Annotated in this window: 52 protein-coding genes and 1 pseudogene (1 of these 53 running past the window's edge); 21 read left to right on the plus strand and 32 right to left on the minus strand. The window is 39.2% G+C overall.

Annotated elements, in window-relative coordinates:
* The coding region (locus EHQ47_RS19745; RefSeq protein WP_208727368.1) for a hypothetical protein at positions 1–251 on the plus strand (251 nt) is incomplete at its 5' end.
* 127 nt (positions 252–378) lie between these two features.
* Here EHQ47_RS19745 and EHQ47_RS00005 read toward each other — a convergent pair.
* Positions 379–792 carry a hypothetical protein gene (locus tag EHQ47_RS00005; protein WP_135776272.1) on the minus strand — a complete coding sequence of 138 codons (414 nt, stop codon included), beginning with the start codon at positions 790–792 and terminating at the stop codon, positions 379–381.
* A gap of 375 nt (positions 793–1,167) precedes the next feature.
* Between EHQ47_RS00005 and EHQ47_RS19940 the strand changes: the two are divergent.
* Positions 1,168–1,369 (plus strand): annotated as a pseudogene (locus EHQ47_RS19940) (hypothetical protein); the annotation flags it as partial.
* Between the two features lie 390 nt (positions 1,370–1,759).
* Here EHQ47_RS19940 and EHQ47_RS00015 read toward each other — a convergent pair.
* From EHQ47_RS00015 to sthA, 4 genes are all read right to left on the minus strand, one after another.
* Positions 1,760–2,305, minus strand: coding sequence for a HAMP domain-containing protein (locus EHQ47_RS00015; protein ID WP_135749263.1), 546 nt, complete (start codon positions 2,303–2,305; stop codon positions 1,760–1,762).
* Between the two features lie 80 nt (positions 2,306–2,385).
* Positions 2,386–3,423, minus strand: a complete 1,038-nt coding sequence (locus tag EHQ47_RS00020) for a FecR family protein (RefSeq protein WP_135749264.1) — start codon at positions 3,421–3,423, stop codon at positions 2,386–2,388.
* A gap of 5 nt (positions 3,424–3,428) precedes the next feature.
* The gene (locus EHQ47_RS00025) at positions 3,429–3,926 is read right to left on the minus strand and encodes an RNA polymerase sigma factor (protein WP_020777109.1); all 498 of its coding nucleotides are present in this window, start codon (positions 3,924–3,926) and stop codon (positions 3,429–3,431) included.
* 124 nt (positions 3,927–4,050) lie between these two features.
* Positions 4,051–5,454: a Si-specific NAD(P)(+) transhydrogenase gene (gene sthA / locus EHQ47_RS00030; protein ID WP_135776273.1), complete on the minus strand. Its 1,404-nt coding sequence runs from the start codon at positions 5,452–5,454 to the stop codon at positions 4,051–4,053.
* Between the two features lie 174 nt (positions 5,455–5,628).
* On the opposite strand from sthA, the gene EHQ47_RS00035 reads away from it, so the two are divergent.
* From EHQ47_RS00035 to EHQ47_RS00045, 3 genes are all read left to right on the plus strand, one after another.
* Entirely contained in the window at positions 5,629–8,400 is a 2,772-nt protein-coding gene (locus tag EHQ47_RS00035) for an adenylate/guanylate cyclase domain-containing protein (RefSeq protein ID WP_135749266.1), read from the plus strand.
* A gap of 117 nt (positions 8,401–8,517) precedes the next feature.
* Complete coding sequence (locus EHQ47_RS00040) at positions 8,518–9,153, plus strand: peroxiredoxin (RefSeq protein ID WP_002975579.1); 636 nt, start codon at positions 8,518–8,520, stop codon at positions 9,151–9,153.
* Positions 9,154–9,196: 43 nt separating this feature from the next.
* A complete protein-coding gene (locus EHQ47_RS00045) occupies positions 9,197–9,613 on the plus strand; it encodes an OsmC family protein (RefSeq protein WP_135776274.1) in 417 nt (138 codons plus the stop codon).
* A gap of 91 nt (positions 9,614–9,704) precedes the next feature.
* On the opposite strand, the gene EHQ47_RS00050 is transcribed toward EHQ47_RS00045, so the two are convergent.
* Genes EHQ47_RS00050 through dinB form a run of 3 tightly spaced genes read right to left on the minus strand, consistent with a single transcriptional unit; the run spans position 9,705 to position 12,298 of the window.
* Positions 9,705–10,463, minus strand: coding sequence for a DUF547 domain-containing protein (locus EHQ47_RS00050; RefSeq protein ID WP_135749268.1), 759 nt, complete (start codon positions 10,461–10,463; stop codon positions 9,705–9,707).
* 53 nt (positions 10,464–10,516) lie between these two features.
* Positions 10,517–11,218 carry an alpha/beta hydrolase gene (locus EHQ47_RS00055; RefSeq protein ID WP_135776275.1) on the minus strand — a complete coding sequence of 234 codons (702 nt, stop codon included), beginning with the start codon at positions 11,216–11,218 and terminating at the stop codon, positions 10,517–10,519.
* Between the two features lie 3 nt (positions 11,219–11,221).
* Complete coding sequence (dinB, locus tag EHQ47_RS00060) at positions 11,222–12,298, minus strand: DNA polymerase IV (RefSeq protein WP_135776276.1); 1,077 nt, start codon at positions 12,296–12,298, stop codon at positions 11,222–11,224.
* 76 nt (positions 12,299–12,374) lie between these two features.
* Between dinB and EHQ47_RS00065 the strand changes: the two genes are divergently transcribed.
* Positions 12,375–13,508, plus strand: a complete 1,134-nt coding sequence (locus EHQ47_RS00065) for a PP2C family protein-serine/threonine phosphatase (protein ID WP_208727369.1) — start codon at positions 12,375–12,377, stop codon at positions 13,506–13,508.
* A complete protein-coding gene (locus tag EHQ47_RS00070; protein ID WP_135776277.1) occupies positions 13,505–15,505 on the plus strand; it encodes a PAS domain-containing sensor histidine kinase in 2,001 nt (666 codons plus the stop codon). Before EHQ47_RS00065 ends, EHQ47_RS00070 begins: the two co-directional genes overlap by 4 nt.
* On the opposite strand, the gene EHQ47_RS00075 is transcribed toward EHQ47_RS00070, so the two are convergent.
* Positions 15,489–15,884: an ExbD/TolR family protein gene (locus EHQ47_RS00075; protein ID WP_135749273.1), complete on the minus strand. Its 396-nt coding sequence runs from the start codon at positions 15,882–15,884 to the stop codon at positions 15,489–15,491. The genes EHQ47_RS00070 and EHQ47_RS00075 overlap by 17 nt on opposite strands.
* Positions 15,881–16,342 (minus strand): MotA/TolQ/ExbB proton channel family protein, encoded by a 462-nt coding sequence (locus EHQ47_RS00080; RefSeq protein ID WP_208727370.1) that lies wholly within the window; start codon positions 16,340–16,342, stop codon positions 15,881–15,883. Before EHQ47_RS00080 ends, EHQ47_RS00075 begins: the two co-directional genes overlap by 4 nt.
* A 16-nt stretch (positions 16,343–16,358) precedes the next feature.
* Here EHQ47_RS00080 and EHQ47_RS00085 point away from each other — a divergent pair, with 16 nt between their 5' ends.
* The 4 genes from EHQ47_RS00085 to EHQ47_RS00100 all read left to right on the plus strand — a co-directional run bounded on the left by EHQ47_RS00085 (position 16,359) and on the right by EHQ47_RS00100 (position 20,866).
* Complete coding sequence (locus tag EHQ47_RS00085) at positions 16,359–17,084, plus strand: ubiquinone/menaquinone biosynthesis methyltransferase (RefSeq protein WP_135749275.1); 726 nt, start codon at positions 16,359–16,361, stop codon at positions 17,082–17,084.
* A 177-nt stretch (positions 17,085–17,261) separates the two neighbouring features.
* On the plus strand, positions 17,262–19,031 hold the full coding sequence (locus tag EHQ47_RS00090; RefSeq protein ID WP_135749276.1) for an LruC domain-containing protein: 1,770 nt from the start codon (positions 17,262–17,264) through the stop codon (positions 19,029–19,031).
* Positions 19,032–19,099: 68 nt separating this feature from the next.
* Entirely contained in the window at positions 19,100–20,284 is a 1,185-nt protein-coding gene (locus EHQ47_RS00095) for an AMP-binding protein (RefSeq protein ID WP_135749277.1), read from the plus strand.
* 87 nt (positions 20,285–20,371) lie between these two features.
* Positions 20,372–20,866: a YiiD C-terminal domain-containing protein gene (locus EHQ47_RS00100; RefSeq protein WP_135749278.1), complete on the plus strand. Its 495-nt coding sequence runs from the start codon at positions 20,372–20,374 to the stop codon at positions 20,864–20,866.
* A gap of 3 nt (positions 20,867–20,869) precedes the next feature.
* On the opposite strand, the gene EHQ47_RS00105 is transcribed toward EHQ47_RS00100, so the two are convergent.
* The 5 genes from EHQ47_RS00105 to EHQ47_RS00125 form a co-directional block, all read right to left on the minus strand.
* Positions 20,870–22,855, minus strand: a complete 1,986-nt coding sequence (locus EHQ47_RS00105; RefSeq protein ID WP_135749279.1) for a hypothetical protein — start codon at positions 22,853–22,855, stop codon at positions 20,870–20,872.
* Positions 22,856–23,052: 197 nt separating this feature from the next.
* Positions 23,053–23,517: a TraR/DksA family transcriptional regulator gene (locus EHQ47_RS00110; protein WP_135694439.1), complete on the minus strand. Its 465-nt coding sequence runs from the start codon at positions 23,515–23,517 to the stop codon at positions 23,053–23,055.
* Between the two features lie 8 nt (positions 23,518–23,525).
* On the minus strand, positions 23,526–23,687 hold the full coding sequence (rpmG, locus tag EHQ47_RS00115; RefSeq protein ID WP_081431684.1) for a 50S ribosomal protein L33: 162 nt from the start codon (positions 23,685–23,687) through the stop codon (positions 23,526–23,528).
* Positions 23,688–23,721: 34 nt separating this feature from the next.
* Positions 23,722–24,666, minus strand: a complete 945-nt coding sequence (locus EHQ47_RS00120; RefSeq protein ID WP_135749280.1) for a bile acid:sodium symporter family protein — start codon at positions 24,664–24,666, stop codon at positions 23,722–23,724.
* Between the two features lie 25 nt (positions 24,667–24,691).
* A complete protein-coding gene (locus EHQ47_RS00125; protein ID WP_135749281.1) occupies positions 24,692–25,894 on the minus strand; it encodes an aminotransferase class V-fold PLP-dependent enzyme in 1,203 nt (400 codons plus the stop codon).
* 55 nt (positions 25,895–25,949) lie between these two features.
* On the opposite strand from EHQ47_RS00125, the gene alr reads away from it, so the two are divergent.
* Both alr and EHQ47_RS00135 read left to right on the plus strand, forming a co-directional pair.
* Complete coding sequence (alr, locus tag EHQ47_RS00130) at positions 25,950–27,080, plus strand: alanine racemase (protein ID WP_135776278.1); 1,131 nt, start codon at positions 25,950–25,952, stop codon at positions 27,078–27,080.
* A gap of 8 nt (positions 27,081–27,088) precedes the next feature.
* Positions 27,089–27,982: an alpha/beta fold hydrolase gene (locus EHQ47_RS00135; protein ID WP_135749283.1), complete on the plus strand. Its 894-nt coding sequence runs from the start codon at positions 27,089–27,091 to the stop codon at positions 27,980–27,982.
* 52 nt (positions 27,983–28,034) lie between these two features.
* Here EHQ47_RS00135 and EHQ47_RS00140 read toward each other — a convergent pair whose 3' ends face one another.
* Positions 28,035–28,844 (minus strand): carbon-nitrogen hydrolase family protein, encoded by an 810-nt coding sequence (locus EHQ47_RS00140; protein ID WP_135749284.1) that lies wholly within the window; start codon positions 28,842–28,844, stop codon positions 28,035–28,037.
* Between the two features lie 20 nt (positions 28,845–28,864).
* Here EHQ47_RS00140 and argB point away from each other — a divergent pair, with 20 nt between their 5' ends.
* Genes argB through EHQ47_RS00155 form a run of 3 tightly spaced genes read left to right on the plus strand, consistent with a single transcriptional unit; the run spans position 28,865 to position 32,102 of the window.
* Complete coding sequence (gene argB, locus EHQ47_RS00145) at positions 28,865–29,743, plus strand: acetylglutamate kinase (protein ID WP_135776279.1); 879 nt, start codon at positions 28,865–28,867, stop codon at positions 29,741–29,743.
* Positions 29,744–29,749: 6 nt separating this feature from the next.
* Entirely contained in the window at positions 29,750–31,495 is a 1,746-nt protein-coding gene (locus EHQ47_RS00150; protein WP_135776280.1) for a SpoIIE family protein phosphatase, read from the plus strand.
* Positions 31,496–31,511: 16 nt separating this feature from the next.
* Entirely contained in the window at positions 31,512–32,102 is a 591-nt protein-coding gene (locus EHQ47_RS00155; protein WP_135694426.1) for a hypothetical protein, read from the plus strand.
* Positions 32,103–32,147: 45 nt separating this feature from the next.
* Here the strand turns inward: EHQ47_RS00155 and EHQ47_RS00160 are convergent, their stop codons facing one another.
* The 5 genes from EHQ47_RS00160 to EHQ47_RS00180 form a co-directional block, all read right to left on the minus strand.
* Positions 32,148–35,342: an efflux RND transporter permease subunit gene (locus EHQ47_RS00160; protein WP_135749287.1), complete on the minus strand. Its 3,195-nt coding sequence runs from the start codon at positions 35,340–35,342 to the stop codon at positions 32,148–32,150.
* Positions 35,323–36,327 (minus strand): heavy metal-binding domain-containing protein, encoded by a 1,005-nt coding sequence (locus EHQ47_RS00165; RefSeq protein ID WP_244290151.1) that lies wholly within the window; start codon positions 36,325–36,327, stop codon positions 35,323–35,325. The genes EHQ47_RS00160 and EHQ47_RS00165 overlap by 20 nt, the downstream gene beginning before the upstream one ends.
* Complete coding sequence (locus EHQ47_RS00170; RefSeq protein ID WP_135749288.1) at positions 36,317–37,678, minus strand: TolC family protein; 1,362 nt, start codon at positions 37,676–37,678, stop codon at positions 36,317–36,319. The genes EHQ47_RS00165 and EHQ47_RS00170 overlap by 11 nt, the downstream gene beginning before the upstream one ends.
* Positions 37,679–37,714: 36 nt before the next feature.
* Positions 37,715–38,149, minus strand: coding sequence for a hypothetical protein (locus EHQ47_RS00175; RefSeq protein WP_135749289.1), 435 nt, complete (start codon positions 38,147–38,149; stop codon positions 37,715–37,717).
* A 62-nt stretch (positions 38,150–38,211) separates the two neighbouring features.
* The gene (locus tag EHQ47_RS00180; protein ID WP_135749290.1) at positions 38,212–39,519 is read right to left on the minus strand and encodes an ATP-dependent 6-phosphofructokinase; all 1,308 of its coding nucleotides are present in this window, start codon (positions 39,517–39,519) and stop codon (positions 38,212–38,214) included.
* Positions 39,520–39,603: 84 nt separating this feature from the next.
* Between EHQ47_RS00180 and EHQ47_RS00185 the strand changes: the two genes are divergently transcribed.
* Entirely contained in the window at positions 39,604–40,425 is an 822-nt protein-coding gene (locus tag EHQ47_RS00185; protein ID WP_135749291.1) for a hypothetical protein, read from the plus strand.
* Here the strand turns inward: EHQ47_RS00185 and EHQ47_RS00190 are convergent, their stop codons facing one another.
* From EHQ47_RS00190 to EHQ47_RS00235, 10 genes are all read right to left on the minus strand, one after another.
* Positions 40,426–40,818 carry a hypothetical protein gene (locus EHQ47_RS00190; protein ID WP_135776281.1) on the minus strand — a complete coding sequence of 131 codons (393 nt, stop codon included), beginning with the start codon at positions 40,816–40,818 and terminating at the stop codon, positions 40,426–40,428.
* 217 nt (positions 40,819–41,035) lie between these two features.
* Positions 41,036–41,779: a methylenetetrahydrofolate reductase gene (locus EHQ47_RS00195; protein WP_135776282.1), complete on the minus strand. Its 744-nt coding sequence runs from the start codon at positions 41,777–41,779 to the stop codon at positions 41,036–41,038.
* Positions 41,780–41,977: 198 nt separating this feature from the next.
* Complete coding sequence (locus tag EHQ47_RS00200; protein ID WP_135694414.1) at positions 41,978–42,271, minus strand: hypothetical protein; 294 nt, start codon at positions 42,269–42,271, stop codon at positions 41,978–41,980.
* 37 nt (positions 42,272–42,308) lie between these two features.
* Positions 42,309–46,025, minus strand: coding sequence for a methionine synthase (gene metH, locus EHQ47_RS00205; RefSeq protein WP_135776283.1), 3,717 nt, complete (start codon positions 46,023–46,025; stop codon positions 42,309–42,311).
* Between the two features lie 64 nt (positions 46,026–46,089).
* Positions 46,090–46,389: a ferredoxin family protein gene (locus EHQ47_RS00210; RefSeq protein ID WP_100745059.1), complete on the minus strand. Its 300-nt coding sequence runs from the start codon at positions 46,387–46,389 to the stop codon at positions 46,090–46,092.
* Positions 46,390–46,437: 48 nt separating this feature from the next.
* On the minus strand, positions 46,438–47,757 hold the full coding sequence (gene ahcY / locus EHQ47_RS00215; RefSeq protein ID WP_135749296.1) for an adenosylhomocysteinase: 1,320 nt from the start codon (positions 47,755–47,757) through the stop codon (positions 46,438–46,440).
* Entirely contained in the window at positions 47,741–48,730 is a 990-nt protein-coding gene (locus tag EHQ47_RS00220; RefSeq protein WP_135776284.1) for an ArsR/SmtB family transcription factor, read from the minus strand. The genes ahcY and EHQ47_RS00220 overlap by 17 nt, the downstream gene beginning before the upstream one ends.
* A 98-nt stretch (positions 48,731–48,828) precedes the next feature.
* Positions 48,829–51,369: a methyl-accepting chemotaxis protein gene (locus tag EHQ47_RS00225; protein ID WP_135749298.1), complete on the minus strand. Its 2,541-nt coding sequence runs from the start codon at positions 51,367–51,369 to the stop codon at positions 48,829–48,831.
* Positions 51,370–51,445: 76 nt separating this feature from the next.
* Positions 51,446–52,573 carry an Lsa36 family surface (lipo)protein gene (locus EHQ47_RS00230; protein ID WP_135749299.1) on the minus strand — a complete coding sequence of 376 codons (1,128 nt, stop codon included), beginning with the start codon at positions 52,571–52,573 and terminating at the stop codon, positions 51,446–51,448.
* Positions 52,574–52,625: 52 nt separating this feature from the next.
* Complete coding sequence (locus EHQ47_RS00235; RefSeq protein ID WP_135776285.1) at positions 52,626–53,546, minus strand: DMT family transporter; 921 nt, start codon at positions 53,544–53,546, stop codon at positions 52,626–52,628.
* Positions 53,547–53,592: 46 nt separating this feature from the next.
* Here EHQ47_RS00235 and EHQ47_RS00240 point away from each other — a divergent pair, with 46 nt between their 5' ends.
* Positions 53,593–53,892 (plus strand): hypothetical protein, encoded by a 300-nt coding sequence (locus EHQ47_RS00240; RefSeq protein ID WP_135776286.1) that lies wholly within the window; start codon positions 53,593–53,595, stop codon positions 53,890–53,892.
* Between the two features lie 10 nt (positions 53,893–53,902).
* On the opposite strand, the gene EHQ47_RS00245 is transcribed toward EHQ47_RS00240, so the two are convergent.
* Positions 53,903–54,181: a TIGR04454 family lipoprotein gene (locus EHQ47_RS00245; RefSeq protein ID WP_100744950.1), complete on the minus strand. Its 279-nt coding sequence runs from the start codon at positions 54,179–54,181 to the stop codon at positions 53,903–53,905.
* A 65-nt stretch (positions 54,182–54,246) separates the two neighbouring features.
* Between EHQ47_RS00245 and EHQ47_RS00250 the strand changes: the two genes are divergently transcribed.
* From EHQ47_RS00250 to EHQ47_RS00260, 3 genes are all read left to right on the plus strand, one after another.
* Positions 54,247–54,591 carry a VOC family protein gene (locus EHQ47_RS00250; protein ID WP_135776287.1) on the plus strand — a complete coding sequence of 115 codons (345 nt, stop codon included), beginning with the start codon at positions 54,247–54,249 and terminating at the stop codon, positions 54,589–54,591.
* 66 nt (positions 54,592–54,657) lie between these two features.
* Positions 54,658–56,718, plus strand: coding sequence for a methyl-accepting chemotaxis protein (locus EHQ47_RS00255; RefSeq protein ID WP_135776288.1), 2,061 nt, complete (start codon positions 54,658–54,660; stop codon positions 56,716–56,718).
* Positions 56,719–57,019: 301 nt separating this feature from the next.
* Positions 57,020–57,671 carry the 5' end (the start) of a M61 family metallopeptidase gene (locus EHQ47_RS00260; RefSeq protein ID WP_135776289.1) on the plus strand. 1,127 nt of this gene lie beyond the right edge of the window, so 652 of the gene's 1,779 nt are visible here — the first part of the coding sequence; the start codon lies at positions 57,020–57,022; the stop codon falls past the right edge of the window.

Raw genomic sequence — 57,671 nt, forward strand, 5'->3', positions numbered from 1 at the left:
TCTTCGTTAACTTTGAATACCAAGGTTTTGAAGAAACAATCCTACGTTTGAATGCTATTTTTTTGGATCAAGTCGAGTTGCATATTGCATCACGTAAGATTCTACTAGGAAACAACCGTCGGATAGATGTGCCTCGCAAATTAAGTGGATCTATGAGCGAAAATTTTTGGCGAAAAGCGATCCCACCCTATGCTCCAATCTTTCCCGATGCGGATTTCCGCCACGATCGGTGGCAAAACGGTATCGGATGAATGAAGATCTTCTAAAGAACTTTACCATCCGATACTTAATCTTAAAAGGGAACGTATCTCATTTCATATGAATTCATCAATAGAAAATGGATGCAGTTCTCCTGAGCAATTTTTTTCGACCTACTACTTAATTACAAGTGATAGCAGATGAACCGATTTGACAGTTATAGGTTTGCTTATCAATGTTGAAAGAGAATGAAGAAGAACAAATAGACGCGCTATTAGTGAATGCCCTGACAGAATATTGCGTATTTGTGGGAAACCCAACTAGATAAGTACTTTGAAGTCCAGGGTTACTGAATTGGGCAGTTGATGTTGCTGTTCCTGCACAATTAGCAGCACTATATACTGCGACTGTATAAGTCGTTGAATTACTCAGTGCACCTGTTGATCCAGTAATATTTATATTCCCTTTTACATTAGAATTTACTAGTAGATACGAACAAACGATATCTTCAGCGCATGCTGTTTCTTTTTTTTCCTCACAATTTAAGACCAAAGCCAATGCACCTACAATCAATAAAACTTTAATTATTCTCATATAACCCTTAAATAAATTAATTTTGAATGCTTCAAAAGCGGCGTGCAACCTAACGGAAGCAACGGTAGAATCAGCAAACTCTGATTAGTTTGAAATTATATGATTAACCTAGTCAAGAAAATTTAAAATTCAGCTTCCGAAACACCGTGCACTTTTTTTAAATTTTTTTATAAAAAATAGATGAACATGCAATAATTAAATGCAGCGCTTTTTATTACTTTAGAAATTTATAATATTTTTTCTGTTATTTGCAATAAAATGGTGACTACTTATTTTTCTATTTAAGATTTCAAATTGCAAAAACTAGATTTACGAAGAATGTCGATCAGCATAAAATAAAATATTCCTCTTATCCATAGCAAGAAGGGTAAGTCAATGATCAAGGTTATGAAAATTATAGTTTTCTTTTTGCTTGGTATCCTCTTTGAAGTATCTTGAATGTGGGAATCATCATGGTTAGTGGGAAAATCATTCCATCCCGGAAGGAGCTGATATAACCACAATGGAAGGCTTAAAAGTATCCATCCATCAATTCGAACCCAAACATTTTCTATTTCCTTTTTTGGCTCATGCACTCTGAACCTTGATTGGGTCTGGATTCGTTTCTCGGTTTGTAACCTCTCATGCTTTAATTCATTCGTCTGTAGTCGGAATTTTTTTCCTTATTAGTGGAACCGTCGACATTCTGATGTTACCTTCACCCCTTTGGCTTATCTGCCAATGAGTTACTTGGGTTGCTTGGTTTTCCAAAAGAAAAAGTAGAATTCACAAAGTGGATTGTGATGAGAATCCGAGTGCAAAACACGAACAAATAAGAAGAAAAAATGGAGGATCTAGAGACCGGGTTGAAAGATTGGGAGAATTGTGCTAGGTGTAGCTTTTGGGAAAGAAAGCCCACAAGCCCGCCTCCACCACCCAATTCAGGGCGGGGGCAACTTTGTAGCAATGTGACATAGTTTATTTATGTTTACTTACGGGAAGGACCGGCCACTCGTTTTTGAATGACCTCATTCAATACTTCTACAAGCTCTTGGAACTCATCCCCTTTTCGAATGCGAATGGTTTCAATGGGATCTCCCGATGCCATCCGTTGTAAGGACCGTTTGATACTAAAAACAGGTCCTGCCATTTTATGTGATTTGAATACAGAAAATACAGTGATCAATAGTAGATAGAGGATGGAAAGAGTGACAACCGCATCAAACTGAATGGTATACATATTCAATTGGTGGTCATAACTCGGGAGGTAAATCTCGCGAGGAACAAACTTCTCTTTTGTTTCGCCTGGAGATGGGTCTTCGTTTTCCACTTTCCAAAACACAGTTTGTGCATCTTGGCGAAGACGAAACACAGCACCTCCATCATACTTGGCTTGGTTCAACCAATAGAGAAAACCTAAAGTCACAAGTACCCCAGATATAAATAATAAAGAATAATGAGCTAAAAACTTTAATTGGAATTCCTTATCGATAAGATAGTGAAAACGAAAGGTTTTTTTGTGATTTTGAGACATGGTTTCTTTTAAGGTGTTCCCCTAGGGTGTTCAGGAAGACCTTCTCAGAAAAAGATAATATTGTCAAAAACTTATAGAGATTAACGAATTTTTTCTGTTTCTAAGATCTTTTGAATCGGAATTTCAATCAAACCTTCTAATCCTTGGAAGTGAAGGTGTGTTTCTGATTGGCCAAGAATGACTCCTCGGTATTCTGTTCCATCTTCCAATCGTACAAGTTCTAATCTTGCGTGTTCTTCGTATAGCATAGACTCACGAGCAAGAATGGTTTGTGTTTGAAATGCCTTCAGTTCTTTATCTTCTTTCGGATGTAACTCGGAAGAAGATAAAGGCGATGCCTCACCGAGTTTGACAACCGTTTGTTGCCTAGAAGTAAGGATGAGATCCCCTACTGCCACTGAACCTTCACGCACGGCCACAATTTCGGATTGTCCATCAAATTGAACACTAAAAACAGTCCCTCTAACTTGTGTAAGATGTTCACCAGCCTGCACAACAAAATGACTATCCTTAGAAAGTTTCGAAACGGAAGCGAAGATCTTTCCTTTTTTTACTGAGAACTTTTGCGATTGAGAGTCATTTGATTTTTCGATTACGTCCATTACTACTTCTGAATTAGGAGTAATCCGCATCCAAGAACCAGTTTCAAAATCCAAATCAATTTGCGAAGTTCCTTCTGTAATGACAATATCTCCCGACGCTAGTTGGTAATGTTTCACCAGAGGAACAGGTTTGGAACTTCCTTGTGGAAGAACGGAAACCTTCCCCTTCACTGAGGAAACAAGAACCTTCAGAGGAGAAACCATCGGTTTGGATTCTTTGGCAGAAGGGGCCGCCACTTCCGATCTGTCTGAAGCAGATGGATCCAGGAAAAAAACAAAGAAAAGAGCCGCTGCCAGTGATAATGCAGACCCGCCCACAAAGGCAAGGCCCATTGGTTTGCGGAAAAAAGAAATTACATTATGAGTAGAAATTGGTTCTGGTTTGTATTCGAATTGGATCTGGCGTTTTGATACAGTCTCCCAGGAAGGAAATACAACAGACTCCGTTTTTTTGGCGGGTTTCCGAAGGAGTTCTTCCCATTTAGCGATTGTATGTTGCTTATCAAATTCGTTCATTGATTCTAATCCGGTACCAAATTTTCTCTTTTGGCTATGGCCAACACTTTCTCAGTGGCCCTTATGACCAAACGAGAAGCAGTAGAAACCGAAACTCCTAAGACCTCAGCGATTTGTACGAGCTGAAATCCTTCCACATTCTTGAGTAACAAGGCAGACCTTTCTTCTTCCGAGAGTTCTCCCAAAAAGGAATAAAGACGATCTTCTAAGTCTTGGTATTCCGCTTTGGTTTCGAGTTTCGGATTGTGGCTATGAAACTCGATCTCATCGGAGACTATCTCCCTTGTTGTAGAAAATTTTTTAGCATAATTGATCGATAAATTGCGGGCAATTGTGTACAAGACCATGACGGACTTCTCTTCCGAGAGACCGGCGTTGCCATAATGTTTATGGAAACTTAAAAAACTGTCTTGCATCAAATCCATTGCCGTGTCCGCATTTTGAGTGTACTTGTAGAGGAAGTCATAAATACGTTTATGGCTTCTTTCATAAATTTGACTCATAGAGACAGTTTTGTCTGACACAATCTTGTATGTGTTGGTAAAACCGAGTCTCTGACAAGTAAAATCCCGTTCTTCTCTATAAAAGTAAACAAACAGGACAGGTCAGATTCTCAAGAAATCCAGATTATTTTTCTCTCAAAAGGGCATCATTCGCGGCATTTTTATAAGCACCAATCATGGTTGGGTAATTAAAAATATGTTCGGTGAAATACTCAATCGGAGCCTTGAGATTCACCACACATTGCCCAAGAGCAATGAGCTCTGTTGCTTTGTCAGATATGATATGAACTCCCAAAACTCTTCTGGATTGTTTATCAAAAATGATTTTTAAAAGTCCCACTTGGTCACCGCTGATTTGAGCGCGGGTGATGGTATCAAACCTTGCCATTCCCACTCCATAGGAAACCCCGCGGGCTTTGAGAGCTTCTTCCGTTGGTCCTATGGTGGCAATCTCAGGCAATGTATAAATCCCAATGGGAAATTCTTCTGCATCCACTGGAACAGAAGGATGACCAAACATATGTTTTGCGACATAAGCACCTTGGTACATTGACACAGAAGCCAAACTAGGGAATCCAATGACATCTCCACAAGCATAGATATTAGAAACATTGGTTTGATAGTTTTCATTTACCAAAATTTGTTTTCGATCATTGGGAGCGATTCCAACAGATTCTAATCCTAAGTTGTCTACATTTCCCAATCGGCCACGAGAAATCAGAACTTGGTTGACTCGCACCACTTCACCTTTGTTAGTTGTGAGTTCGAATCCTTCCTCATTGGGAAGTTTGTTGTACTTTGTTATGGAGGAATCCACATGGATGGAAATCCCAGATTGTTGCATGATACGGGTCATTTCATTTGACACATCTTCATCCAAAAAACCAAGGATACGACTTTGAGAATCAAAGAGATGAACCTTCACTCCAATATGAGCAAAAATTGTGGCATATTCCGACCCAATGATTCCAGCACCCACTACCGCTAAAGAAGCTGGCATCTTTTTCATCGCAAAGAGCCCATCACTATCGTAGATTAAGCCATCTTCAAAAGGAATGTTTTCGTTTGTGGGCCTACGAGGGCTACTACCCGTGGCAATGAGAATGTTCTCGGTTTCATAAACTTTTTTTCTGCCAGCGGAGTCAGTGACTTCTACATGATTGGCATCCACGATTTTTCCCCAACCAGTAAGAGTTGTGACTCGGTTTTGGATCATTTGTTCGCGGGTGACATCTTCTTCTTTTTCAATCACAGTTCCGGCACGAAACATAAGTTCCTGTAAAGTAAGCATTGCCGGTTGTGGTGATTGTAATCCGTGTAGTTTGGACAATTTTAAATTTCGATAGAAGCGACTCGTTTCTTGTAAGGATTTGGAAGGGATGGTTCCGTAGTGGACACAACCTCCACCCAAGTAAGGGTCTTTTTCTATAATGGCTGCTTTTTTTCCCATTTTGCTTGCTTGGATAGCAGCTTTTTGTGCGGCAGGACCGCCCCCGATGGCGAGTAAATCAAAACGATTGATGGACATTTGCTAAAAAAACAATACCGACGAAGTGAAAAATAGCAAGGAAAAATTGACAAACCAAATTGGGAGTCCAGTTCTTCGTCATTTTCACCTAACAAAGTACTACATGAAATACAAAATATCTTGCTTTGAAAACTCATGGTCTCATGTTTCATCCATCCTATGGAATTCTTTAAAATGATCCAATCCGGACTTACTTCTGTCTGGAAAATCCTTTCCGAAGGAATTAGAGCCAAACTTGCTTGGTTTACTGGCACCCTAATTGCACTTACGATTCTTTTGCTTTCCATCATCACGGTTCGCCAACAGACGGCCATCCTCTCTGAGAGTTATGAAAAACAAGCAGCCGTCTCCAAAAATTTCATCGCAAGTTTGGTGATGGAGATTGAGAATATATCGCAAAACTTAATCCGGATCGAAGAATTCAAATCGAGGATCGAAAGACAAAGAGAAGAACTAAAAAAATATCGAACTGCGAAAGTGGTCACTAAGAAAAAAACAGTTTCTGTCTTTGGATTCCAAACCAATCTTTTTGGATCTCTTGGTACTTCCAAAGTAGTGAAGAAAGTAGACACTTTTTTTTCCGTTTATTTAACAAAAGATGATGTGGATGTTTTGGAACGAGAAATTCGCCACCAACTTCGAGAAGCTGCCAACAGAAATATCAGTGAAAGAGAATGGAATACTCTCGTTCACCTTGCTTCTTCTTATGTGCGCAATGAAGAAAAGTATTTGGAGATCCAAAAACAAACGCCACCAGAAGACCCAGAAGCAAAAACAAATTGGGAAACCAATGTTAAAAATCTAAAAAAAGAAATTAGAAACCATAAATCACAACTGGACCTTTTTATCGCCAAGTTCTATGCTGATTCTAAAAAAAGAAAACTAGAAGAACTGGGACTCGATACCAAACTCTTTCGGATCCAAACCTTCCCTCTTTCTGCCATGATCCAGGGGGAAACCTCACTCGCTTCTTTTGACACACAGATCATCGACAATACTTCTCCCCTCGCCAAAATGGATCAGTTTGACCAGATGGAAGAGAGTTTGGTAGAATCTTTCCAACGATTGTCGGATGATATTTCTTCACTTGATGAAAACGAAAAACAGTATGTGTATGAATGGGAAGAAAGAGAAATCCAGGCCCTCCACTCTCCCCTTTTCCGTCATCAAAACTCAACTAAAAGAGCCTTTAACCTAAGTAGTGTTAAATCTAGTTTGGGAGATTACAGAGAAGTGATCAAAGAAGATTATCGGATCACAAACGAACTATCAGAACTCATTCCAAAACTAAGAGAACGCATTCAATTTTTGAAAAATGCAAAACCACCTATCCCTCCGGCAAAGGACAAACTTTTTACCAGTTTCTATAAATCCTATGGGGAACTCATCACAGAGAGAGATAAAATTTTTGATGAAGTCACCACAAACTATCCCATTCCCTTAGAAACTTGGGAAAAAATCGAAGCTTTGCGAAGTTTGCGAGACGTTACCTTGGAAGATTGGGTTTTGATGAAATTCAAAACAGATCCCACCGAATATGAACGTTATTACCAAGATCCTGATGCAAGGGAAATCCAAAGGACTCGTTGGAAAGCCATTCGCAAATGGATTCTCACCGCCGAACAAGAAACACCTACGAAAGAATTAAAAAAACTATTCCCCGATGGAAGTTTTGGTCATTCCCGAAGCGAATCAGAAGAAATCATGTGGAAGTTGGATGGGACTCATCTTTTGGAATCGGAAAATGTCCCAAACCTTGTATTACGTGATAATTTTTCTGGACTGATTCGAACACTTGTCGATAGAACCGATGGAATTCGAGCCATTAAAGACAATAGAAATCAAATTGTACTCACTGCCATTACCATCTGTTTGGTGGCAATTCTTTTTGCCATTTTTATTTCTGGTGTGGTGGTTCAAAAAATTCGCAACATCATTCGAAGTGCAGAAGATGTGGGCCATGGAAATCTTCATGTCCATTTTGATGATGGTGGAAACGATGAATTTGGAAACCTAACAGTCGCACTAAACCAGATGGTTTCCGGATTAAAAGAACGTGAAAAAATGCGAGGAGTTCTTGGAAGTATGGTGGACCCAGTGGTGGTCGGAGAAGCTCTCAAAGATTTAGAAAAACTAAAACAAGGAAGTGAAAAAATCATCACTGCTTTCTTTTCTGATATTGCTGGATTTAGCACCATTTCGGAAAAATTAAATTCAAAAGAACTTGCTAATCTTCTAAACGAATACTTATCAGCCATGACCATCATTCTGAAACACCATGATGGAGTTTTGGATAAATACATTGGGGATGCCATTGTGGGAGTTTTTAATGCCCCACTGGATGTGGAAAACCATTGTTTAAAAGCAGTTTCAGCCAGTGTTGAAATGCGGGATAAACTCGAGGTCTTAAAGGCTGAGTGGATAGAGAAGGATAAATACATCCCCGAAGCCCATACAATGAAGTTCCGCATTGGACTAAACATGGGTTATGCGAAAGTTGGATTTATGGGAACAGATGCCCTGGCTTCCTATACAATGATGGGTGATACTGTCAACTTAGCGGCACGGTTAGAGGCGGCTGGAAAAGATTATGGTGTTTGTATTTTGGTTTCTGAATTTGTTCATGATGAAGTCAAAGACCATTTTTTCACAAGAAAGTTGGATATTGTGCGAGTGAAGGGAAAAACCAAACCAGTCACTCTCTATGAAGTCAGAGCCAAAAAAGGCGATGAAACAGAAGAAGATCGTAAGTTTGTGGAAGCCTATGAAACTGCCCTTTTTTCTTATTTGAACCGCAAGTTTGAAGAGGCAGGCAAAAAATTCTACACACTCCTCACCACAAATGGGGACGAAGCCTGCAAACTCCTTTGGGAACGGTGCCAATATTACTTAGAAACTCCCCCAGAACCAGACTGGGATGGTGCTTTTACAAGGACAAAAAAGTAGGAAATCTGCGAAATATTTCAATAAAATGGAAATTTCATCCAATAAAGTATAACAATTTCTTGCATTTTCAGAAGTGAATTTTAGAATTGGAATCACTCATCTTACAGGAGAAAAACCATGGCACTACGTTTAGGCGACGAAGCACCGAATTTCCAAGCGGAAACCTCTGAAGGCAAAATTGACTTTCATGAATATTTAGGACAAGGTTGGGGGATTTTGTTTTCTCACCCGAAAGACTACACTCCAGTTTGTACAACAGAACTTGGATACGTGGCAAAAATTAAACCAGAGTTCGAAAAACGTAATGTGAAAGTGATCGCACTTTCTGTTGATCCTGTGGACAGCCACAAAGGTTGGATCTCTGATATCAACGAAACACAAGGAACCAAAGTAAACTACCCTATCATTGCGGATGCAGATCGTAAGGTATCTAACCTTTATGATATGATTCATCCAAATGCAAGTGAAACCACTACCGTTCGTTCTGTATTTGTTGTCGGACCTGACAAAAAAGTAAAATTAACTCTTACTTATCCAGCATCCACTGGAAGAAACTTTGATGAACTTTTGCGTGTGATTGACTCTTTACAACTCACTTCACAGTTTAGCGTAGCAACTCCTGCGAACTGGAAAGATGGAGAAGATACAATCATCGTTCCTTCTGTTTCTGATGAAGATGCGAAGAAAAAATTCCCTAAGGGATTTAGAACCATCAAACCTTATTTACGTTACACACCACAACCAAATAAGTAAAATTTAAACTTGGCGGGTTCTCCCACCCGCCTATTTTCTACTTATGAATATCAAACTAAGTCGCATTGAAACCCCTTATGTTTTAGAAGCAACGAATGAATCTGGTAATTCCATTCGTATCGATGCCTCCCCTGAAATTGGTGGAAAAAATTCTGGTCCTAGGCCTATGGAACTTTTGATTATGGGTCTTGCTGGTTGTAGCAGTATTGATGTTTTGATGATTCTAAACAAACACAGAATCGAAGTGAAAGACTACTCTGTAGAAGTAGATGCCGAAAGAGAAAAAGTCGAAGAAGCCAATCTCTTTAAAAAAATCCATTTGAAATTTAAAGTAAAGGGTGATTTTAAAGAAGAACAAGTCAGACGTGCGATCGATCTAAGTTTAGAAAAATACTGTTCTGTTGCCAAAACTTTAGAAAAAACAGCAAAAATCACTTACGAATTTGTGTTAGTTCAATAATTTCCAACTCAATAAAAACATAAAAGTGGCGATTCTTTTTTGGAATTACCAAAGTAGGAAAAGTTTGTTTTCCCTACTTCCGAGTTTTTTCCTATTTTAATTCATTTAAATCCCAACTGTATTCATTATAAACAATTTTGGCATCCGGTTTGATGGTCTCCTCAAAACCTTCCTGCACATATTGAATGAGAGTTGTTTTTTTGGTAAAATCAGTTTGGAACCAGTTAAAAATTTTACTTAAGTACAGAGTGTTCGTTGTTTTATCATAAGAATTCTTTTTTGGATTTTTTAAGAATCCGAGTTTGGCAAACTGAAGTTGTTTTTCTAACGAATTAGGGGTGTAGGCTTCTGAAACTAAATAAGGACAACCAATGGAGGCACAAACAATCGCAAAGTGAATCCTTGGTTCATTAAAATCCTTTCTTAATTTTTCATGTTCAATCCAATCTAGATGTCTAGATTTTCCAAGGAGAGTATAAAATTCTTTTTTCCAAGGAATCCCACGAGCTAAATTAATTTTGGAAAATGGAGATCCAATTTCTGTGATACTCTCAACAGGGTAATGGTCTAAAATCAATTTCACAGTGAATGCATTGTATGCGTTGATTAAAAAACTAATTTTTTCTTTTTCGTTGAAACCTTGGTATTGGGCCTCAGTCACCTTTGAAAGAGATTCTAAATACTGTTTAAAGGAACCCTCTTCCGACTGAATTCCTTTATAGGAAACAAGTCCGTTCTTCACATTTTTTTTTAGAATGGAATCCCAAACAGAATGTTTATGATCAAAACCCTGGGCAAAAGCCCCTTGCCATAATCCAATACAAAGAAATGTAAAAAGAAACTGTTTCATAATGACCACCCATTAACTTAGACAGACCCAAACCAATTTACGAACTAGAATTTTTATGACAAACTATTCAAATAACGGCTAATCCCCTGGATCACCGGTGCGGGGATCTCATGTCCACCGTTAAAAGCAATGAATTCACCTAGTAAACCTGAATTGCGAAGTAACTTTTCTAGTTTTTTCGCATTCGCATAACCAAGAATAGGATCAAATTCTCCGTGGGATTGGAAAAAACGTAAAATAAATTTTTGGGGGGCCAATTCTTTCCAAAGTGTTTCATTCACAAGTGCACCCGAAAGGATCATCAGTCCTTTGGAGACTTCTTCTTTTCTAAGTGTTAAGTCTGTCGCAAGCATAGCACCTTGAGAAAATCCACCTAAAATCAGTTGGCTCCAGGGAATGCCAAGAGCATCTAACATTAAATAAGCGGCTTCTCTTGCGACATCCATCCCTTCTGGGTCTCTGTCGGCAAAATTTCTAAAATCATTTTTGCGGATTGCTTCTTCCAAAGCGGCCATATCAATGGGAAACCAGGCACGACCGGAATAACCAGGCATCAGAGGTACACTTAAATGCCCATGAGGGAAAACCCAGTTGAACTTTTGATCAGTCACTAACACTTCGTGGATGGGATATAAATCAAAAGCACTGGCCCCATAACCGTGAAACATGACTACAGTTGGTGCATCTGGATCTCCTTTGACTCGAAGAACTTGTAAGGGTCCGAGGGTTTCTAAATCGTTTTCATTATCTAACATAGTTTAACCGAAGAGTGAAGGTTGGTCCTCATTTTTTGAATCGGAAGAAAAGTTGGTCACAGAAATTCCTAAAAGTCTTATTTTCTTCATAGGTTCTGTGTTTTCCTTCCAAACATTTGCTAACAGATTCGAGGATTGTTGGAAAAGGTTGTCTGCCAAGTAGAAAACAGAATCGGATGAAATAGATTTTTGTTTCACTGTAAAATCTTCAAATTTGATTTTTAAAGTCAGTGTTTTTCCTTGTTTGTTTTTCCGACCCATCCGCAATTCTAATTCTTTAGATAAATTCTCTAAAGTGAGTAACAAATAAGCAAAATCTTCCGAATCATGGGAAAAGGTTGTTTCAACACCTATGGATTTGGGATCACGAAACGGAATGACTTCTCGGTCATCAAGCCCCCTTGCCATCCGATAAAACACGGCTCCCATTTTTCCAAATTCCCCAACTAAAAAAGACTCTTCTGCTTTTCGTAATTCCGATCCTTTTGTATATCCTAATTGCGAAAGACGTTCATAAGTTTTTTTCCCGATTCCAAAAAAACTATAAAGAGGGATGTCATCTAAAAATTTTTCTTCTTCACCTGGAAGAACCACATATAACCCGTTAGGTTTATTTTTTTCAGAAGCCATTTTTGCTAAAAATTTATTTTGGGCAACACCCGCAGAACAAGTAAGTCCTGTTCGATCAAATATTTTTTTCCGAATTTCTTTTGCGATCGTACTTGCTAGTGGCATCTGTAATTTGTTGGATGTGACATCTAAATATGCCTCGTCCAAGGACAAGGGTTCCACTAAGTCTGTGTATTCCAAAAATATAGAACGAATTTCTTTGGAGATTGATTTATACACTTCAAACCGAGGTGGAGTAAAAATGGCATCTGGACAAAGTTTGTAAGCCTGAAAACAAGGGATGGCAGAGCGAACACCAAACTTCCTTGCCTCATAACTTGCCGCACATACCACTCCCCTTGAATGCGGAGAACCACCCACAACGACAGGTTTTCCACGCATTTCAGGAAAATCTCTTTGTTCTACAGATGCATAAAATGCGTCCATATCAATGTGGATGATCTTTTTCATTTCTCTTGTCTAACCAAATCAAACTTTATCAAAAATCTCTTGCCAAATGTTTTTTGCAACGAATCCTTCATGAATTGTGTACACAAAACAAGCTCCGAAAATTTTGGTGGTCGATGATAACGAAACCAATATTGAGATTATCACTCATATTTTACTTGGCCAAGGATATGAAGTGGCGGTTGCTTACGATGGTGAATATGCCCTAGAGTTAGCGGAAGCACTTGACTTTGACTTAATTTTACTGGATATTCTACTTCCAGGGATTAGTGGACTTGATGTTGCCAAACGTTTGCTTGTGATGGACAGGTCAAAAAACACTCCGATTCTTTTTTTATCTGCACTCAACGAAACAAGCGATATAGTCAAAGGTTTAGAAACAGGAGCCGTTGATTATATCACAAAACCTTTTCAAGAATCCGAAATTTTAGCTAGAATCAGAACTCATATCAAAATCAAAACTTTAGAAAAAGAAAGAATCGATCTTCTACAAGCCATTCAAAAAGATTTGGAACTTGCAAAAGCAAATCAAGAAAATTTAGTCACCTTCCAATTCCCACCTTCCCCACTCTATCAAATTTATACATCTTATAAACCTATGGAATTAGTCGGCGGAGATCTAATCACCTACGATTTGTTACCTTCTGGTGATTTGGACATTTTATTTGGAGATGTGACAGGTCACGGAATTGCTGCAGCGATGGTTTCTCTTATGGCCATCATTACTTTCAAAACAATGGATAAATCTTTTTTATCACCGAGCGAAAGTTTATATTGGATTCATAGTACACTCACTCCTCTCATCAGCACTCATTTTATTAGCGCAATCTATTTACGTTATAAAGCAGAAGAAAATCTTTTGTCATACTCCATGGCCGGCCACCATCATATGTTTTTGATTCGTGAAAACAAAATCATCAAACTCGGGACAAAGGGATTTTGCCTAATGATGTTTCCCGATCAACTCAATGCGGAAAACGAAGATATTTTTCTAAACTCAGGGGACAGATTGTTTCTTTTTTCTGATGGGATGTTTGAAGTCCCCAATGAAAACGAAGAATATTTGGGAGACCAAAAATTTGCGGAACTCATCGAAACAAGAATCCATCTCCCTTCAAAAGAATTTCTGGAATCCATTCAGGAGGAAGTTTTAGTTTATTCTGGTGGGAAAGTAGCAGACGACATGACTATGTTACTTTTGGAAATCAAATGATCGACGAGTTTTTAGCCATTTTGATTGCATCTGGATTGTTGTTTGTAGCCTATTATTATCATAATGCATATCGAAGAGAAAAAAAGCTTAGGTTAATCCTTTTTAGAAAGAATTTAAGTAATTCAGAAGAAATTGAACGCACCATTCGAGAAAAAGAAAAACAATACCAAGACATTTATGATACGGCAAACTCCATTATCATTCGCTGGAGCCCCGATTTTAAAATCCATTCCATCAACCCTTATGCAGAAGAATTTTTTCAAATAGGAAAAGATTCTGCCGAAGGTAAAGATGTTGTATTGGATTTATTTCAAATACCTTTTGAAAAATCCAATGAAGTGAAGTCCCAATTATGGAATATCTTCCATAGACCCGAACAAAATATCCGTCAAGAATATGATGTATTCATTGGAGAAAATGACAAACGAACTGTAACCTGGTCAAACCGAATTTTAAAAAATGAATTCGGATACCCCTACGAAGTACTGTCTATCGGGAATGATATTACTAACCGAAAAATAGCGGAAGAAAATTTAATGAAATCTTATGAGAGGATTTTGGATCTTTATAACAATGCTCCTTGTGGTTACCATTCTCTCGACAAAGACAATACCATCGTTTCTATCAACGATACCGAGCTCGATTGGTTAGGTTATGCGAGGGAAGAAATTGTAGGAAATTTTAAATTTAGCGACTTACTAACAGAGAGTAGTCAAGATAAATACAAACTGATTACCGACTCCTTCCCAAACGAAAACCTAACAGGCGTAGAATTAGAATTTATTAGAAAGGACAAGTCTACTTTTTTTGTTAGTTTAAACTCAACTGCTACCTTTGACAAGACTGGAAATTTTGTAATCAATAAGTCAACTGTGTTTGATATCACCGATCGCAAGCTAGCAGAAGACAAGTTAAACGATTATTCTCAGAAAATCCAGTTACAAAACAAACGATTACAAAAAGCAGTGGAAGCTGCCATCAAAGCAAATCGTTCGAAATCAGTTTTCTTTTCAAAAATCACACATGAATTAAGAACACCTCTTCATGCAGTCATTGGATTTTCACAAATTTTAGAAAAGGATCCAAACTTACCCAATCATTTGAAAGGTTATGTAGACTCTTTATATGAAAATGGAGTTCATCTTTTAGGAATGATCAATGATATTTTGGATCTTTCCAAAATCGAAGCAGGGAAAATGACAGAGACCCGAGAATCTTTTTCTCTCGTCCAACTTTGGGACACATTATTCTCCATGTTTTCTTACCGGTTTTCCGAAAAATCCATAAGTTTTGAACTGTTGAATGCCTCGGTGATCGAGTCTTGTTTTTATGAATCGGACTTACAAAAAATTCGCCAAATACTTGTGAATTTACTTGGGAATGCTTTGAAGTTCACCCACAAAGGTTCTGTCAGTTTAGAAATCAAAGTGAATCGGAATCCAGAACATTCTTTCGATATGGTGTTATTCATCGTCAAAGACACCGGGATAGGAATTCCAAATGATCAATTACATTCTATTTTTGAAGCTTTCCAACAAACCGAACAAGGAAGCTCTTATCAAGAAGGAACAGGACTTGGTTTATCCATTTGTCATCAGTTAGTAGAATTTTTAGGAGGAACCATCTATGTGAAAAGTACCATTGGCGAAGGATCAGAATTTGGATTTGAAATTCCTTTGACTCGGTTAGAAACCATCCCGAATGAATTATTAAAAAAATCAAAAATCGGACCAACCCACACAAGAGAACTGGGAGAAATCGCAAAACAAGATGAATCAGAAGTAGAGTTTGTTCACAACTTTTTAAATACTTCTCCGCAAAACTTAAAAAAAGAAATCTTACAACTGATCCGAATTCAAAACTTTGGGCAACTCATTGGTGTTTTAGATACGATCCAAACCGAAGACAAAGGGAAATTGATCCTAGAACAAAAAGTAAAAAACAAAAAATATAAGTTCTTAATCGATTTGGTTCAATCCTCTAATCCTTCCGAGTGATAATATCAATTTTTTGATATCCATTTGATTTTAATACATCAGTCGCAAAAACAAAAAATTCAAATTGTGCCCGTTTATCTACTTCCAGAACAACACGAGAAGCACCATCCTCATTTTTAGGAATCATCTGAGACAATGATTCTTTTGCAGTTTCCTTTCCATCAAAATAAATAACACCCAAATGATTGATTACAATTTTAAACTTAGGTGTTTCCTCTCCAATCGATTCTGTTTTAGATTTGGGTAGGTCGAGTTGTAAAGTGGAAGTAGTTTCAGTAAATCGAACTGCCAACATTAAAAAAATAAGCAATATAAATAAAACATCAATCAAACTGCTGATATCAATCAGTGCATTCGGACTTGATTTACGGAGTTTCATTTTTTTGAAAAATCCTTTACCAAAAGTTCCGAAATGTATCGGATTTTGTTTTCGGCAAATCTATGGAAATAAAGTGAAGGAATCGCTACAAGAAGACCTGCAATTGTTGTATTGAGTGCATCCTTGATTCCACCGGCTAACACTTCCAAGCTGACCTTCCCTTGTGATTCCATGGCTCCAAAAGCGGAATTAATTCCAATCACCGTACCAAGTAATCCAAGAAGCATAGAAAGAGAGGCAATTGTCGGTAACCAATGAATGGTTCTTTCCAAAGGAGAAAAGAATAATTCTAGTTCTTCGTCCGTTGGTTCTTTGGGAAAAAGTAAAACACGAAAATCAGAATCCTCTAGTTTTCGAAGTCCCAAGACAATTCGAAAGAAAAAATAGAAGGAAGTCAGTGAAAAACAAAAAAGAAGAATAAAAATCAAAATTGCGGGAATTGAAAATGTCCAATTCATGGATGTATCGACCTCTATGAACCAATACCAACTCCCATCCCAAGAAAAGAAACCGGAATATGTAAGAACCAATTTTGATGGAATCGCGAAGGCTTATGATCGATTCAATGATTGGAATAGCTTTTTTCTCCATAGGATTTGGAAAGATTGGGTGGTGAGAGAGGCTCGGAAAAGCGTACCTTCTGCCAAATCCGCCCTCGACCTTTGTTGTGGGACAGGAGACATTACCCTTCGGCTTTCTAAAGACCCAAACTTAAACCGAGTGGTAGGCCTTGATTTTTCAGAGAAAATGTTGTCCTTTGCCATCCGTAAGATTCCCAATAACCCCAAAGTCGAACTCCTCATCGGCGATGCGATGAATCTAAAACAGTTTGCCGACGGTAGTTTTGATATTGTGACCATGGGATTTGGCCTTCGTAATGTGTCTGACTTACGAAAATGTCTTTTGGAAATCAAACGAGTATTAAAGAAAGATGGAGTTTTTGTGAATTTGGATGTGGGACGTGTGAGACCAAAATTCTTAAAATTCTTTGCCGATTTTTATTTCTTCAAAATGGTTCCTCTTTTTGGGTATTTGCTCTACGGAAAGGAAAATGAGATGTTTGACTACCTCCCGCATTCCTCAAAGGTCTATCCCGACCAAGAAACCCTATCAGCCATTCTCACAGAACTTGGATTCCGAAACGTCAGGTTCCAGAACTTTGTATTTGGTAATGCCGTTGCCCACGTAGCGACTAACTAATATTAAATAAAACAAATCAGATTTATGTCTGATTTGTTTGGGAAATCGTTCTTTTTTTTGATCGGTGCCCGTACATCTCCCCAAAAATCCAATGGATTTCCCTAAATTTCATGAAATCTGCGTTGTATTTTTAGCGATTTTGTCGTTTAATTCCCTATGCAGGTAGGAAATCTCAACATGAAACGATGGTTCGTTCTTTTCACAATTCCCCTTATATTATTGGACTGCTCCAATAAAAAGAAAGGTTTATTACTTCTCCCATTTTTAGGTCTAGGAGATGGAAGCACTCAGCAAGCTGCTACATCTTCAGCCAATACCGGTGATGGCACATTCACAGTGGTTGGATTAGAAACCACTGACCCAAACCAAGTCACTCCTCCCACAGAAACAACAGGTGGTGCTACGACTGGTGACCAAACCACAACAAGTCCTGGGACTCCTGTTGCGACTACCCCAACTCCCGCACCAACGACCGTAAACAATGAAACAACTGTCGTTGTTGTAGACCAAACCAATAACGGTGGGGATTTTAATTTTGAAACCAACGTAACAGTTCCCGTCACTGTCGTGATCGAAAACGAAGCAGGTCCCGTGGCAAACGCACCTGTAACAGTGACTGAAACAACAACTACGGGAGAGCCAAATGTTGTAGGAACGGGAACCACTGATTCCAATGGTTCTGTTACCATTCCTATCAGTGTGCCACCAACTGTGACCACAGTGGAAGTGAGTGTGATTGGGGTGAATCCGACAACAGGAGAAGTGGTTGAAATTACAGGTTCTGCTCCCATCCAACAACCTTCTACAGGTTCCGGATCAGAAGGATCAGGAACAGTTGTCGTAGCTCCAGTTGTCAATGTTGATACAACTAACTTCCAACCAGTGAATGGTTGTGTGCAAGCTGTTGACTCTGATTGTGACGGTGTTGCCAATTCTTATGATGAATTCCCAGACGATCCAAGCCTTGCAACAACAGCACGTTCCGGTCGATACACAATTGCTTTCGAAGATATGTATCCTTCTGCAGGAGATGCAGATTTAAATGACCATTCAACTGTATTCAGCACAGAGATGGACAAAACACCAACAAACAAAGTAAAGACGATTCGTGGAACTTACACCCATGTAGCAAAAGGTGCAGGATACAATCATGAATTAAGACTTTCTTTGGATGTCCCAACCAATGCAACTGTACAAGTGAATTATATTGATGGAAGTGGCCAACCATGGAATGGTTGTGTTTCTGCTTCCAAATACACTGCCAATGCAGTGGGAGATTGTACTGGTGGAACTTTAAATACAGCACAGCTCAAACGAGGGATTCTAATTCTTCCAAGTTCTGACAAAACTTTGTTTGGCAAAAAGAACGCTCCAAGTGCAGGAACTACGTTTACAATCAATGATTTTGTTCGTGGTGTCACTGCTCAGGTGACGATTACCTTTGAAGAACCAGTGGATTTAAACGCGACGAAAAACCTTGTAGGTGGTCACCTCAACTACTTCCTTGCCATCAACCAAAAGACAGATGGAGTTTACCGACAAATTTATCGCCCTGGTTACTTCACAAATAGTGCAGGAAAAGATTCTTTCTTAGACAGTAAGGGGTTTCCATGGGCTATCATTGTTCCAGGAATCTTCAACCACCCTACAGAAGGGGCCGACATTCGTAAGCCATCGACTTCGGGTTATATCTTCTTTAACTCTTGGATGAATTCTAATGGAGTGGCTCATAAAGATTGGTATTTACATGTAGACCAAATCCCAGCACCTAACCGCCCATCGTATGTGGTTCGAGTTAGCGATTTTTATGCTGACAATGGATTTTCTGCCTATCTAATCAAAGCAGTACGCAAAAATGCTCTAGAAGTTTCGGCAAGTTTGATTGTCGTGGGAGCTGCCCTCGGGTTCCTCATGAAAAAACGATTGCAAAAAAAACAAGCAGCTTAACTTAACAGACTAACCTGCTTACAAAAGAAATCCTTCCTTCATTCTATGGGGGAAGGATTTTTTGTTTTATGGCCTCAGTCCTTCGGTTTGCAACCAATGAATATTTTCTTTCAGGGAACTTTGATTCTGACTTAAAATCCCAAAATCCAATCCTCATCGATCCCCTTTGGAAAGGAACCAAACTAGAAGCACCTTTACACCATTTCCCCCTTCCCACTTTGGACTCACCAAATTCTTTTTGTATTCTCACATCGGGATCCACTGGGCTTCCGAAAATGGTTTGGAAAAAATGGGGAGAAATTGAAAACGAAATCTCATATTGGACAATGTTGCCGGAAATCCAAAGACTATTTACTAATGCAGACAAAGTGCAAGTACAGGTCCCACTTTGCCATTTGTATGGACTGCTTTGGGGATTTTTAATCCCCAAACGATTGGGGGTTTTGGTCGAAGGAAATCCAAATCCAGAAGGCGGAGATTTATGGATCACTTCAGCCCCACAACTGCAGAAGGCTTTCCATTCTGAGAAAAAACTTCCTCTTCATGCAATCGTTTCAGGAATGAAATTCCCTGTGCCACTTGCTCGTTCCCTAAGGGATCTAGGTGGGATCTCAATCACAGAAATCTATGGAGCAACAGAAACTGGGGCAATTGGGTTTCGAGACCCACTACGACAAAATAGATTCCAAATCCTTTCGAGTATTGAAACAAAATTTCGATCCGTAGAAGGTATGGCAGAAACAGAATTACAAATGAAAAGTCCCTTTTTATCACATACATCCTTTCTTTTGAAAGAGGAAGGTTGGGAAGAACAAATCATACCACCTAGCGAATATTACTCGACAAATGATTTAGGAAACTTCTCTGATTTAGGATGGTATCTTTTCGGTAGAAAAGATCGAATCATCAAACACAATGGAAAACGAGTTTCTTTGGACCAGATTGAATCAGAAATTTTAGGTTTAGGAATGGAAGGCGAATTTATTTCTGTCCCGGTTTCTGATGAATTAGGAGAAATCATTGGCCTTTTCTCTTCATCGATCTTATCGGATGTGGAAATATTACGAATCTTACAAAAAGAATTACCAGCAAGCCATCTCCCTCGTGTGATTTTAAAAAATCCCGAAATCCCAAAATTACCCAACGGAAAACCAGATTATTTAACCATCACCAAACTTTGCACCGAAAAATACCGATCCAAACAAAACCAAAGGGAGGAAAGAACACCCCAAAAAAATCTAGGATCAAACTGAAGATATTTTCTGTGTTTTTCATTTTTTCTTTTTTGGATGGATAAGAAAACGTAGACCGATCGTTCTATATTTTAAATTCTTGTCATTATGAGACACAGAGAAATTCTTTTAGAATACAAAGTTCATCCTTTATGGCAGTTTTTAGAACAGACTTATGGTTTTGAACAAGCATTTCGCATGTTCAAACCGTATGAAGGTGCCAATATTCTACCCAGACTCGTAGACAAAAACACCATGATTGTGACTATGCCTCTGATTCTATCCAACACGAATTATGTGGGGACTCATTTTGGTGGATCGTTATATTCCATGTGTGATCCGTTCTTTATGTTTTTATTAATGATGAATCTTGGAAAAGATTATATGGTTTGGGACAAAGGGGCAAAAATTGATTTTGTAAAACCGGGAGAAGGTACAGTCACCGCAACCTTCCATATTCCAAATAACGAATTTGAAGATTTAAAAGAACTTTTGAAAAAAGAGAAAAAAACCATTCGAACCTATGAGACAGAAGTTGTTGGCGAAGATGGGAAAACCGTCGCCAAAATCACTAAGGATTTATATATCCGAAGATTGATTTAAGTTTTAAAACTGGATTCGATTGTTTCCGTCAAAACTGGATCGGGGCAATCGAAATTCCAATCGGGACCTTGACTTCAGGCGGATATAGGATGCACCTTTAGGACATTCTCCTGACCAAATATAACCTTGGTTGGTTTCAGTAAATAACTCTTGTTTAATGATAACTCTGTCTGAATTCAAAAATAGAATTTCGACTACTAAACTTTTACTTTTTGTTTCTAACAAAATCCTTCCCGCTCGGGAAGGACCAAATTCGGACAGTTTCCATTCCCAAACTTTCCCATGAAATTCATATTCATAGTTAGGCGACCTAGGAGGAATCGTTACAGCTGATTGGTACTCTCCTAATTGGGTTTTTCGAAATTCTGATCCAATTCCCAAATCCCAAAATTTCCCTGAATAAAATAATGCATAATTGAGTGGAAGGCCTACCGAAAGGATTAATAACAAGGGAGAAAACCAAATCGTTTTTCTAAGTTTGTCAAAAGATGGGGAAAATCCAGATCCCTTTTCACCTAGTAGGATTAAGTAAAAACAGAGAAACGCCCCGTCTGAGTTTTGGATTTGTACACCGAAAAATAGCGGAATGATGAGTAACAAACTTTGTTTCCATAACCCACGTTCCCATAAAAAAACACCGATATAAAACAAAAAAACAAAGGTTCCAAAAATTCCCAAATCATGGATAAGCCATAAATAGAAGTTAGGTGGGAAATCGATCATCCCGTTGGAAGTTCTGGTTCCAACCCGTAGAGGGTCAAGTAAACCAAGTGGAAAAGAACCAATTCCATTCCCCAACCACAGATTGTTTTTGATTCCTTCCGTACAAATGGTAAGAAGTTCCGCACGAACTAAATCCATTCGTTTTAAAGCCAAATATGGTTCCGTTTTCCAAACCGATATGGCCTCCATAGAACGTTTGGATAATTCAACCAAATCCCAATCTTTTTTTAGAAAACTTAATCCATATAGAATAAGGAAAAAAAACAAAGGAAGAAGGAAGTAAGAACCGATCCTTATGATTCTTTTTTTTGTGATAGAAACGATCCACAAATCAGTTGTTAAATGAATAACACCAACAGCATTACAAATAATCCATATCACCCAAAACGCTTTTCCTTGTTTCAGACCAAGCCAAGTCACAAAAAGAAAAGATAAAATGGCAAGGACCAAACTAAATCTTTCTTTAGATTGTCTCCAAATGCTGATGAGTTTGGAAATCCAAAGAAGAGATAGAATTGGAAGGATCCAGGAAGCTGATCCAGAGTCTTGCAAAAGTCCAGTTGTACGGCCTACTTTTACACTTTCCAGAGTTCCTTCTGAGAAAAACTCCAAACTCCAAACGGATTGGATACATATTACTAGTAAGTTGATACCAAAACCTAAAAAAATTCCAAACCGCAATTGTTCCGACAAACTATCCTTAGATGGTGTTGGCATGGATCTTTCTTCCGAAAATAGATACAAAACCACAAAGGCAGTGGGAATTAAAATTTTACAAGAAAGCCCCATTGCTTCCCGAGAGGAAAGAGAAGGAAAATACAAATACTCTTGGATCCCAAGTCCAGAGACCAAACCCAATCCCTGGTATTGGAAAAGGCAAAGCATAACAAGAAAAAACAAAAAAATAATAAATCCAAAGTAAGTAGAATACCAAATGGGCAGATTGGATTTTCCCGTTGGATTTCGAATCATCCAGTCAGTCAGAATCTGTTCGGATTGTTTGGGAAGAGCAGTTTCATTTCTGCCTAGGAGGACAAGGATGACCTCTCTTGTCCAAATCCCAAGAATGGAGCCAAAAAACAAACCAACTAGTTGGTAGGAACCCACCATGGGTAGTCCTGACAAATAAGGCAGTCGCAAGAAAGTGAACACTCCAAGAGCTGTAAAGATTCGGCCCCACTTCCGCTGGTACATCTGTGGGAAAAAACCAAAGGAAAACTGCAATAAAAAGGATGGGAAAAAATGAACGGTGGGAACCGGTTCCACGTAACGATGAAGACTCCAAAGGGAGTACGTTAAAATGGAAAAAAAGAAAAGATCAAAGAATGGTAAGGTGCGCAGCCGGTTTGGAAAACTCACGATAGAAAGAGTTTAGAGAAAGGCACGGCAAAGCAAATGTAAATTTAAAAGTTGAGGGAGAATTCGGCGTGGTCTTATTCGGGAAAAGGACGAAGGGATTTCTCTTAATCGAGAGAATCCACATCCATTCCGGTGACTGGGTAAGCAGATAAAGAATCCATACGGTATCCACCAGCACGGTTACGGCTTTTTGCCATTTGTTCTGCAAATTCCACAGTAAATCTTGTCCACGGGATGGCCTTGAGTCTTGCGAGAGGAATTTTTTTCTTAGTTCCCTCACAGATCCCGTAGGTTCCGTTTTCAATCTTTTCTAACGCAAGTTCAATCTCACGTAGGGTTTCAATTTCGTTTTCAGTCAAAACAGAAGTTAAGGCTTCTGAATTGAGTTCGGATGCGATGTCCGCAATATCACCCATCTCCTTCAACCCAGATGGAGAACTAGTGTCTTCCCATTGGTTGAGTTTGACGAGGAGGGACTCTTTTTTCTCTTGGAGGAGCTCACGCACCTCTTCAATGAACTTTTTGTCCACTCCCTTCTCGGATGAAGATTTTGCAGCTGGTTTCGGCATCTTATTCCTTAGACTTTGGATTCCTTGTGATCTGTATGGGATTTGCAAAATTTGCAATATTTTTTAGTCACAAGTTTTTCCGACTTTGTCTTCTTATTTTTAGTCTGGAAGTAATTTGACCGCCCAGGGATCGCACATGGGACACAGGTTAGTTTTATGATTTCTCTCATAATTTATGCCATGACGTACCGACCCCATATATAGTCAATCGACAATAGCGGGTTTTTTCAGTTCCTTTCTGAAATAGGTCGCAAACAAACTCCCCAAGAGAGAATGGGTCAAACTCGATAAAGCACTAGGAATTGCGGTGTTCGGATCGAGAAAATGTGTCCTTGCAAGGACTGCCCCAAGCCCTGAATTCTGCATCCCTACTTCAATCGAAATGGTTTTTGCTGTTTTTACATTCTTTGTCAGATACCAGCTAAAAATCCCACCAAGTCCAAACCCACCTAGGTGCAAAAGGATGACCGCAAAAAAGATACGAAAGTCCGAATTAAGGATGGTCTCTTTTCCACTGGCAATGATCGAAGCCACAATCATCGCAATCAACAGTACAGAAAGTACGGGAAAGAAGTCTTGGATCTCTTTTGTGAGTTTTGGGAAAATTGATTTTAAAAATAATCCTAATCCAACAGGAACCAAGATCACTTGGAAGGTTGTAAACACAAGTCCCCACCTATCAATTTCCAATCGACTTCCAATGAGAACGGAAATTAGAAAAGGAGTCATGAGGATTCCAAGGATGGTAGATACAGAAGTTAAAGTAACACTTAAGGGGACATCCGCTTTGGACAAAAATGTGATCACGTTGGATGCGGTCCCCCCAGGGCAACAAGAAACTAGGATGAGTCCCACGGCGAAGGCTTCTGGCAATTGGAATAAATACCCGAGTGAGTATCCAAGGATGGGCATAATCGTATATTGCAAGATAGTTCCAATGAGAATGGGTTTTGGTTGTTTTAAGATCCGAATAAAATCTTCTGCTTCTAGAGTGAGTCCCATCCCAAGCATAATCGCACCGAGACTATAAGTGATCCAAGGGCCTTTGAACCAAATGATTTTTTCCGGGAATCCAAATCCAATGGCGGAAATGAAAAGAAGCACTACCGGAAAAGCAGTCACAATCAGTTTAGAAATTTTAGTAACCATATAAGATTTGATTTTACTCGTTCACCTAACTTTGACTTAGGTAATCTTTCAATGCTTCTTTCACACGAGCCACATGTTCTTCTTCGATGGCAATATGAGGGGCCATTCGGAGTCGTCCCAGTCGCACCGCTGTTGTGATTTTTCTTTGTTTTAAAAAGGCCTGGATGGCCTCCGGTTGGAACTTGGAAGGATCTTTATGACCAGTGATGGCAAGGATTCCTGTTTTGACATTGGGGAATGCATCTGATTCTAAAGTAAAACCCAGATCGTGAAGTGCGTTTTTCAACATCCCTGCCACTTCATAAATTCGTTCCCTAACCCTTGAAAACCCAAGAGTTGATAACATCTTTAATGACGCATAAAAATAAATCCAATCATTGAAATTAATCGTACTTTGTTCAAATTGGTCGGCTGCCGGTTTCCATTCATTACGATATGGGAAATAATTGGAATCGTTGACCACACTGGATTGGCCTTTGAAGATCAGTTGGAAACCTTTGGATTCTTCTTTGGATAAGTACACCACTCCAAGCCCCAAAGGACCGAGTAACCACTTCCAGGCGGCAAAGGCACAAAAAGCCACTTTCAGTTTTCCAAAATCCAAAGGGATATGGCCTACTGCTTGGCTTCCGTCAATCACAAGTTTTGTAGAATGAGTATCACAAAGATTAGAAACTTCTTCCATATCGAAAGCCACTCCCGTACACCAATGAACAGGTGATAGGCTAAGGATATACACATCCCCTTTTTCTAATTCGTTTTTGAGGTTGGTTAAAAATTCATCAGGAGTTTTCCCTACAGGAATAAAATCTAAACCAACACCCTTTTCTTTCCAATGTTCCCAAGGATACACATTGCTTGGATATTCGTTTTCTAAAACAAGGATCCGTTTTCCTTTCGGGATTTGGATGCTATGAGAATAGAGATTCATCCCCTCACTTGTGTTATGCACAATCCCAATTTCAGATGGATCACAAGAAAGAATCTCTGCGATGTACCCACGGATGGTAGATTTGATGACTGGTTCTGCAAAAATAGGGGCAAAAATCCCAAACTTAGCATATTCCTGGAAATAGAGATTCATCATCTGGATGGCATAGGTCGAAACGGGTGTCGTTCCACAATAATTCAACCAAACGGAATCATTCTGTACGGGGAAATACTGGGAGATCCCTTTCCAATTTTCGAAAGAGGGAAACGAAGGAATTTCGGAGTGATTAAGAGACATTCAAAAATAGAAATATCTGAAGCGACAGAAGAGAAAAGTAAAAAAAAATGGGACCGTGCTCTCTTCTCGGATTTACCTCTCTCGTTCAGCTTTTAGCCACAATATCGCCCTGTTTCGCAAACTGATTGGTCCTAAAACCAAGTTTACGGCCATTATCAAATCCAATGCATATGGACATGGGCTACTAGCAACAGCTTCCATCGCCCTCGATGCCGGAGCTGACTACTTGGGTGTCAACTCCTTGGAAGAAGCCTTATCCATCCGACGTGTATTCACGAAAGCCACCATCCTCATTATGGGAAGTATTCCCGATCTAAAAGAAAGAAAGGAATCTTTGGCAGATGAAAATTTTTGGGTGATGGTCTCACGGATCGAAGAAATGGAAATCCTCGCCAAACTTTCACCAACCCCAAAAATCCATTTAAAAGTTGATACTGGGATGTCAAGACTTGGGATTCCTACCACGGATGCCGATGCCCTTGCCAAGGAAATCTTTGAAAAAAAACTCCCTCTTGCAGGGATTGCCACTCACTTTGCGAGCACAGAAGATTTTACAGAACATAGTTATTCCATGTTACAATTGGGTAAGTTCCAAGATGCAATAGACGCTTTCACTAAACACGGGTTTATCGATCTTATTTGCCACTGTGCTTCTTCTGCTTCCGCTATGTTATTTTCGGAAGCAAGAATGGATTTGGTTCGTGTGGGAATTTCTCTTTACGGACTTTGGCCAAGTTTAGAAACAAAACTTTCTTTATCTCTTATGAAAAAAGATGTGGGGATGTTAAAACCAGCCCTCAGTTGGAAAACACAAATCCAACACATCCAGAATCTAAACCAAGGAACATTTATCGGGTATGGGTCCACATATAAAACCACACATGATACAAAATTGGCAGTTGTACCCGTCGGATACTATGAGGGACTAGATAGAAAACTTTCCAACAATGGGTATATGCTCGTTCGCGGAGAAAGGGCCAAAATTTTGGGTCGGATTTGTATGAATATGACTATGCTTGATATCACTCATATCCCGGATGCAAAACTAGGGGATGATGTTGTGATTCTCGGAAAATCGGGAAATGAAACCATATCAGCAGATGACCATGCGGCTTGGACAGGTACAATTAATTATGAAGTGGTCACAAGAATTTTGGGATCTTTCCCTCGCATCATTGAAGACTAGAGGACGATATGTCAGAAAGACAAATTTATAATTGGAAAAATCATAGACTCACTTATGTGAAACACAAGTCTCTCAATCCCAAAGCAAAAGAAACAATTGTTCTGATTGGTGGTTGGTGTTCGGCAGCTGGGTATTGGGGTCTTAACATTCCCTTTTTTCGTCAATTCGGAGACGTCGTTGAACTAGACTTAGTTGGTCATTACCCTGCAGAAATTTTTGATCAAAAAAAAGGACTTACCCTCCAAGACTTTTTAGAAACACAAGCACAAGGGATTTGGGCCTCTGCAGGAGAAAAAGACATTACCCTTGTGGGTCATTCGACCGGTGGAATGGCAGTGCTCGCCATAGCTTCTTTATTCCCGCAGCGAATCAAACAAGTCATTTCGATTGCACCTTTTGTCCACGGACCTGTACCTGGAATTTTAAAAATCGGTGTGATGGGACTTCGTGCGAACTTAGGTAGTTTTTTTGACTTTGGATTCAAAATTGGAAAGGCCCTTCCCAAAGCCTTACAAATCGGATTTTCCTATGGAGTGTATGATTCGTCTGCCTTCCATGCCCGTGAAGAAATCAAACAATTCCTCAAAGACTATAACCCACAATTTGAATGCCTGAACCCAAGACAAATTCTAATGATTCTGGAGATGTTGGATAGAACTGATATCCGTCCCCTAGTTTTTGGAAACCAAGTACCCACACTCATCATGCGAGGAGAAGAAGATCCAATCATTCCAGGAAAAGATGTGATGGAACTGGAAAGAACCACCCCTCACGTCAAAGCAGTATTATTTTCCGAATGCGGACATTTTGTACACATGGAAAAACAAAAGGCAGCTGAAAAAGTCATGAAAGACTTTCTTTTGATGAAAAAGGTCTCCGCAACCAAAAGGTCATTTTTTTAATCATTCCAAAGTCCAAAGCGGACAAAGCATGATTCAAAAAAACACTCTCGGTTTAGAACAGACGGTGGTTTAGGCTAGGAAGTTGGTTTCGGATTTCGCTTAACTTTTGTAAGTCGATCTCGGCAATGGCAAAACCTTCCGTATTGTGAATCTCATCTAAAATTTCTCCCCAAGGAGAAATGATGAGAGAATGGCCAAAGGTTTTTCGTTTCCCATGGGGATCATGAACTCCTGTCTGACCCGGTGCGAGTACATACATAAAATTCTCAATGGCTCGAGCGCGAAGGAGCACATGCCAATGGGCTTCTCCCGTAGGAACAGTAAAGGCTGCAGGCAGAAAACAAAGTTCTACTCCTTTTTTGGACAAAGCACGAAAGAGTTCTGGAAAACGAATGTCGTAACAAATGGCGGAAGAAATTTTACCATACTCGGTTTGGATGACATCGGGAACCTTTCCCCCACTTTCTGTGGAATTCGATTCGCTATAATTAAATCCATCGCCGACAACCGCATTAAAAAGATGAGCTTTATGATAACGAAAGACTTCTTTTCCTTCCGGATTTGTGATGACAGCGGTATTGTAGACCTTTCCCGTTGGTGCCTTAGTCGGAAAACCTCCCCCTAGTAGAAAGATACCAAGGTCTTTAGAAGTTTCTTGTAAAAAAACATTTGTTTCTTCTTCGATTTGACCCAGAAGATTTTTTTTCTCCTCTTCACTTCCCATAAAAGAAAAATTTTCAGGAAGGCCAATGACCTTGGCACCGGCAGAAGCCGCTTCTTCCACAAGTTGCCTACACTTAGTTAGGTTATTTGAGACTCTTGCTGTACTTGTGACTTGCACTGCGGCGGCTTTAAATTTCATTATCATAAATGAGGACTTTTATGAACCACCATTCTGAAAAAATCAATCATATCTTGGAAGCACTTCCCTATTTGATCAAATATTCTGGGAAAACCATTGTCATCAAATATGGCGGAGCAGCCATGGTGGAAGAAGAATTAAAGGCATCTTTTGCTGAAGATATTGTACTCCTCAAATATTTAGGGATCAATCCTGTTGTGGTTCATGGTGGTGGACCAGAAATAAACGCTCTTATCAAGTCACTCAATCTCAATACTCAGTTCGTTCGAGGCCATAGGGTCACTGATGAAGCCACAATGGAAGTGGTGGAGATGGTTCTCACTGGAAAAGTGAACAAACAAATTGTATCTCTCATCCAAGAAAAAGGCGGAAAACCAGTTGGTCTCTCTGGGAAAGACGGAGGACTTGCGATTGCTGAAAAATATCTAATGGAAGTGGAAGGGGAAGATGGTAAGGTTCAAAAAGTAGATTTAGGCCTTGTAGGCGAAGTAACAGAAGTTGATCCCAATATTTTACTCACCTTACAACGTGAAGGTTTTATCCCAATCATCTCTCCTGTTGCGATGTCAAAAGATGGTCAGACTTTGAATATCAATGCAGACACAATGGCTGGTGCCATAGCGGAAGCTCTCCATGCGGACAAACTCATTTTACTCACGGACACACCGGGAATTCTCATTGATGGGCAATTGGTAACGGGTCTCAAAAAAGCAGACATTCACGACCATATAAAAAGTGGACAGATCTCTGGTGGCATGATACCAAAAGTAGAGTGTTGTTTGCGAGCCATTGACTCTGGAGTCAAAAGAGCCCACATCATTGACGGACGAGTTGCTCATTCCGTCTTAATTGAAATATTGACGAACCAAGGGATTGGAAGTTTGATCGAACAAGGATAGATTCGGATGCCTACTAAACTACTGACATTAAGTCTGATTTCAGACATTACCAGCCGCATCAATTCTCAAGAAGATTTGGATACACTTCTAGGAGAGATAATGGGGATCACTCGTGACGTTCTCCAAACAGAAGGATCTTCCCTACTCCTATACGACAAAGAAAATGATCAGTTGGTTTTTAATACGACCAGTGGATTAAAAGAAGAGTCCCTTGCCCACCTAACAGTTCCTAGGGGGAAAGGGATTGCAGGGATGGTACTCGAAACTCTCAAACCGGAAATTGTAAACGATGCCGCCAACGATCCAAGGATTTTTAAGGCGATTGATCAAAAAGTAGGTTATGTGACAAGGAACCTTCTTTGTGTTCCTATGGTTGCACAAGGAGAAGTACAAGGAGTTCTCGAAGCAGTCAACTCCCTTGATAATCGTGATTTCAATCATAGCGACATTAAAATTTTAAAGTATCTTTCCAACTTAGCAGCAATAGCCGTCAAAAATCGTCTTCTCATTGATAGCCTCAACTTACGCGCGAACGAGCTCAATGGTTTATTTAAAATTTCCCAAGCCCTTGCCAATATCCAAAGTTCTGACGAATTTATGGATCTTGCAGTCAAAACCATCTCGGAAGTTTTGCAAGTGGATAGAGTTTGCCTCAACTTCGAAAAAATTGAAAAAAAAGGACTTCCTCGTTCCAAATCCAAAGGGTTTTCCGATCAAATCCACGATGAAGATGTAGAGACCTTATTATTTGCTGATAGAGCCGATTGGATGTTCAAAGGCTATAAAATCATTACGGCAAACTCACCACAAGGAATCCAACTCACTCACAAAGGTTTATTCCAACATAGTATGATCCTATTCCCTATCTTAAAAAACAAAGAATGGTTAGGTTCTCTTGTTGTTTCCGACAAAACATCTCGAACTCGATTTGATGAGATGGACATTCGAATTTTAAGAACTCTTACCAACCAGGTTGGAGAAGCATATACTGCCTTACAAGTTAAGATACAAAGTGAACGTTTGAAAAACATTGATCGTGATATGCAAGTGGCGGCAATGATCCAAAAACATTCACTCCCTATCATCCCCAAACAATATTCATTACTTGAATTTGATACCTATTACCAAGCATCCCGTGAAATTGGTGGGGATTTTTATGATATGGTTGTACATGGGAAAGACGAAGTTTCTGTAATCATTGCAGACGTGTCTGGAAAAGGAACACCTGCTGCCCTCTTTATGGAATTTTCCAAAACGGTTTTACAACAAGAAGTGTCAAAAACAACTTCCACAAGTGAAGCTCTCTTCAATGCCAATCAAATCTTACAAGATAAATCTGGTTTTCTAATGTTTGTCACTGCAATGCTTGTGCGTATCAATATGACAAAAAAAGAATTAACTTATTCTTCTGCAGGTCATAATTTACAAATCATCTATCGCAAAAAACATCATAAAATCCAACACCTTTCTGGCAAAGGACAACCAATGGGTATTGGGAATTGTGAGTTTTCTGAACATACAGTAAGTTATTTACCCGGTGATTTGTTGGTGTTGTATACCGATGGTGTGACAGAAGCCATGAACATGAAAGAAGAACTTTTTTCAGAAGAACGACTAGAATCTGTGATCTTATCTCATATCAACGATCCCCCAGAAGTGATTAGGCAGGCGATTTTACAAAAAGTAAGTGAATTTGTGGGAGAAGCAGAGCCACACGATGACCTTTCTCTCTTTATTATTCGTCTAAACTAATAATAAAGGAGTTTTTATGAAACGCATTTTATATGCAATGGCAGTGACCTTACGACTGGACAAACTGCACAAAGCCATGTTAGATGCTGTTATCGAAACACGTGTCAAAAATGCGTTACAAACATCTGACAAACTTCGAAAAGAACAAGATCGTTTGCGAGAAAAAGAATTCCGCAAACAAATGGAAGACTTACAAAACAACCACAACAGTAGTTTTGAAAATTATAAACTAGAAACAGAAAATTTAATTCGAATCTTCAAAAACCAAATCCTTGTAGAAAAAAAAGAAGTTCTCAAAGAACGCGAAATTGTAAAAGAAATGCAACGCCAAGCCATGATTCGCGAAAACAGATTCCAACATTATATTTTACGATTCAAAGAAATTCTCTTTGTCAATAAAAAGGTAGTAGAATCCATCCAAAGTTTGGTCAAAGTAGAATCCAACATCGAAGATCTGTTATACGAAATTGACAATTATGATGAAAGTAAGTTCATCAAAAAACCAGAAATGATTTTGGATACCGAGTTTCTAAAAGAACTCCATAAAAAAGAAGAAGAGATCCGGGACAATATCCTCAAGTTTCAAAAGAAAGTAGAGAATAGCTGATCTTAAAGATCAGCCTCTCGCCTTCTCCTTCCATTATCCGTATCTTCAACTTAACAATACACAATTTTCTCTATTTAATTCCCCTCTTTTCCAAAGAAAATAAATTGCAGGATAAACAATAAGTTCTAAGACAAAACTTGTAGCAAGTCCTCCAACCATCGGAGCGGCAATCCTTTTCATCAAATCGGATCCAGAACCAGTAGCCCACATGATTGGCAACAATCCTATAAATCCAGAAAGGACAGTCATCATTTTTGGGCGAACTCTATGGACAGCACCTTCGATAATGGCTAATTTTAAATCCGATATTGTTTTTAAGCGATTCTTACTTTTATGTTTTTCGTAGGAAAGATCTAAATACATTAACATAAACACACCTGTTTCGGCATCTAGCCCGAGTAATGCGACAATCCCCACCCAAACTGCAACTGAAATCTGATAATCCAAAACAAATAGAAGCCAGAATGCACCAATCATGGAGAAAGGTACAGCAGTCAAAACGATTGCTGTTTTTGTTATCGATTTAGTATTCATATAAAGTAAAAAGAAAATCAAAACCAAAGTGATGGGAACCACAATGAACATCCGGTTTCGAACTCGAATGATATTTTCATATTGCCCACTCCATTCTAAAAAAAAACCTTTAGGCAAATCAATTTCAGATTTTACAATCGTTTTCATTCGGTCCACAAAACCGAGTAAGTCACTCTCCGTGGTATCCAAATAAACATACCCGGTTAAAAATCCATTCTCATCTCGGATCATCGTTGGCCCAATATTGTATTCAATGGATGCAAGATAACTTAAAGGAATGTGTGCACCTTTCTGTATAGGAATCAAAACCTTAGAAATCATTTCCATACTATCTCTATATTCTCTTGGATAACGAATTTGAATTGAATACCTTTCTCTTTTTTCAATCGTGGTGGAAATGGTTTCCCCTCCCAAAGCAGATAGAATTGTTTTTTGAATTCCTTCGACAGTAAGCCCATATTTTGCAGCTAACTCACGTTTTATTTTTATATCAATATAATATCCACCCGAAGTTCTTTCCGCAAATATAGAACGAACGCCTTCTTTATTTTTTAGCACGTTCTCAATATGGATTCCCACTTCTTGAATTTCTTCCAAGTTTTCACCTAATACTTTAATTCCAATTGGTGTCCGAATCCCCGTTGATAACATATCGATACGCGCACGAATCGGTTGAGTCCAGGCATTAGAAAAACCAGGAATCGTAAGCCTCTCGTTCATCTCCCGAACAAGATCTTCTTTGGAAATGCCGGGCCTCCATTCTTTTTCCGGTTTCAACGTAATGACAATTTCGAACATAGAAATAGGAGATGGATCCGTAGAAGTTTCTGCCCTTCCCGCCTTCCCATATACTGATTTTACTTCAGGGAACTCGGCTAACCTTTGGTCCATGAGTTTTAGCACTCGTTCCGCCTCACCGATGCTAATTCCGGGTAAGGTAGTGGGCATATAAAGAATAGATCCTTCATTGAGTGGAGGCAAAAATTCAGTTCCTAATTTAAAATAAACGGGAATTGTTAATACAAAAAGTCCAATCGCGAATGTTATGGTTAACTTTGGATGGATTAAGACCTTTTTGACAATTGGTTCATAGAAAGAATATAACCTTTTACTAATGGGATGGTTATTCTCTGAATAATATTTACCAACAAAAATATGAGTTAGAATGGAATTTACGATCGGTGTAAATTTAGTAAATGGATCCATTCGAGTAAATAACATTCGAAAAGCAGGATCGAGTGTAATGGCAAGGAGAGCTGCAATTGCCATTGTTAGGTTCTTTGAAATGGCAAGAGGTCTAAACAATTTTCCTTCTTGGTCAACCAAGCTAAAAATAGGAAAGAAAGCAACTGCAATGATTAAAAGCGAAAAAAATACGGATGGTCCTACTTCTAAAAGTGCTTCCAATCGGATTGCATGAAAATCACCAACCCTCCCAGAGGATTCCCATTCTTCTAATTTTTTATATGCATTCTCAACTTCAACAATGGCTCCATCGACAAGAACTCCAATAGAAAGTGCAATCCCCGCCAAGGACATTAGATTCGATCCTATGTCGACCAAATACATTGGCAAAAAAGAAAGGATCACCGCAATGGGGATTGTTAAAATAGGTACAATTGCAGAAGGAATGTGCCAAAGAAAAACTAAAATGATGAGTGAAACCACAATGATTTCTTCCGTCAGTTTTTCTTTGAGCAATTGAATTGTTTCTTTGATGAGGATCGAACGATCGTAAACCGGAATGATTTTTAATCCTTTTGGCAAAGAAGGTTCAATCGATTTAATTTTATCCTGAATAGACTCGATTACTTTTAAGGCATTTTCTCCATGCCTCATGATTACAATTCCAGATACCTGGTCCCCCTCTCCATTCCAATCACCCACTCCACGCCTAAGGTCAGGTCCATCCACTACCTTCGCCACTTGTGACAAATAAACGGGCGTACCTGAAGTGTTTGCACCCAGTGATATCTGTTCAATATCCTCTTTCGATTGAACATACCCCCTAACGCGAATCATATACTCGGCACCTCCAACCTCAAGAAGTCTAGCACCAATGTCATCATTAGATTTTCTAACCGTATCAATGACACGATCCATATCTATTCCAAAGATTTGGAGTTTGAGAGGGTCGATTTGAATCTGGTATTGTTTTTTGAATCCTCCAACGCTTGCAACTTCTGCCACACCAGGGACAGAGTTAAACAGATACTTTAGTTTAAAATCCTGGAGTGATCGAATTTCAGCCAAATCCATAGAACCTGATTCATCAACTAAAACATATTGATAAATCCAACCCACTCCAGTGGCATCGGGGCCTAAACTTAAATTAACACCTCTAGGAAGATTTGTTTGTAATTGTGATAAATATTCATTTACCCGAGACCTTGCCCAATACAAATCCGTCCCATCTTCAAAGATTACATAAACAAAAGAGTATCCAAAATCTGAAAACCCTCTAATTGCTTTTACTTTCGGTGCTCCTAACAATGATCTGACGATAGGATAAGTTACTTGGTCTTCAATGATATCAGGGCTTCTATCCCATTTTGAATAAATGATTACCTGAGTATCAGACATATCTGGCAAAGCATCCAAAGGAATGTTTTTCATTGCAAATACGGATAAAATCACCAAAAAAACTGATACAAAAATAACTAAATATCGGTTGTTCGCTGAAAATTTAATGATTGTGTTGATCATTTTTATCTCCACCTAACTTTAGTTTTGATTCTGAATCCAAAAGAAAATTGGCTTTGGACACAATCTCATCGTTTTCTGCAAGACCATCTGTTACCTCTGCCCATTCTGAAGAGGCAAAACCCAGTTTGATTTTCTTTGGAGAAAATTGATTTGTTCCTGTTTTCAAATATACCAAATCAGATTTACCTGTTGGAAAAATAGATTCCTTGGGGATTCTTAATACATTCATCTTCTGGATTCCGAAAATGCCTTGCACATACATTTGAGGTTTCAATTGATAATTGGGATCCAATACTTCACACCAAACTGACAAAGTCCTTGTTTCTTGGTTTATTAGATTCCCTATGGCAACAATTTTTACTTTGGTAGGGAAATTCGCTTCAGTTGCATTGGTTACATTCACAAAGTTTCCCACTTTTAAATGATCAACATCATTTTCATAGACTTGAAATACCAATAAAGCAGTATTTCCAAATCTACCCGTCAGAAACAAATTCGAATTTTTGGATAGAATGTACCGTATCTGGATATCACTTAATCCAAGTTTGGCGAATTTTAAAAAGATCCCTTCTCGAATTTCTTTACCCCATTCGTTCCCCGATCCAACGGATTTGTATTCATTAACTGTTGAAAAAATTTCCGGATCAAATACAACTTGGCCACTTAAATTGATATTTCTAGTGATATCCCCTTTTGTGACAGAGATTGTTTCCAAATTCACTAACGACTGCTGGCCTACAGAAAGATTCAATCCTTTAGAATCTTCTTCCGAATGAGTTGTATGGTTTGGCTCTAGCAAAGGATCTTCTTTCTTAACCAATTGCATTCCGCAAATAGGGCATTCACCTGGATGATCCATCTCAATTTGAGGGTGCATAGGACATGTATAAATTTCTTTATGTTTGTGTTCCTCTTTCGCGCAGGAAATAACAAAGAAAATTAATAGCAGAGATGCAATTAAGATTCGACTTATTTTAATTTTCATATTCTCCTCCTTCGGGGATCAAATGGTTGGTTAGTTGCAATAGTTGCACTACAGAAACCCACCTTCTATATTCGATTTGATGCAATTGCGATTGCGTCTCTAAAGAATCTGTGATGAGTTCGTAACTTTCACCCAAAACACTTTCTCCTTTTGAATAAGAAGAAAGGGAGGATTTGATATTTTTTTGTAAGCTAGGGAGTAATTGGTTTTTAAAATTCTCCAATCGCTGCTGATTTCCCTTCCATACTTCTAAAGTTGATTGGTATTCGGACTTTAAACGAATTCTCTCCTTTTCTTTCTCCTTCTGTAACCTTTCGATTCTAAATGAATTGGATTGATTGAGTTCACTTACTTTTGATAGTGACCAAACAGGAACTCGAACGGTTACACCCGCACTCCATAAATCTCCAGAAAATTCTGGATTATCCATTATCGAAATATTCAGTGGGCCACTATCTAAGAGAAAAGGTTTTCGTCTACGTTGCATGTAACTCACAAAAATTTCAAAATCTGGCAGATGTAAGATTTCATCTTTTTTTGATTCTTGGATGGCCTTCGATTGATTGATCTCTGCAAATTGGATCAACGGAAGCTTTGACAAAGATTGAGCTGATAAATCCTTTTCTAACGACTTTTCTTTCGCAGAAAGGTACTGAATGATTTCTTCTTCTCCAATTGGAGTAAATCCAGCATAATTTTCAAAGAAGCAGATCGATTCTTTTAGTTCTCTTATAGCAGTATTTTTTTCAATGATCCTATCCTTTATTTTTTCAAGAGTATTTTTAGTTTTTAAAGTATTGGATAAACTAGATTTGTCGGCAATGTATTGCGTCTGTTCTAGTTTTCCTTTTGTAACAAGTTCCTTTTCAACCTTTGTAAGATCGACTAACTCCTTTTCTAAAGCAGCTCGCAATAACACTAGTTCAAAATACGTTTTAATGAACTCATTTTGTAACCAAACTCCACTCCAATAATCTAATTCCGATTCTGATTTGAGTATTTGTTTTTCTAAATTTAGTTTCCCCGGGAATGGAATTTCTTGAGAAATCGAATACTCTTTTCCTGTCATACCAGGAGTGTCTGGATTTGTTCGGTCAGTATTAAACCCAGAACGATAAGGATAAGACCTGTATGCAAATCCAATTTTTGGATCGGGATATACATCAACATGTTTTGATCTAAACTCTTTTTCTTTTGCCTCCAAAAATTTCAGTGATACTTCTGGATGCACCTTTAGAATTGTGTAAATTTTTTTATCGATTGTTGTTTCATTTGATTCTGCATAAACAGGCAAAGCAAAACAACACAATATAGTAGTATATTTTAATGTATTAATGTAATAAGTCCTCATTTTTAAACTCCTTTGTTTTTATTAAAAAACGGGAGTCTAAATGAGTAACTTTATGGTTTTTTGTCGGTTTTGAAAATCATCTTCAAAAACTAAAAATGATTCCCAATGTTTTTGATTTTCCGCTAAAACTAAATTTGGTTCAGCAGAAGGGGTATAAAATAGAATATAAAAGCTAATCTGGAGTAATTTTGAAAGTGTCAGTTCATTAAAAATTTCTTGGTTTTTTGAATCTTCTAAACACTGACACTGATTTGTCTGGTCGGAACTCGCTTCATCATCGGAACTGTTCTTGTTATGACAAGGAAATGTAGAGTCATTTTGAACTTCGACAATATCCCCTACATAACCAAAGCCAGTTTTCGGACAATTGATCATCCCTGCCGAACAGAAAAGAACAAAAGCAAAAGATAGAAATAAAATCCAAGAAACAAACTTTTGATTTGTTTTGAGAATGTTTCCCTTTTGCTTCATCTTATCTCTTAGACCTGAAACCCATTTCCGTTGGCCAGAAAAAAAAGACAATCCATTTCATCCTACCCTTTCGCCTTCATCACATTCGGTTGGCCCGTCGAAGAGAGTAATGCCCGCCAGAGTGTACTCCTTTCGGGTCGTAATACCTTTCTCTCGGCAATGGCAAGAGAAATAGGCATAACCGTAAACACATTGTTCCAAATCCCTACCACGCACCCTGTCCGGCCAGCAAAGGCAGCATGGACAGCATTTTGGGCAAGGAAACCACAGAACACAGAGTCTTCCGCATTGGCAGGAACGGATCGAATGATATAACTGGGATCAATGTATTTTAAATTGAGATTCACTCCTTCTTTTTTAAAATACTCGGTAATTTTATCTTTAATAAAAATCCCAATATCCGCCAACTTCTTGTTACCTGACAGGTCCTTTTCTCCTTTGTCTTCAAAGAATTTTTGACCCGCCCCTTCGGCCAAAATCACAACGGCATGACCTCGTTTTTGCACCCGTTCTTTCAGAACGGTAAGAAAGGCACCCTCTCCTTCTAAATCAAAATCAAGTTCTGGAATGAGGACAAAATTTACATTTTTAGAAGCAAGTGCCGAATTGACTGCGATAAATCCAGAGTGACGACCCATGAGTTTCACAAGACCAATCCCATTGGGTGCACCCTTCGCCTCTTCATGGGCACAATTCACAGCCTCGACCGCCTTACTAAAAGCAGTCGAAAATCCAAAAGTCTTTTGGACATAGTTAATATCGTTATCAATGGTTTTGGGAATCCCCACGATGGCGATGTCTTCCTTTCGTTTCCGCACTTCCTCTTGGATGGCCTGGGCCCCACGAAGGGTACCGTCCCCACCAATACAAAATAACATCTTCACTCCGTAGAGAAACAAAGTGTCCACCATATCACCAATATTTTGGTTTCCACGAGAAGATCCCAAAATGGAACCACCGAAGTTCATAATATGGGCCACCTTGTCTGGAGTGAGTTCCACCGGTCTATGCCCAAATTTTTTCACAAGACCTTCATAACCAAAAGGAAATCCTAAAATACGGGGCACTTTGTACCGGTAATGCAGTTCCATCACAAGAGCACGAATGACATCGTTGATCCCAGGGCAAAGTCCACCGCAAGTCACAATCCCCGCTGTGACTTCTTCCGGGCGAAAGTAAATTTTCTCTTTGGGACCGGCTTGTTCAAAAAATACAGGACTTGTTTCTACGGTCTTTTTAGCGTCCTCGGGGCCTGAAAATATCGTTTGGAATAGAACGACGGAGTTGTCTTCCGTCCAGTAGTCATACCCTGCTGGGTTTGGAATGGTGCAGGGACCAAATTGATCCACCTTGGTATCATTTTCATTCATTGATAAAACTTATAACAAAAAAAGAGAGAGAGGAAAGCAAATTTCATTGCCAAACTAAGGAAAAGCAGGCATAAATGCTTTTAGATGCTTAAAAAGATAGTACTACCAACCATTCTCGTTAGTATGACGAGCTTTACTATTTTTGCACAAGGTCTGCCTTTCTTTTCTAGTTATTCTTTTTCCGATCCAAGAGCCGCTTTGTTCCAAGTGGGTGGATCACGTAACGGTAATTTGGCGATTCTCATTCCTTTTCGTTTCCCTAAGGAATTGGAACTCGGTTATGATGGAAAACTTCCCAAGTCAGATGATCCCATGGCCGGGATCCAAATTTTTTCATCCGTTATTCCTTTTTCCACAATCAATCCTTATCGCAATCCAGAAGGGAACTATGATGTCAGACCAGAGAGAATGAACTCTGCCCTCCTCTCTTACCAACCCAATGTCACTTATGTGTATTACCGCAATGGATTCACCTTTGATTTAGGGCTCAGTATGGGAATGTCGATGAACCAAGGAGCTTCTGGATATGTGGATGTAGCTGAGTCAAAGGTTCGCATCAAGTACAGACTCAATCGGAATTTGTTTTCATTTATCAAAAACTCTCGTTGGGAACTTTTTCTACAACTTTCTGAACTCCACCGTTTTGATAACGATATCAACAGTCGTCTCAATACATCCATTCGTGCCCAAGAACCTTCGAGAACTAATTTCGTAGGAAGACAAGTTTACGTAACACCGGGGATTAGTATTTCCAATAGTAACTTAACCTTTGAAGGTATGGTGCGAGTTCCCATCAACGCAAGGGAAGCAGGTCGCACTTTGGATGAACTCTGGGCTCCAGAAATCCAAGGAAACTTAGGTCTCAAATACTATATGCCTGTGGCACCATCCTCCCACGCTAACTAATTAGTCATTGGCCAACTTCCATTCCAAGGTAGCCAAACTAACGACCACTATCATTTCCAAAACAAAATAAATTTCACATAGGATAGTAGTTTGTTCTAAATTCCAAACTAGATAAAACATAGTGAAGGCGCAGTATAAAAAATTGGCGCTGGCTATCACACGTAAGTAAAATTTCCATCTACTTGGATTTAAAAAATAACATAACAAGGAGTAAACGGAGTATATAAAAGGCAAAATCGCAAGAATGTAAAGGATACTAATTGGCATCCCGAGCAAATCCACAAACAAAGGTAAAACGAGAGACAACAAAACGCAAGAAAGGATGGCTCCCAGTCCATCCATTAAAAAAATATATTTGGGATTGTTTTTTAAAAATTGAATTTGGTTTATCATAGGCTTACTTTTCTTTCTTCTTCTTTGGGCACATCGAATTCTTTTCAGTATCAAAATTTGGAATTATCACCGACCGGGCTCTCCGCTGCAATCTTTCCAATTTCATTTTTGTATCGATCACCGTTCTATGCAGGAAAGGATTTCCGCTTTCGATCCCTTGTGCAGGAAAAAAATCTAAAAACAGATGATTGCATCATATGATGCCTGTATGGTTCTTTCACTTAAATATACCGCCTAAATAAACTTCAAGATTAATTCTAATGGGCATCAAATAGGTATTAAAATCATTTTGAGAACAATAACCAATGACTTCTTTTGCAAATTTTACATTCCAATCCATTGTCAGTTGAAAATCCTTCGGGAAATAAGCCCGATTCCTGGATTCCCAATAACTTTGCGATTTTTCGTTGGTCACTGGACTGATTCCAATGTAAACCTCCTTTCCGCGAAGTTTTTCAGTAAAAATATCAATCAATCGTAAATCAAAAAATGGCTGCGTTAAAAATCCATCGGCCCCTGCATCTATTTTCATTTCGATGTAATCAAATTCCTCTTTGATCCCACTACGGTATTGGTCAACAGCAGCGTAGACTTTTAGCGAACTCATTTCTTTTTTTAATTTTTTGATCAGTTTGGTTGAAGTTGTCTGGTAAACTTTTCTGGACATATCCGTAGGCGGATCTCCCTTGATGACCACTACAGAAGATAGATTATTTTTTTGAAGAAATTCAACGATATGATCACAATGATCTAAATCAAAGTCAATAGCCCGTAGATGAGGAATTACATTTGGAAAAATATTTTGAATCTTGGATGCGGCAACCCAGCTTCTAGTTTCAAATCTTAGTAAATCCGGAATATTAATCCCAGAGATTTGACTAAAATTATTTTTAACATAACTTACTTCACTAAGTAATGTTGAAACATCTCTTGGGATCACTTCTAATAATATTTGATTCAAGATTAATCCTTATTTAACGATCACAACCTTTTTGGATCCAAATCAAGAGGCTAATATACGACATTCGACAATTAAACCAATTTTGGTGGTATATGCGAATTTCGTATATTATCTCTAAGGGAAAACAAAATTTGACTCCTGAAGAAACGTTTGATTGCAAAGGCAAAATCCAAACGAAAAAAAAGAATTCCCATTGGATTACCCTTTACTCACAAATCGTTTCCAGGACAAATCCACATCCATTTTCGAAATGTTTTCTTTTTTTCTAGAGATACGAAATTCATGATTTTTCCAAACAATCATGGTTTCTTCGGTTGGGCAACTGGCTTCCCCACAACTCACTTCTAGAATTTCTAACTCGGCTTCTTTGGGAATATTTGTATATTCTTGTAACCAAGTAGCCAATTTGGAATGAAAGGGGAATCCATCACCAAGCGTCCCTTTGGCGACAGATTTCCAGCCGTGGTTATGGTTGTTTTGAATGAAACCCACAGAATCCCCCGTTTCTCTTTAATCTTAAATTAACTCTTTAAGATTTAGACTTACGCGAAGGGTCATAGTTCAGAATTGGTGACAACCAACGTTCCACTTCAGAAATTTCCATTTCTTTGTCTTTCGCATAGTTTACCACTTGGTCTTCATTGATTTTACCGATCGCAAAATAACGAGATTCAGGGTGTGAGAAATAATACCCACTCACACTGCTTGCCGGCCACATCGCACAGGATTCGGTGAGTTGGATGCCTGCATTTTTTTCCACATCCAGGAGTTTCCAAATTTTCTTTTTCTCCGTATGGTCAGGACAAGCAGGGTAACCAGGAGCAGGGCGAATTCCACGATACTTTTCACGAATCATATCTTCTCTCGAAAGGTTTTCAGTCCTTCCAAATCCCCATTCTTCCCGCATTCTATGGTGCATGTATTCAGCAAAGGCTTCTGCAAATCGGTCGGCCAGCGCCTTAACTAAAATGGCATTGTAATCATCTTGTTTTGCTTCATAGGTTCTTGCCAATTCTTCGATTCCATGACCTGCCGTTACTGCAAAATATCCAATATAGTCATTTTTCTTTTTATCTTTTGGTGCGACAAAATCCGCCAAACTATAGTTTGGTTGGTTTGTCATTTTGACAGTTTGTTGGCGTAACATCGGATATTTTCCCAAAGATTTAGTTTTGCTATCATCTTCAAAAATTTCCACCACTTCCCCATGAGAAACAGCAGGAAACATTCCCACAACCGCTCTCGGTTTGAGATTTGGATTCTCCAACATCTCTTTTAAGATGATTTGTGCATCATTGTATAATGAAGTGGCTTCCTTCCCAATCACTGGGTCTTTGAGGATTTGAGGGTATCGGCCTTTTAATTCCCAAGCCAAAAAGAAAGGAGACCAGTCAATATAAGAAAGTAGGTCTTGTAAGGTGACATCGTCAATTTTTTGTACACCCGTAAAACTTGGTTTTGGTGGAGTATAAGAATCCCAGTCCGCTTTGAATTTGTTTTGTATCGCATCCGCAATCGGCAAAATATTTCTTTCATTTTCTCTGGAATAAAATTCTTCGCGAATTTTCGATTGTTCTTCAATGACTTGTTTCGCATAATCCACAGCAGTCTGCGGATTGAGAGCACTGTTCATCACGTTCACGACACGAGAAGCATCCATCACATGAAGGACAGGTTTCGAATATTGTTCTGCAATTTTTACAGCCGTATGGGCTGGCGAAGTAGTTGCCCCACCAATCAGAAGTGGGACTTGGAATCCTTGCCTTTCCATTTCTTTTGCCACATAGACCATTTCATCAAGAGAAGGTGTGATGAGGCCCGATAGGCCAATGGCCGCTACTTTTTCTTTTTTGGCAGTTTCTAAAATCTTTTCACAAGGGACCATCACTCCGAGGTCAATCACCTCATAATTGTTACATGCAAGAACTACACCCACAATATTTTTCCCAATATCGTGGACATCTCCCTTCACCGTTGCAATCAGGAATTTCGCCTGTGTACTTTCATCTTTTTGATTTCGTTTTTCTTCTTCCATAAAAGGAAGTAAGTAAGCCACGGCTTTTTTCATCACACGTGCACTTTTTACTACTTGCGGAAGAAACATCTTTCCAGCACCAAATAGTTCCCCTACCACCTTCATTCCATTCATCAGTGGCCCTTCGATCACTTCCAAAGGTCTAGCAAAACTAGTGCGGGCTTCTTCTGTATCCTGGGTGACAAATTCATCAATCCCTTTTACAAGAGCATGCGTTAGGCGTTCTTCTACAGTCCCACTCCTCCAAGCATCGTCTTTCTTTTGAACTTTAGCTTCCCCATGAAAACTTGCAGCAGCCTCAATCATACGTTCTGTGGCATCTGGTCTACGGTTGAGAATGACATCTTCCACAAGTTCCAAAAGATCTTTTGGGATCTGTTCATATACTTCCAACATCCCTGCATTGACAATGGCCATGTCCATACCTGCTTGGATGGCGTGGTATAAGAATACAGAGTGCATAGCTTCACGAACCGGATTGTTTCCGCGGAAGGAAAAGGAAATATTACTGAGTCCACCTGATACTTTTGCACCAGGACAAACTTTTTTGATTTCGCGAGTGGCTTCAATAAAATCCATCGCATAGTTATTATGTTCTTCGATTCCAGTGGCAACGGTTAGAATGTTTGGATCAAAGATAATATCCGTTGGATCAAAATCTAATTTTTCGACAAGTAAGTCGTAGGCTCGTTTACAAATCCGGACTTTATCATCTTTGGTTGCCGCCTGCCCTTGTTCGTCGAAGGCCATTACGATCGCTGCTGCACCAAATCTTTGTATGGTACGTGCATGATCCAAAAATGCCTCTTCTCCTTCTTTCAGAGAGATAGAGTTGACAATCGGTTTTCCCTGAATGCATTTGAGACCCGCCAGTAATACAGACCACTTGGAAGAATCCACCATAAACGGAACTCGTGCAATGTCTGGTTCCCCTGCAATTAAGTTCAAAAACTTAGTCATAGAGGCTTCCCCATCTAGGAGAGCTTCATCAAAGTTGATATCGATAACGTTGGCACCAGCTTGGACTTGTTGCAAAGCCACTTGCACTGCTTCTTCAAAATTTCCCTCTAAGATAAGTTTTTTGAATTTTGGAGATCCAGTGACGTTGTTTCTTTCTCCCACATTGATAAACCCTTGGTCTTTGGTGAGTTTCAATGGTTCAAGACCAGCAAATGTACTAATCTTGGGTTGTTCTTTTAAAGCACGAGGAGCAATGGTAGAGACTGCTTCTTTTGCTGCTCGGATATGTGCTGGTGTAGTCCCACAACATCCGCCAACTATATTTAAAAATCCTGCTTCCGCAAAGTTTTTCATCCAACCGCCAAACTCTTCTGGAGTTTGGTCATACCCACCAAAAGCGTTGGGAAGGCCAGCATTCGGATAACAAGACACATAACAATCAGCCACTCGTGAAAGTTCTTCGATATAAGGACGCATTTCACCTGCACCGAGTGCGCAGTTGATTCCCACAGCAAGTGCTTTTGCATGTTTGATTGAAATATAAAAAGCTTCTCCTGTTTGGCCAGAAAGAGTTCGCCCCGAAGCATCGGTAATGGTGACAGAAAGTACAACAGGGATTCGAATCTTTCTTTCTTCAAAAACTTTCTCAATCGCATAAATACATGCTTTTAGATTTAAAGTATCAATATTAGTTTCTGGAAGAAGTAAATCCACACCGCCGTCAAGAAGAGCAGAAACTTGTTCGTAGAAACAATCAACTAACTCATCAAAGGTGACCGCACGAAATGCCGGATTGTTGACATCAGGAGAAAGGGATGCTGTTTTTACGGTTGGTCCAATCGAACCCGCAATGAACACATCTGTTTTCCCTGTTTTTTCTTTGAATTTGGCTACGGCATTTTTGGCACAAGAGACTGCCGCTAAGTTTAAATCACGAACTGCTGATTCCATTTTGTAGTCCGCTTGGGAGACAATGTTCGAACTAAAGGTATTGGTTTCAATGATATCGGCCCCTGCCTCAAGGTATTCCAAGTGGACAGATTCAATGATGTCGGGACGAGTGATGGCAAGGACGTCGTTGTTTCCTTTAATGGAACAAGGCCAATCCTTAAAACGATCCCCACGGAAATCGTCCTCCTCCAAAGAATGTCTTTGGATCATAGTACCCATAGCACCATCTAAAACGAGAATCCTCTCGTTCATTAATTTCAAAAGGGATTTAGCAGAAGGATTGGTATATTCAAATTTCATATTATTATATCAGTATATAGGGAAAAGAGTATATGGCCAAAAGGCCACACACCCTTAAAATCAATTATTTACTCGGATCAGAACACTTTGCACCTTTGAGAGGTGGTTTAGTGGTAACAATGACCGGGAATTTGGTTGCTTCTTTTGCATTGACTTCAATCGAAGGTTTGTGTTTTTCCGGGACATCATAGTCAGGAAAAATCGCATCAATTGGACATTCGTATTGACAAGCATTACAATCAATACAAGTGTCTGGATCAATGTACAGAGTGTCCGGAGCTTCATGAAAAGCTTCCACCGGGCAAACTGCTGCACAACTCGTGTATTTACAATCAACGCAAATTTCAGTTACAACATAAGCCATGAGAAACTCCATTGCCCTTCTTGAATTTTATCAAAAAGGGCGATTTTTTTAGTATCGATAGTGGTCTGGTTTGTACGGACCTTCGAGTGGAACACTGATATAATCAGCTTGTTTTTGAGTGAGTTTTGTCAAACGAACACCCAACTGCTCCAAATGCAGTGCTGCTACTTTTTCATCTAAATGTTTTGGAAGGCGGTAAACACCTAACTCATATTTAGTTGTGTAAAGTTCGATTTGAGCCAATACTTGGTTTGTGAAAGAACTAGACATTACAAAAGATGGGTGACCAGTTGCACAACCAAGGTTCACCAAACGACCTTCTGCAAGAACGATGATCGATCTTCCATTAGGGAAAGTGTATTTATCAACCTGTGGTTTGATTTCTTTTTTGATGACACCTTTTTCAGAGTTCAAACGAGACATTTGAATTTCTGTATCAAAGTGACCAATGTTACAAAGGATCGCACCGTCTTTCATTGCTTTCATGTGTTCAAGTGAAATGATATCATCATTTCCTGTTGCTGTCACAATGATGTCTGCATTTTCAATCACATCTTCTACACGAAGAACTTGGTATCCTTCCATAACTGCTTGAAGAGCACAAATTGGATCAATTTCAGTTACAATCACTCGTGCGCCAAAGTTACGAAGAGAAGCAGCAGAACCTTTTCCAACATCACCGTATCCACAAACAAGTGCTACTTTACCAGCAAGCATCACGTCTGTTGCGCGTTTGATTCCGTCAGCAAGTGATTCACGGCAACCGTAAAGGTTATCAAACTTAGATTTTGTTACAGAGTCATTTACGTTGATTGCAGGGATTTTTAATGTTCCCGCTTTCAATTTTTTATGAAGTGCAATCACACCTGTAGTAGTTTCTTCAGAAACTCCCTTGATGTCTGCTAGAAGTTGTGGGTATTTTTCATGAATGTAATGAGTTAGATCATGACCGTCGTCAAGGATCATGTTTGGCCCTTTTCCACCGTCAAAAAATAGAGTTTGCTCAATACACCACCAGTATTCTTCTTCTGTTTCGCCTTTCCAAGCAAATACAGGAATTCCTGCTTTTGCAATGGCTGCTGCTGCATGGTCTTGTGTTGAAAAAATGTTACAAGAGGACCAACGAATGTCAGCACCTAATGCAGCCAAGGTTTCAATCAAAACTGCTGTTTGGATTGTCATGTGAAGAGATCCGCAAATTCTAGCACCTTTCAGTGGCTTAGTAGTTCCGAATTCTTTACGAAGAGCCATAAGGCCCGGCATTTCTTTTTCTGCCAAAATGATCTCTTCTCTTCCCCATTCTGCAAGAGAGATATCCTTCACTTTAAATGGCAATCTTTCCGATTTTGTTTCAGTTGCTGTGGACATAGTGTCCTCCTTCTTCCTTTGTTGCTTTGATAGTTAAAATTTTAAAACTTGATTCTGTTTGGATCTCATTCATGGACCCGACTCTAAAACCGGCATTCGATAGCCATGACTCAAATAATTCTGGCTCAAATCCAAGCCAAAGATCTGCAAAGTTATCCCGCATAAACTCTACATTGTGTTTCCCTAAATCAACAATACACAATACCCCGCCTGGTTTTAGAACCCTTGCTACCTCTTCCAAAACTGTTGGTGGATGAGAGATATGGTGCATTACCATAGAAGCAACCACCGCATCACAAGAGTTATCTGCTAGAGGCAGGTGTTCCATAGGAGTTTGGATGAGGCTAACACTTGGATTTTTTCCGTAATGGGATGATGCGTTCTCTATCATTTTAGAAGAGTTATCCACTCCAATCACATGTTTGGATTTGTTGAGAAGAAAAGGGATAAGACCACCTGGACCACAACCCAAATCCAAAATCTTTTCGCAAAGAGGGAGTTCTTGTAAAATCCAAGACCTGTAGAGTTTCGGATGCAGAGTCTCTTCTTGTAATTTTTCCCAACTTTCTGCGACTCCATCAAAGAAGGATTTCGATTTCCTTTCTCTGTTTTCTAAGATTTGGTGGACCATTCTTTGGTCTCTCTCTCTCGAAGGTAGGTCTTCTTTATATGATAATAATAGTTTGGTGAGTTCTAATGGGAATTTTAACCCGGAATCCTCTTCCGAAAGGAGAAAACTATAAACAAGACTTCCCTCCCGACGTGAACCAATGAGTCCAGCTTCTGTTAAGATTTTCAAATGGCGAGAGATCCGAGATTGGCCCATCCCCAGAATTTCCACCACCTCATTCACAGAAAAAGCCCCAAAACTGAGGATATGTAGGATCCGAACCCGAGTTTCATCGGAAATGGCCTTGGTGGCAGAAAGCAAATGGCCAGAGGGCCTAGACTGGGAGAGTGTGTCGGTTGCCATATCCAAGATATCTACATATCAAGAAATCTTGATATGTAGATCCCGGCAAGCGATTTTTTTTGGCCATCCTTCTCAGGACAGGCTAAAAAAGGCAAGGGTTAGGAGATTTTAAAGAAATTGATCTTCTTTTTCAAAGTTTCAGCCAAATTGGCGATCCCATTGGAGGTAGCCGTCATTTCTTCCAGGCCGGCGGCAGTCCCTTGGGTCAAATCGTTGATGCTGAAAATGGCCTGGGCCACTTCCCCAATCGCATTTTTTTGTTCTTCCATAGAAAGACGAATTGCCTGGCTGATTTGGTTTACCTTATCCACCTCTTCTCCCACCTTTTGGTTGATGATGAGCTGCTCATGTGTACTTGCTTCAATGGAATCAGTCATTTCGTTAAAGGAGGATACCCCTTGGATGATCCTTTGGATGAGTGAAATCGTAGTTTCGATATTCTCACGACCATTTTCGATTTCCTTTTCATTGGCTTGGATGAGTTCCCCAATGTCGTTTATGGAAATAGCCGTTTTTTCGGCCAACTTCCCAATTTCATCAGCTACAACCGCAAATCCCCTTCCATAAACGCCTGCTCTCGCAGCTTCAATTGCAGCGTTTAACGCGAGTAAGTTGATTTGTTCCGAAATATTATTGATAATCTCGATCACACTACCAATTTCCTCAGAACTGTTACTGATTTTGGAAATAGAATTCCTCATCGAATCCAATGAGGCCTGTCCTGATTTAGCTTCTTCTGAAATTAGTGTCACATCTTTGGAAGCTTTGCCTACTTGCCTACCTGTTGCTTCAATCAAAGTGGATAGTTCTGCCATTTTTAATTTTAAAAAATCAACTTTGCGAAACTGATCCTCTGCCTGTGCATCGACATTTTGAACGGCCGCGGAAATCTCTTCAATGGATGCAGATATTTCTTCGGCGGAGGCAGCTTGTGTTTGCGCATTGGATGACAACATATTAAGTGAAGCTGACATTTGTTCGGCGGAAGATGCCAAGTCTTCTGAAAATATCTGATTCGACCCCACAACTTCAGAAATCTGCTTTAAAGTGGCATTGAGACCCCGAGCAAGCCTTGCGAACTCATCAGAAGATTCCATTTTTGCATTGTGACGAAGGTCTCCCACTTCGATATCTTGTAAAATTTTTCCAATGGTTTTCATTGGTTTGAACCGAGCCGTAAAAAGAAGGTAAATGGCAACGGCAATAAAAACAGCTCCAACGATACTAATGATTGTTAATCCACGTAGAGATGAAAGGCTCTCCACCTCAATTTCTTTTAAATCGATAGTGGAAAAAAACTGTAAACCGTACTTTTGACTTACCTTTCTTCTCAGTAAAAAGGTAGATCCCTCCCAAGGGTTACGAAACGAATCAGATTCTCCTGCGTTTTTAGCCAGTTCTTCAAACTCAGTGTTTTTAAAACTATGCATTAAGTATTTTGGATTGGGGTGATAAACCATCGTAGATTGTTTATCCAAAAGAAAGGAATAACCAGTGGTTCCAATTTTTACATTTTTTAGAAAAGACTCCATAGCCTTTCCCACAAGAAACGGCATCCCGACCATTCCAATCACAGTTCCATTTGCACTTTTCACAGGGCTTGTCACCATGATCACAATATTCCCGTTAAATGGTGATTTAACTGCTACCCCAACGTGGTTTTTTCCCTCTTTGGCTGCATTGATATTTTCTAAAATATCAGCGTTGGAAGCTAAAGAATAACCGATACTGGCACCGTTCGCAAGTCCAGAGGCCACGATGGGCACCCCTTCTGCAAAGGAGGCAATAAATGCGTTTTCTAAAAGCAGTTGCGAATCACTGAATACCTTCGCAAGGATAGGCTCGGCTAATTTGTAGTTTTTGGTTTCAAGGGCTGTTTTGATTACGGGTAAAGAGGCCACCTCTTTTAAATTAGCTTCAACTGATTCAAAATATACATTGATCCCGGCTTCATTACTTTGGTTAAAATTATACAATTGGTTGGAAAATGCTTTTTCTAATGACTTGGCATTGACATTAAATGCATAAATCAAAAGAAAAATAGAAAGAACCATCACCATAAGAGAAAATATGATAGGGACTGTATTTCTTAAGTTTCTATAATAAGGAGAAATTCTTTCTTTTAATTCCGCTTGAAAGATATCATCTTCCAAAACTATGTGAGATGATTTTTCTAGTAATATAAAAGAAAAAACAACATTGAGCATTGCCGTAAGAATCAGAACACAAACGATATAAAACGAATCTGACTTACTGGTTTCTGGAAGGTATAAAAGTGGGCCAATGACAATGGGAAGAGCCAAAATCCACTGTGCACTTCCGACAGAAGCACCAACCACTGGCATCTTTGCAATTAGATTCCAAACTTCTACATAGGTTTTAGGATCTTTTTCTGTTTGTGACTCAAGCTCTACGAGCCCTTGTTTGATGGCTTTTAGTTTTTTAGGAAAAATAAATGAAGGAAGGAGTAAACTCACTAGAGCTGCGGCAATGGTTGCCCCAATGAATGTTTTGATCTGAGTGGGACTTAAATCGACATAGAAAAGAATGAGAGCAATTCCGATGGGAACCACAATTCCCAAGGAAAAAACTTGGGAGGCGAGTGTGAAAGCGCGTGCGTAGCGTTTGTATAACTTCATTGAAACTTAGACCTAAGACGTAGGGTAAATTTCGCAATCCGTACGGCAAGGTTTTATGGATTTCCCCGAAGTTTTCCTAAAAAGAGAGTTTCACTCCTAGATTGGCGGAATACAGGTCCTTCCCACCATACAATCCTTCCGCAATGACCTTAAGTAAATAAAGATCCAATTCTAAACCGACAATTCCATAACCAATCCCACGTTTGGAATTGGATTCCCCACCAGCACGGAATCCCAAAGTGGCATTCGGGCTTTGGGCCAGGAGTTCCTTGTCGAGTGCCGCTTGGTATTCTCTTGGAAGTTCCAAAGGGAGTGAATCGTTCATGGTAATGAGAAATGGACCACGTCTAGAGAGAGAAGCAGAATTGTGTCCCGAGTTCCAACTATAACCCCCACCCACAATCACATTGGCGATCCAAAACAGACCAAGGCCTGTCCGCAAGTCCACGTTTGTGGTTTGAACCTTTGTATTAAAAACAAAGTTTGTGTCCCCACCCCATTTTCCTTTCACACCTTGGAATTCAATTTGAGAAGCCTTTCCTTCTAAATAACTAAGGCTCATGTTTTGTTCCATAACATGATGCCCAACTCCTACGTTGATTCCATTCCAAGTAATGAGGTTCATTAAAAAACCTTCTTTTTCAACTAATTGGTAACGAACCATTCCACCATACGAGCGTACGGCGATACGTCCCTCGTAGTTTTTATTATTAGAAGCAGATTGGATTTGGTCTTCCGTGACTGCGACATTCATACCATGAAGAAAAATTCCGATCCGACGGATGTACCCACCTTCCGAGGTTCCTAACAACCAACCCGGATTAAAATCTAAATGAAAAGAAGGGATGACCGCACCACCCACGTTTGGTAGTTTCGGGTATTTGATTAAGTTGTCTTGGATTTGGATGTCATCTTTTTTATATCCAGCAGCGGAGGCACTGACACCAAATTGAATTCTACGAACAGTTCCAGTACCAATATTGCTTGTGCCAACATTGGCAAGAAAACCAGCTTCTAAGTTTGTTTTAAGGACTTCGTTTAAGTAACCTGTTTCAAATTTTTTCAGGGAACCGTTCCCAGCCTCTGTCAATGCCGATGGCAAAAAACTACAGGCAGAACCTTCACAAGTAAATTGTGCATACAGGTCCGATTGCGACACTGTTGTGACAAATACTAATAGAAGCAGTTGGTTGCGTAATTTCATATAGATCCGTATTCTCTACTTATTTTCAACAATTGGAAAGAAAAATTCTCTCTTAAACAGACACTTCTTTTGCTTTTTTTGCCGTACTGATCCAAAAAACGCCAGTGAGTACGAATAATGTACCAATGCCATGTAGCAAAGTGATAGGCTCATCAAGTAACCAATACGCAAGGAAAAGAGTCGACATAGGTCCGACCGAACCTACTATAGCAGCTGTTTTGCTACCAACACGTTTGATTCCTTCGGAAACAAATATAGCTGGCACCACTGTGTTCACAGTGCCCATAACGAATGCCAATGCATAAAATGAGAAAGGTTGGATTAGTTCCTTAGCTGTTCCAAAAATTGCAAAATGAACGAATACAGCAAACGAAGAGATAAGAAGTGCCCAAGCTGTAAATTTTTTGGCACCTAACTTTGGTATAATGGAGCCACTGCCCATCAAATAAATCGCATAAGTGAGAGCCGAAAGTAAAATAAAAAAAGCCCCGAGGCTCACATCTTTGGCAGAGCCCAATTGAACGTCCTGACCATAAGCCAAAAATACACCTGTATATGTCAGAACCAAAGAAAACACTTCTCGCAAATGGATTTTCTTTTTTAAAAACAAAAACGAAAGTAGCACTACAAGAGTTGGATAAATAAAAAGAATGATACGTTCCAAACCAGCACTGATGTATTTAAGTCCGAGAAAATCAAAGAGGCTCGCTAAATAATAACCGACAACTCCCATCAAAAGAACGTATACCACATCCTTTTTGGTCAGATCTGTTTTTCCCTCTTCTTTCTCCGCCCTCCAGGCGATCCAAACAAGGAATGGAAAGGCAAACAACATTCGGAAAAAAAGAGACCCAATTGCTGAAATTTCATAACGGTACGTCAATTTGACAACTACGGCTTTTGCACTAAATAAAAGGGCTCCCATGAGAACAAGTACCACCCCTTTCCATTCTGTACTCACATTTTCTTTCACTAAAGTCCATCCTGAAAAACGAAGAATTTTCCGATAGTTTTATTGAATGAAACTAAGTTTAGTTCTCGGGGTCAGTTTTGTTTTTTGTTTTGTTCTCTTCGCAACACCGGAAGAAGAAATTTCGAAACCTTTCCTTCGAGTGTTTCCAAGCTTTCGACCAGAAGAATGTGAGGATTGGGCCATTCGACCTTTCATTTGCAAACAATGTTTACGTGAAGGGAAACGATATGCACAAGAAATTCGATTCTTTGAAGACGGTCCCTACAGATCTCATGGATGTTATTCAGAACCAGGTGGGTTTGAAAGTTTAGAGGATGGAAAAACCGGGAACGATCGCTCCCGGTAGGTTTGTAAAATTATTTTTTTACACAACCCATAATGCCAGCAAAACCTGGTGCATTTTTCAAACAGTTAGGATCAAATTTTCCTTCCATACACTGGTCGATCATTTTTTGTTTACCTTGTTGTAATCCTGCGAGGACTGGTGCTGCTGCTGGATTCTTTTTAGCTTCTTCTTCAATTTGAGCGAATGTGCTAGCGAGAGCAGACTCACACTCTTCTTGGGTATACACTTTGGATTTACAATTAGCCAAAAAAAGCCCGAGAGCGAGCGCCAGGATGAGGGATTTTTTCATGAAAAACTCCGATACATAGATTTCATGATAGCTTCTTTTTTAGAAAGGGATTTGAAAACAAAAAAATGATCCACCACATTGCCATCGGAACACCGAACCCTTCCAATTTAGCAGAGTTTTACCTCCAAATTCCAGGAGCAAAGAAATTACAGGAATTCCTTTATGAAACGGGAGCCGTACGTTCCGTTTGGATCGATTTTGGATCCATCATTTTGATGTTAGAAGAAGGTGAAAAAAAGTCCCCTCGTGCTCTTGTTTTCCAATGGGAGGAAACCAAAAGATCTGAGTGGATTCAGTTTTTAAACCAAGTCAAAATCCAGAACCAAACAGATTATACTGTATACTTTTTGGATAATGAATCCAATCTATTAGGAGTAAGCCAATATCCAGAAAAACTCCGTCTTGATTAGAAATTTGTTGAGAAATGAGATCACAAACTTAAGGTAACATTCACTTAGGAAAGTAAACCCAAGAGAATGAGCATCAAACAAAAGTTAGCCCTAGGTTCATCCATCATTACCCTTTTTTCATTAGGTGTAATCCTCACTTTAATCTCTTATGTCATATACAAAAATGCCAAAGAAAATGCTTTGGAGAATATTTCAATCCTTGCAGATAAAATTTCCCTCGATGTCAGTGACTATCTCTCGGCACCACTGGGTGAAGCTTACTTACTCAAACAAATTCTACAAGAACCAAATATCTTAGACCGCGATCGTGTATTCAAAATTTTGAATGTGATGACGGCTTCAAATGAATCCATTCTCGGTACATATGTAGTATTCGAACCAAATGCCTTTGATGGCAAAGATACAAACTATCGAAATTCAAAATATCATGATTCTTCAGGCCGAATGATTCCCTATTCTGTGAAATCCAACGGGAAAATCATCATTGAACCTGTAGTTGGATTTGATCTTCCTGAATCCGACTTCTACCAACTTCCCAAAAAAAATCGGAAGGTAGAACTCATTCCTCCCTTTGATTATAAAGTAGATGGAAAAGATGTAACAATGATCTCCCTTGTATATCCAGTGTTACGAAACCAAACCTTCTTAGGAATTGCAGGGGCTGACCTTTCTTTAGAAACCATACGAACCTATCTTCAAAATTTAAAAATTCTAGAAGGCACTGTAAAAATCACTCTTGTGGCAAGTAATGGATATGTACTTTTTAATGGACTCCATCCAGAAGGTAATGAAACACAATGGAAAGATTCAGAAGATGTTAATGTAAACCTTGCGATTTCTTCCAAACAGAAACAAAGTTATTCAGATTCCGAATACTTTCATATTAGTTTACCCATCCAACTTGTTGAAAATACAGCTCCTTGGGCTCTGCGTGTTTCTTATCCTCAAGGAAAAATCACAAACGAAATCCAATTTATTTTTTGGATCGCATTGGCACTTGGAATTATTGGAATTTTATTTTCTACTTTGGCAAATATCATTATCTTCCGCAAACTGGTTGATAGCCGACTACAAACTTTGATCGCCTTCACAAAAGAGGCAGCCAGCGGGAACCTAACCAAAGAAATAAATGACGATCATAAAGACGAAATTGGTCATTTAGTGGAAGCAGTCGGTTCGATGACTGAAAGCATTCGACATATCTTAAGTGTAGCACAAACTTCAGGATCAGATCTAACAGAAACATCCAAATTTATGGAAAACACCATCATTGAACTATCTGATTTGGCACAAAGCCAAGCTGCCTCTTCAGAAGAAGCCAGTGCCACAGTTGAAGAATTAAACGCATCTTCTGAAACAATCAATACGAACGTAGAACAAGCAGTAAACAATTCCAAATCCATTCACAATTCACTACATGCCATCCAGACTCTCGTTCAAAATATCACAAAAGAAGTGGAATCATTTGGAGAAATTGCAGTCATCGCAAATCAAAAGGCGGAAGAAGGACGGAATATGGCAGGCCTCACATCCAAAGCCATTGAAGAAATCCAAGAAAAATCTTTGGCCATCACTGAATTTTCAGATGTCATCTCCAATATTTCCGAGAAGACAAGCTTACTTGCGTTAAATGCAGCTATTGAAGCGGCCCGGGCTGGGGAATCAGGCCGAGGATTTGCCGTGGTGGCGGAAGAAATTTCAAAACTGGCTTCTCAGGCGGCCGAGTCAGTTTCACAAATCAATACGTTATCTGGAGAGGCTTTGGATTCCATTCAAAACGGTGGGACTCAAGTCTCAAACCTCATCGACTTGTTACGGGAGATCATCAAAGAAGTTTCTGTGATTTTCGAAAAAGCAAAGGATATTGTTCCTCTCATTCAAGACCAAAAATCCAAAACAGACCAAATTTATGCCGAAATCGAAGAGATTACTTCTCTAGTAGAATCCATCCAACAGTCTACGGAAGAACAAAAAAGAGCCACCTTCGAACTTTCCAACATGACCATCAATATTTCCAACGGGTCCCAAATTCTATCGGAACAATCGGAAACCATGTCAAACAACTCGATTCGCATGACAGGGATTAGCTCTAAATTGTCAGAAATATTATTAAAATTTAACCTATAAAAAGAAAGGGACAGGTAAAATCCACAAGAGAACAAAGGATCTTTCCAAGCGACTGCATTTAGCCCGAAGGAGACCACCCGTTCGGAACTTGGAAAGACTGTGTCTGGTCGGTTTTGCAACAAAGCTAGAGGCGTTATTGCCCAGCCACCTCGCGAGTCAAAAATCTTTTGTTGTAACAACTACTTTCCAAAAAGACCACCTCCTTTGCTTATACCTTAGCTATGCCTTTTCTAGTACTATAAAGAAATAACGTCAAGAAAACATTTGATCAAAACTAAAAATAAAAGAAGATAGTGTAACTATGGCAAAAGAAGAACCAGAAAAAACTTTAGACAAACCCGACCAGTCTAACTCCCTTCAGTTGGATTTTGAAGTTTCCATTTTTGACCTCTTCAAACACTATTTTCAAGTTCGGCTCCGAGTCAAAACGGACCAATCGGAATTAATCTTTTGTTTGCCTAGTTGGACCCCCGGTTCTTATATGATTCGGGACTACGGGACTCACCTCCATAAATTTGAAGTTAGGAATTCAAGAACAAATGAACCTGTTCTTTGGGAGATGGTAGACCTCCATAGATGGAAATTAAAAAACCTCCCGCAAGAATTCGAAATCACATACATCATCTATGCTTTTGAAGATTTTACTGTAAGGACAAATTATTTAGAAACCGAATTTGGATTCATCAACCCACCAGCTTTGTTTTTATATCCAGAAGGAAATTTAGAAAAACCTAGTTCCGTAATCTTCCAAGTTTCAGAATTTTTCCCTTATGTGTATTCTAGTTTAACTCGTGATCCTGAAGATCCTTTTCGATTCCGGGCAGAAAATTTTGATGAATTGTTTGATTCACCATTCCACCTGAGTAAAAAAAATTCAGTATTCTTTACAGCAGGCACCACCAAACACGAATTATTGGTAGAGGGGGACGTCAGTTTCGATTTCAAAGCCAAAT

It is taken from the genome of Leptospira bourretii (genome assembly GCF_004770145.1).
Classification (GTDB): domain Bacteria; phylum Spirochaetota; class Leptospiria; order Leptospirales; family Leptospiraceae; genus Leptospira_A; species Leptospira_A bourretii.

What these genes read in the sequence shown, in the direction of transcription:
- EHQ47_RS00005 (WP_135776272.1), bottom strand. Translation starts at nt 792, where the DNA reads ATGAGAATAATTAAAGTTTTATTGATTGTAGGTGCATTGGCTTTGGTC.
- EHQ47_RS00015 (WP_135749263.1), bottom strand. Translation starts at nt 2,305, where the DNA reads ATGTCTCAAAATCACAAAAAAACCTTTCGTTTTCACTATCTTATCGAT.
- EHQ47_RS00020 (WP_135749264.1), bottom strand. Translation starts at nt 3,423, where the DNA reads ATGAACGAATTTGATAAGCAACATACAATCGCTAAATGGGAAGAACTC.
- EHQ47_RS00025 (WP_020777109.1), bottom strand. Translation starts at nt 3,926, where the DNA reads ATGAGTCAAATTTATGAAAGAAGCCATAAACGTATTTATGACTTCCTC.
- sthA (WP_135776273.1), bottom strand. Translation starts at nt 5,454, where the DNA reads ATGTCCATCAATCGTTTTGATTTACTCGCCATCGGGGGCGGTCCTGCC.
- EHQ47_RS00035 (WP_135749266.1), top strand. Translation starts at nt 5,629, where the DNA reads ATGATCCAATCCGGACTTACTTCTGTCTGGAAAATCCTTTCCGAAGGA.
- EHQ47_RS00040 (WP_002975579.1), top strand. Translation starts at nt 8,518, where the DNA reads ATGGCACTACGTTTAGGCGACGAAGCACCGAATTTCCAAGCGGAAACC.
- EHQ47_RS00045 (WP_135776274.1), top strand. Translation starts at nt 9,197, where the DNA reads ATGAATATCAAACTAAGTCGCATTGAAACCCCTTATGTTTTAGAAGCA.
- EHQ47_RS00050 (WP_135749268.1), bottom strand. Translation starts at nt 10,463, where the DNA reads ATGAAACAGTTTCTTTTTACATTTCTTTGTATTGGATTATGGCAAGGG.
- EHQ47_RS00055 (WP_135776275.1), bottom strand. Translation starts at nt 11,218, where the DNA reads ATGTTAGATAATGAAAACGATTTAGAAACCCTCGGACCCTTACAAGTT.
- dinB (WP_135776276.1), bottom strand. Translation starts at nt 12,298, where the DNA reads ATGAAAAAGATCATCCACATTGATATGGACGCATTTTATGCATCTGTA.
- EHQ47_RS00070 (WP_135776277.1), top strand. Translation starts at nt 13,505, where the DNA reads ATGATCGACGAGTTTTTAGCCATTTTGATTGCATCTGGATTGTTGTTT.
- EHQ47_RS00075 (WP_135749273.1), bottom strand. Translation starts at nt 15,884, where the DNA reads ATGAAACTCCGTAAATCAAGTCCGAATGCACTGATTGATATCAGCAGT.
- EHQ47_RS00080 (WP_208727370.1), bottom strand. Translation starts at nt 16,342, where the DNA reads ATGAATTGGACATTTTCAATTCCCGCAATTTTGATTTTTATTCTTCTT.
- EHQ47_RS00085 (WP_135749275.1), top strand. Translation starts at nt 16,359, where the DNA reads ATGAACCAATACCAACTCCCATCCCAAGAAAAGAAACCGGAATATGTA.
- EHQ47_RS00090 (WP_135749276.1), top strand. Translation starts at nt 17,262, where the DNA reads ATGAAACGATGGTTCGTTCTTTTCACAATTCCCCTTATATTATTGGAC.
- EHQ47_RS00095 (WP_135749277.1), top strand. Translation starts at nt 19,100, where the DNA reads ATGGCCTCAGTCCTTCGGTTTGCAACCAATGAATATTTTCTTTCAGGG.
- EHQ47_RS00100 (WP_135749278.1), top strand. Translation starts at nt 20,372, where the DNA reads ATGAGACACAGAGAAATTCTTTTAGAATACAAAGTTCATCCTTTATGG.
- EHQ47_RS00110 (WP_135694439.1), bottom strand. Translation starts at nt 23,517, where the DNA reads ATGCCGAAACCAGCTGCAAAATCTTCATCCGAGAAGGGAGTGGACAAA.
- rpmG (WP_081431684.1), bottom strand. Translation starts at nt 23,687, where the DNA reads ATGAGAGAAATCATAAAACTAACCTGTGTCCCATGTGCGATCCCTGGG.
- EHQ47_RS00120 (WP_135749280.1), bottom strand. Translation starts at nt 24,666, where the DNA reads ATGGTTACTAAAATTTCTAAACTGATTGTGACTGCTTTTCCGGTAGTG.
- EHQ47_RS00125 (WP_135749281.1), bottom strand. Translation starts at nt 25,894, where the DNA reads ATGTCTCTTAATCACTCCGAAATTCCTTCGTTTCCCTCTTTCGAAAAT.
- EHQ47_RS00135 (WP_135749283.1), top strand. Translation starts at nt 27,089, where the DNA reads ATGTCAGAAAGACAAATTTATAATTGGAAAAATCATAGACTCACTTAT.
- EHQ47_RS00140 (WP_135749284.1), bottom strand. Translation starts at nt 28,844, where the DNA reads ATGAAATTTAAAGCCGCCGCAGTGCAAGTCACAAGTACAGCAAGAGTC.
- argB (WP_135776279.1), top strand. Translation starts at nt 28,865, where the DNA reads ATGAACCACCATTCTGAAAAAATCAATCATATCTTGGAAGCACTTCCC.
- EHQ47_RS00150 (WP_135776280.1), top strand. Translation starts at nt 29,750, where the DNA reads ATGCCTACTAAACTACTGACATTAAGTCTGATTTCAGACATTACCAGC.
- EHQ47_RS00155 (WP_135694426.1), top strand. Translation starts at nt 31,512, where the DNA reads ATGAAACGCATTTTATATGCAATGGCAGTGACCTTACGACTGGACAAA.
- EHQ47_RS00160 (WP_135749287.1), bottom strand. Translation starts at nt 35,342, where the DNA reads ATGATCAACACAATCATTAAATTTTCAGCGAACAACCGATATTTAGTT.
- EHQ47_RS00165 (WP_244290151.1), bottom strand. Translation starts at nt 36,327, where the DNA reads ATGAAAATTAAAATAAGTCGAATCTTAATTGCATCTCTGCTATTAATT.
- EHQ47_RS00170 (WP_135749288.1), bottom strand. Translation starts at nt 37,678, where the DNA reads ATGAGGACTTATTACATTAATACATTAAAATATACTACTATATTGTGT.
- EHQ47_RS00175 (WP_135749289.1), bottom strand. Translation starts at nt 38,149, where the DNA reads ATGAAGCAAAAGGGAAACATTCTCAAAACAAATCAAAAGTTTGTTTCT.
- EHQ47_RS00180 (WP_135749290.1), bottom strand. Translation starts at nt 39,519, where the DNA reads ATGAATGAAAATGATACCAAGGTGGATCAATTTGGTCCCTGCACCATT.
- EHQ47_RS00185 (WP_135749291.1), top strand. Translation starts at nt 39,604, where the DNA reads ATGCTTAAAAAGATAGTACTACCAACCATTCTCGTTAGTATGACGAGC.
- EHQ47_RS00190 (WP_135776281.1), bottom strand. Translation starts at nt 40,818, where the DNA reads ATGATAAACCAAATTCAATTTTTAAAAAACAATCCCAAATATATTTTT.
- metH (WP_135776283.1), bottom strand. Translation starts at nt 46,025, where the DNA reads ATGAAATTTGAATATACCAATCCTTCTGCTAAATCCCTTTTGAAATTA.
- EHQ47_RS00210 (WP_100745059.1), bottom strand. Translation starts at nt 46,389, where the DNA reads ATGGCTTATGTTGTAACTGAAATTTGCGTTGATTGTAAATACACGAGT.
- ahcY (WP_135749296.1), bottom strand. Translation starts at nt 47,757, where the DNA reads ATGTCCACAGCAACTGAAACAAAATCGGAAAGATTGCCATTTAAAGTG.
- EHQ47_RS00220 (WP_135776284.1), bottom strand. Translation starts at nt 48,730, where the DNA reads ATGGCAACCGACACACTCTCCCAGTCTAGGCCCTCTGGCCATTTGCTT.
- EHQ47_RS00225 (WP_135749298.1), bottom strand. Translation starts at nt 51,369, where the DNA reads ATGAAGTTATACAAACGCTACGCACGCGCTTTCACACTCGCCTCCCAA.
- EHQ47_RS00230 (WP_135749299.1), bottom strand. Translation starts at nt 52,573, where the DNA reads ATGAAATTACGCAACCAACTGCTTCTATTAGTATTTGTCACAACAGTG.
- EHQ47_RS00240 (WP_135776286.1), top strand. Translation starts at nt 53,593, where the DNA reads ATGAAACTAAGTTTAGTTCTCGGGGTCAGTTTTGTTTTTTGTTTTGTT.
- EHQ47_RS00245 (WP_100744950.1), bottom strand. Translation starts at nt 54,181, where the DNA reads ATGAAAAAATCCCTCATCCTGGCGCTCGCTCTCGGGCTTTTTTTGGCT.
- EHQ47_RS00250 (WP_135776287.1), top strand. Translation starts at nt 54,247, where the DNA reads ATGATCCACCACATTGCCATCGGAACACCGAACCCTTCCAATTTAGCA.
- EHQ47_RS00255 (WP_135776288.1), top strand. Translation starts at nt 54,658, where the DNA reads ATGAGCATCAAACAAAAGTTAGCCCTAGGTTCATCCATCATTACCCTT.